The organism is Brachybacterium tyrofermentans, assembly GCF_039526165.1.
Lineage (GTDB): Bacteria > Actinomycetota > Actinomycetes > Actinomycetales > Dermabacteraceae > Brachybacterium > Brachybacterium tyrofermentans.
Genome location: NZ_BAAAIR010000032.1, coordinates 1 through 57,671, shown reverse-complemented (window position 1 = coordinate 57,671; position 57,671 = coordinate 1). Strand labels below are relative to the sequence as shown.

Sequence of the window (57,671 nt, the reverse complement as noted above, 5' to 3'; positions counted from 1 at the left end):
TGGGGAGCAGCGGGTTCTCATTGCCCTCGGGGCGCTTGCCGACGGTGCCGACGACCTGCAGGACGTATTCGTTGCGGAGGTGGAGGGCATCGTCCTCCCGGACCACCACCTGGGCGACGCCGCTCGCGTCGCGCAGATCGAGGAACGTCACGCCGCCGTGGTCACGGCGACGGCCGATCCAGCCGGTGAGGGTGACGGTCTGTCCGATGTGCTCCGAGCGGAGCGCGCCGGCGGAATGGGTGCGCAGCACGAGGTGTCCTTCACAGTGGGGCGATGGGGCGGGGTCGGGGCATCGCGATGGCGAGCGCCTGACCTCCGTGTCCAGGGTGGGCAGACTCCAGGGTACCGCGCAGGGTGAGCGATATCGCCCACCTGGCTCTGTCCCTGCGGACATCCCACCCGTAGAGTGGGACCTTGTCCGACCTGCGGAATTGCAGGTCATTCGAGCCCGTTGTCGCTCGTGCTGCGCTGTTCACTCCGTGTGCGTCTCACATCGCGACCTGCCAGGGCAACAGCCCTGCCATTCGTGAGGGCTGTCGATTTCACTCCACCCCTCAAAGGACGTTATGTCTGACGTTTCACCTGTCTCTGATCCTGCCCTGAGCACGGATCACGCCACCGCTCCTGCCGCTGAGGCCCCCACTTCAGCCGCTGCCGAGGCGCCCGCAGCCGAGGCCTCCGGCTCCACCACCGACGCATCCGGCGCCGAGGCACCCGCTGCCGGGGCTCCCGAGGTCCCGGCAGGCCCCACCTTCGACGACATCGATCTGCCCGCGCCCCTCCGCCGCGCGGTCGACGAGCTCGGCTTCACTGTCCCCTCCGCGATCCAGGCCCGCGCGATCCCGCCGCTGCTCGAGGGCAAGGACGTCATCGGCGTCGCCCAGACCGGTACCGGCAAGACCGCCGCCTTCGGCCTCCCGCTGCTCGCCGCGGTCGATCCGACCCTGCGCCAGGTGCAGGCCCTCGTGCTCGCCCCGACGCGTGAGCTGGCCATGCAGGTCGCCGACGCGATCTCCTCCTTCGCCACCTCCATCGGCGGCCTCGACGTGCTCGCCGTGTACGGCGGCTCCCCCTACGGCCCGCAGGAGCGTGCCCTCGCCCGTGGCGCCCAGGTCGTCGTCGGCACCCCCGGTCGCGTGATGGACCACATGCGCCGCACGAACCTGCGCCTGGACACCATCCGCTTCGCCGTGCTCGACGAGGCCGACGAGATGCTGCGCATGGGCTTCGCGGAGGACGTCGAGGAAATCCTGTCCCACTCCCCCGAGAGCCGACAGGTCGCCCTGTTCTCCGCCACCATGCCCTCGGCGATCCAGCGCGTCGCGCAGACCCATATGAAGGACCCGGTGCGCGTCAGCGTGTCGCCGCAGACCTCGACGGTCAAGAGCGTCCACCAGACCTACGCGGTGGTGCCCTTCAAGCACCGCACCGGCGCTCTTGCCCGCGTGCTCGCCACCTCCTCGGCCGAGGCCGCGATCGTCTTCGTGCGCACCCGGGCCGCCGCGGAGGAGGTCGGCACGGCTCTCGTCGGCCGCGGACTGGTCGCCGCGTCGATCAGCGGTGACGTTCCCCAGAAGGAGCGCGAGAAGATCGTGGAGCGCCTGCGCGAGGGATCGCTGCAGGTCCTCGTCGCGACCGACGTCGCCGCCCGCGGCCTGGACGTCGAGAAGATCGGTCTCGTCGTGAACTTCGACGTGCCCAAGGAGCCGGAGTCCTACGTGCACCGCGTCGGCCGCACAGGACGCGCCGGCCGCACGGGCGAGGCCCTGACCTTCATCGGCCCCCACGAGCGACGCACGCTGAAGAACATCGAGCGCGCCACCAAGCAGACCCTCGAGGAGGCGGTCATCCCGTCGCCCCGCGACGTCTCCAAGCACCGCCTGGCCGCGCTGCTCACGAAGGCCCCTGAGCGCATCGAGCGCGGTCGCCTGGAGCTGTACCGCGAGCTGGTGGGACAGTACGTGGCCGAGAACGACATCGATCCGCTCGAGCTCGCCGCGGCGCTGGGCGCCATGTCCGTCGGCGACGACGGCCCCGGTGCCCCGTCCGAGGAGGAGGAGTTCACGGCGTCGAAGTTCTCCGGCGACGACCGCGGGCGCGATGACCGCGGCCGCGGCGATCGCGGCCCGCGCGGCGAGGCCATGCAGCCGGAGAAGGGATACACCTCTTACAAGATCGGAGTGGGCCACACCCATGGCGCACGTCCGCCGAGCATCGTCGGCGCGATCACCGGTGAGGGCGGCCTGAACGGCAAGGACGTGGGCAAGATCCAGATCTTCCCCACCTTCGCGCTGGTGCAGATCCGCGGCTCGCTCGACTCGGCGCAGATCGAGCGGATCGGCAAGGCCCGTGTCGGTGGCCGTTCGCTCCGCATCGGTCCGGACAACGGTCCTCGCGGGGGCGGTGGCCGTGGCGGCCGTCCCGACGGCGGCCGGCATGACGGCGGCGGCCGGAGTGACGGCAGCCGCTACGAGGGCAAGCGCAAGCCGTTCCGTCGGTCCTCCGACAGCTGACCGTTCTGCCCGGGCCCTTCGGCCCGGGCACGACGGCCCGGGCGTGACGACCCGCGCGCGACGGGCCGCACCGGCCGGCTCGCACAGGACGAAGGCCCCTCCTCCGAGTTCTCGGAGGAGGGGCCTTCTCGTCGTGGTGGGAAGCGCCGGGGTGGAAGCCGCTAGGGGCGGCTCTGCACCGAGCGGGTCCTGATCAGGCCTTCTCGTTCTCCTGGGCCTCGGCGTAGGCCTTCTTGACCTCATCCATGTCCAGTCCCTTGACCTGCCCGATGAGGTCCTCGAGGGCGGACTGCGGAAGAGCACCGGCCTGGGAGAACACCGGGATGCCCTCACGGTAGGCGACCAGCGTGGGGATCGAGGTGACGCCGTAGCGCATGGCCAGCTGCTGCTGGTCCTCGGTATCCACCTTGGCGAAGGTGACGTCCTCGTGGGTCTCGGAGGACTCCTCGAAGATGGGGGCGAAGCGCTGGCACGGCACGCACCAGCCCGCCCAGAAGTCGATCAGGACGATGCCGTCCTCGACGGTCGTATCGTGGTTCTCTGCATTCAGCGTGACGGTAGCCATGACCGGTGGAACGCCGCAGCGCCGGGGAACATTCCCACGGCGCCGCGATGTGACTCAGCTCATCCGCTGATCGTCGAGCTCCTCGATCCGCCGGACGCCGCGCAGGCGGGCAGGCGGGCAGGCAGGCAGAAAAGAGTCAGCCCGACGGGCAGCGGTCAGCCCTGTGTCGGCGAGGCCGCGACGACCTGCACCGTGCGGTCCTCGACAGGGGGTTCCCAGCTCGTCGGATCAGCGACGGACTGCTCACCGCTGCGGATGTCCTTGACCTCCCCGTGCTCGCCGGCCTCTCCGGGGAACCAGACGAAGGGGATGCCCCGACGATCGGCGTACCGGATCTGCTTGCCGAACTTCGCCGCCGTCGGCGCGACCTCGCAGGAGATGCCGCGGGCGCGAAGGCCTCGGGCCGCGTCATCGCTGAGATGCCGGGCCTCCTCATCGGCGACGGACACCAGCACGCAGGTCGGCACCGCGCGGGTGGCGCGGGCGAGGTCGGCGGACAGCATCCGAGAGACCAGACGGGACAGCCCGATGGACAGCCCCACCCCGGGATAGGTGTGGCGGTTGTCCGCGGCCAGCGAGTCGTAGCGTCCACCGGAGCAGACGGAGCCGAGGCTCTCGTGGCCGCTGATGAAGGTCTCGAAGACCGTGCCGGTGTAGTAGTCCAGCCCGCGGGCGATGGACAGATCCGCGAGGATCACGCCGGGGACGACGGCTTCGACCCGCTCGAGGACCGCCGTGAGCTCGGCGATGCCCTCCTCGACCATCTCGCCTGATCCGCCGAGTTCGCGCACCGTGTCGGCGAAGGAGGCGTCCCGGGTGCGGATCCCGGCGAAGTCCAGGCAGGCCTGGGCCTGTTCCGGAGTCGCCCCGGTCTCGGCCAGCAGCAGATCACGCACCTTGTCGGCACCGATCTTGGGCAGCTTGTCGAGGCTGCGCAGCACGGCAGTGTGATCCTCGAGGCCGAGGGAGCGGAAGAACCCTTCGGAGAGCCGTCGGGTATTGGCGTGGATCGTGAACGGGGGAAGCGGCAGGCGGTCGAGGATCTCGGCCATCACCACCGCGACCTCGGCCTCGATGTGCCCGGGCAGCGTGTCCTGGCCGATGACGTCCAGATCGGCCTGGTAGAACTCGCGGAACCGCCCGTCCTGCGGGCGCTCACCACGCCAGACCTTCTGGATCTGGAAGCGTCGCAGGGGGAAGACCAGGTCGTTCTGGCGCTCCAGGACGTACCTGGCCAGCGGAACGGTGAGGTCGAAGTGCAGGCCGAGGGTGCGGGCCGGATCGGCACCGGCGTCGGCGGAGCCTTCCTCCGCGTGCAGGCGCCGCAGCACGTAGACCTCCTTGTCGACCTCTCCCTTGCGCAGCAGCTGGTCGAGGGGCTCGACCGCGCGCGTCTCGATGCCGGAGAACCCATGGAGCTCGGCAACCTCACGGAACACGTCGATGACGTGCTGCTCCACGAGTCGCTCGGCAGGGAGCCACTCGGGGAATCCGGAGAGTCCTGAGTTCTTCGAGGTCTTCGCCATGCGGTGCACATCCTTCGTCGGTCGTCGGCCTGGGCGGCAGGTTCCCATTATCCCCGACCGCGACCGCTGGGGGCCGACGCCGGACGGGGCGATCTCGACGCACCGGTCACGGTAGAGTTCCGGGACGTGGTGTGCTCCGTCATGAGGGTCACATCCACGTACCAGCCCGGCCGCCGATCTTGGTGGCAGTATCCCGCCCTGCAGCGGATCCCCTCCGAAGGAGCTCAATCGTGAGCGAGTCCGAGACTCCCCTCCCCGCATCGACCCCCGCCGATCAGGCGACTGATCCGGCCGTCGAGCAGCCCCCCGCCCCCGAGGCCGTCGCCTCGTCCGAGCCGGCGCCCGCGCCGGTCGCACCTGAGGAGCCCGACCAGTCCGCCACGACGGCGCCCGAGCCCGCGCTGAACCCGGAGCCCGAGTCGCCTGCCGCCTCGAACTCCGAGCAGGCCGCTGCTGACGAGCCGGAGCCTGCTGGTGCTGCTGCGACGTCGGAGCCTGATGCTGCGGAATCGGAGCGTGCTGCTGCAGGGTCGGATCCTGCCGCCGCCTCGCAGCCCGTACCGTCCCAGGGCACGGAGCCCACCGTGAGCGCCGCTGCCCCGGAGGACACGGAGTCCTCGGAATCCACAGATTCCACGGAGCCCACGGAGTCCACGGACAGCACCGAGAGCGCGCCGACACCCGCGCCCGTGCCGACGCCGGCTCCCACGCCGCGCCCGACGCCGCATCCGACACCGGGCCATAAGCCCGGGGTCCCCTCCCCTGCCGCCCTGGCCGGGAAGAAGCCCAGCGCCGCTCTGCTGCCCGTGATGCCCCCCGTCACCGAGTACGACCCCGAGCAGCTCAGTGCTGCGAAGACGTTCGGAGCGGTCACCGAGGACGGGTCCGTGACGGTGCAGGACGGCACGCAGGTGCGAACCGTCGGTTCTACCACCGAGTCGGACCACGACCAGGCGCTCGAGCCGTTCGCCCGCGGCTACCTCGATCTGGTGGCCTTCCTGGATCTCACGCAGACCACGCTGAACGCCCCGGAGCATACCCAGAACGAGCTCAACAGGCTGCTCGAGAACCTGCGTAAGAACATGAAGGAGCCCCAGGTCGTCGGGGATATCCCGGCACTGCGGGCGCGGGCTCATGAGCTGCGCGAGAAGGCGAAGGGGAAGATCCAGGGACTCGAGGCCAAGCGCTCCGAGGAGCGTGCCGGGTCGGCGCAGCGACGGACCGAGTTCGTCGAGTCGATCGAGGCGCTCGTCGCCACGGACCCGGAGCAGCTCTCCTGGAAGAACGCCGGCGAGACCATGCGTCAGATGGTCCCCACCTGGAAGTCGATGCAGGCCGAGGACGTGTCCCTGGATCGTCCGACCGAAGAAGCACTGTGGAAGAGGCTCTCGGCGGCGCGCGCGACCTTCGATCGCATGCGCAAGCAGTTCTTCTCCGAGCTCGACGAGAAGCACACGGCAGCGGCGGGCGCCAAGGAGGCGCTGATCGCTCGCGCCGAGGAGATGCAGGACTCCACGGACTGGGGTCCGACGGTCCGCGCCTACAAGGATCTGATGAGCCAGTGGCGCGAGGCGCCGCGCGGCAGCCGCAAGAAGGACGATGCGCAGTGGAAGCGGTTCAAGGCCGCTCAGGACCGCTTCTTCACGGCTCGCAACGCCGATCTCCACGAGACCGAGGCGGAGCAGCGCAAGAACCTGGAGACCAAGGAAGCGCTGCTCGCCGAGGCCGAGGCGATCGACGTCGCGAAGGATCTCGACGCCGCGAAGTCCGCTCTGCGCTCCGTCCAGGACCGCTGGGAGGAAGCCGGCAAGGTCCCGCGTGCGGACATGCGGCGCGTCGACGATCGTCTGCGGAGCATCGAGCGTGCGGTGAAGAACGCCGAGCAGGACGAATGGCGTCGCACTGATCCTCGGACCAAGGCGCGCGTGGAAGGTGCCTCCTCGCAGCTGCACTCGGCGATCGCCTCCTACGAGGACGCTCTGGACAAGGCTCGTGCCAGCGGCGATCCTCGCAAGATCGCCGAGGCGGAGACCGCCCTCGAAGCACGCAAGGAGTGGCTGGCCGTCATCGAGCGTTCCGCGCGCGATCTCGACTGATCGGGTCCCTGTCCGGAGCTGAGCTGAGCAGGGCTCCGGGCAGGACCGTTCCTCCCCCGCCCCGTCTGTCCACAGTGGCAGGCGGGGCGTTTGCCGTCCGTGCGCCGAGGCGCGAGAGTCGGACCATGACACCGAGCGGACGCGGGGAGCAGGAGCACAGGGGCGATGCGCCCGATCGCTCCGACGCCCGCGTCGCCCTCGATCGGCCGGGCGCTCCCGGTGGGATCAGCACCCCCGGCAGGACTGAGGCTCCCGTCGGGCCTGGCACTCCCGGTACGCCTGGTCGGCACGCCCTGCCGCTGACCGGCGCTTGCGCCGCGTGGTCGCATCATGCGGCGGAGCTCGCCGTCCCGCTCGCCGCGAGCCTCGAGCGCTGGGACGAGAGCCCGTCGACGGCCTCGATGGTCGAGCAGCAGCTGCTCGCCCGGATACTCCCCGGCGTCTTCCTGCCCCCGGACCTCCTGGGGACCTCGATCCGGCGCGCCCTCGCCCTGGGATGCGCGCTCGGGGCACGTCTGCAGTCCTACTACGTCATCGCCGGCCCCTCCGCGGCCTGGGTCCTGCTCGGCGGCGATCCGCCGGCACCGGCCGAGCTGCTCTCCCCCGCCCATCGGGGATCACTCGTCGGCGCCACCGTGCGCACCTCGCGCCTTCAACCCCGGGAGGTGGAGACGATCGGCGGTGCGCCCGTAACGGTTCCGCTGCGCACAGCCATCGATCTGCTGCGGTTCGCGCCCGACCACGTCGCCGCACCCTGGCTGCGCGAACTGATCCTCAGCGGCCACGTCACCGAGGCAGCGATCCGCCGGCGGCTCCAGAGGATGGAGCGCTACCCTGGCGCCGGCGCCGCCCGTCAGCGCGTCGGACTGCTGCTGGAGCCTCCATCGCTGGCTGCGTGAGCAGAACTGCTGGTCGCGTGGGCACATCCGCTGACCGCGTGAGCCCTGCCGCGGGCGCCGCGGTCAGGAGACGGAGAGGGGTTCGGTCGTGCCCACGGGCTTGCCGTCGGCCGTCACCCGGTAGACGTCGTAGACGCCCTCGACGCGGCGCACAGTCGCCAGCACCGACTGCAGATGCGAGGGATCCGCGAGCTCGAAGGAGAAGAACGTCGTGGCGAGACGGTCGGTGTTGGACTGCGCGGCTGCGGAGTGGAGATTGACCTGCTGCTCGGAGATCACCAGGGCGAGATCGGTGAGCAGGCGCGGCCGATCGAGCGCTTCGACCTTGATATGCACGAGATATGCGGCGCTGTGGCGACCGGACCACGCCACATCCACGATGCGATCGGGCTGCTGCTCCTGCAGCTGGATCGCATTGGAGCAGCTGGTGTGGTGCACGGAGATCCCCGAACCCCGGGTCACGAAACCGACGATCGGGTCCCCCGGCACCGGGGCGCAGCACTTGGCCAGCTTGACCCAGAGGTCCTTCTGGCCGTCGACGATGACCCCCTGATCGGACTCCGTCGTATGGCGATCCCCACGGCTGGGACGGGAGCGCGCCCGCGAGGGCAGCGTCATCTCCGCGACGTCCTCCTCCGCACCGTCCGATCCACCGAAGACCGCTCGTAGCTTCTCCACGACATGCTGCGCGCCGGTGTGGCCCTCGCCGATGGACGTGTACAGCGAATCCACCGACGGGAGGTTCAGGTCGGAGGCCACCGTGGCCAGGGTGTCGTGCGTGAGCAGCCGGCGCATCGGGAGATCCTGGCGCCGCAGCGCCTTGGCGAGATCCTCCTTGCCCCGCTCGAGGGCCTCCTCGCGACGCTCCTTGGAGAACCAATGTCGGATCTTGCTGCGCGCGCGAGGGGACTTCACGAAGCCCAGCCAGTCCCGGCTCGGGCCCGCCTCCGGCGACTTCGAGGTGAAGACCTCGACGACGTCCCCGGTGGACAGCACGGACTCCAGCGACACCAGCCTGCCGTTGACCCGGGCACCGATCGTCCGGTGCCCGACCTCCGTGTGCACGGTGTAGGCGAAGTCGACGGGGGTGGATCCCTGGGGAAGCGCCAGCACGTCCCCCTTCGGCGTGAAGACGTACACCTCCTGGGTGTTGATCTCGAAGCGCAGCGAATCCAGGAACTCCCCGGAGTCCGTGGTCTCCTTCTGCCAGTCCATCAGCTGCCGAAGCCAGGCGGCCTCGTTGCTCACGGGCTTCGAGTCGCCGCTGTCAGCACCGACCGCCATCGCCTTGTACTTCCAGTGCGCCGCAACACCGTACTCCGCGCGTCGATGCATCTCCCGGGTGCGGATCTGCACCTCGACCGGTTTGCCGGTGGGACCGATGACGGTGGTGTGCAGCGACTGGTAGAGGTTGAACTTGGGCAGAGCGATGTAGTCCTTGAAGCGGCCCTGGACCGGGGACCAGCGGGCATGCAGGGTGCCCAGCACGCCGTAGCAGTCGCGGACGGAGTCGACGAGCACCCGGATCCCGACCAGGTCGTAGATGTCGGCGAAGTCGCGGCCCCTCACGATCATCTTCTGGTAGATCGAGTAGTAGTGCTTGGGACGGCCTGTGACCTCGGCCTTGATCCGGGCCTTCTTCAGATCGTCCTGGATCTTGGAGGACACCAGCTTCAGGTACTGCTCCCGGGCGGGGGCGTGCTGGGCGACGAGCGCGACGATCTCCTCGTACACCTTCGGGTAGAGGACCTGGAAGGAACGGTCCTCCAGCTCCCACTTCATCGTGTTCAGGCCGAGCCGATGCGCGAGAGGCGCGTAGATCTCGAGGGTCTCCTTGGCCTTGCGCTCGGCCGAGGCGGCCGGCACGTACTTCCAGGTGCGGGCGTTGTGGAGGCGATCCGCGAGCTTGATCAGCAGCACCCGGACGTCGCGGCTCATCGCCACGATCATCTTGCGCACGGTCTCCGCCTGCGCGGCCTCGCCGTAGGTGACCTTGTCCAGCTTGGTCACGCCGTCGACCATGACGGCGATGACCTCGCCGAACTCAGCCCGGAGCCGCTCGAGGGAGTAGTCGGTGTCCTCGACCGTGTCATGCAGGAGCGCCGCGGCGACCACGTCGGCCGGCGATCCGAGCTCGGCGAGGATCGTCGCGACCGAGACCGGGTGGGTGATGTACGGGTCCCCGCTCTTGCGGGTCTGCCCACGATGAGCTCGTTCGGCCACCGTGTAGGCCCGCTGGATGAGCACGAGGCTCTCCTTGGGATTCACGGCCGACATGGTCTCCAGGAGCGGAGACAGCAGCGGATCGGTCGGGGTGCCAGAGCGCGAGGAGAAGAAGGCCAGACGGGAGCGCGACTTGCGCGGCCCCTGCGTCACAGGACGGGTGTTCGGCGAGGGCGCGCTCGACGCGGAGCGCGACGTCTCCACGCCGTCTCCCGTGGTCTCGGATGCGGGCCGCTCGTGCACTGCACACCTCCTGCTCTAGGAGCGCCAGTCTACGCGCAGGTCACCGTGGCCAGGACCGACGTCCGCTGTTCGCGGACAGCCCGCAGGACGGTCCTGAACCGCAGTCCTGAACCGCAGTCCGTATCCACAGTCCGGTACCGCGGGGTCGTGTGGCAAGGCGGATGGCGACATCCGCCGAGCACCTGGCACGAAGCACCCAGCACCCAGAACCCAGAACCCAGCACCCAGCACCCAAGGATCAGTTCGGGAGCGACCAGACCCTCGTCAGGGGCACGTCGGGCAGCCTCTCGCGGCCGTGCAGACCCTCGAGCTCGAGGAGGAACGAGACGCCGACGACCTCGACGTCGAAGCGCCGCGTCAGCTCGAGCGTGGCGGCTGCGGTGCCTCCGGTGGCCAGCAGGTCGTCGACGATCAGGGTGCGGGCCCCGGCCGGGAGCGAGCCCTCAGGGATCTGCACGACCGCACTGCCGTACTCGAGGTCATAGCTGAGGCTCGCGGGATCCCCCGGCAGCTTCCCGGCCTTGCGCACCGGCACGAATCCCGCGCCCAGCTCGTAGGCCAGGGGGGCGCCGACCACGAAGCCTCGAGCCTCGGTGCCGACCACGTACTCGATGTCGTCGGGAAGCAGCGACGTCCAGTATCGGATCACCGTGCGGAACGCCGCGGCGTCCCGCAGCAACGGGATGATGTCGCGGAACAGGACCCCGGGCAGCGGGAAGTCCGGGTACTCGGAGATGTGGGTCGCGCGGAGCGCCTCGATCTCGTCGGGCGTCGCCATCTGCTCACTCATCGGGAACCGTCTCCTGAGGTGGGGCGCCGGCTGCGGGAACTCCGCCGCGGCTGTCGGCTCGCGTCGCGCGCGGGTGCCGCGGCGTGCATCGACTGATCGGACTCCTCCGACGTCTCCGGGGCGACTGACTCGTCCGAGGCAGACGTGGAGACACCATCGATCTGATCATCGGAGACGACGTCGTCGGCTCCTTCGGGAAGGTCGTCGTCGTCGGCGGCGTCGGCGTCGGCGTCGGCGGCGGCGTCGTCGGACCGATCGACCTGTCGATCGCCGGCGGTGCCGGAGCCGCCGCTGTGACGGGCCTCGTGCACGGCCTTCGTGTGCGCGACGATCTCCGGTTCCCTGCGGCGCAGGTCCACGAGGAAGCCCGGTGCCAGGAAGATCGAGGAGTAGGTGCCCGCGATGATGCCGATGAACAGCGCCAGGGAGATGTCCTTCAGCGTGCCGGCGCCGAGCAGGAAGGCACCGATCCCGAGGATCGAGCCGACCGGGAGCAGGGCGACCACGGAGGTGTTGATGGACCGCACGAGGGTCTGGTTCGCGGCGAGCTCGACCTGGTCGGCGAAGCTCGCGCGCGTCTGCTCGGTCAGCCCTGAGACGTTCTCGCGGACCTTGTCGAAGACCACGATCGTGTCGTACAGCGAGTAGCCCATCACGGTGAGGAACCCGATCACGGTGCCCGGGGTGATCTCGAAACCGACCACGCCGTAGACCGCGGCGGTGATCAGCATGTCGTGGAACAGGGCGCCCATGGCTGCCAAGGAGGACTTCAGGTTGCGGAAGTACAGCGCCATGGTCACGGCGACGAGCACGAGGAAGACCACGACGGCACGCAGCATCTTCTGCGTGATGTCACCGCTCCAGACCGGGCCGACGTAGGACGTCGAGACCGAATCGGTGGGAACGTCGTACGCCGCCGCGAGCTCCTCCGCGAGCTCGGCCGTCTCCGCGGAGTCCAGCTGCTCGGTCTGGACACGCATCGTGTCCCGCCCCAGGACCGTGATCTTCGGTTCGTTGTCGGGCAGATGCTCGCGCACCGTGTCCCGGGCGGCGACCTGGTCGGTATCGGCCACGCCCGCGACCTGGAACTCGGAACCGCCGGTGAACTCGATGCCGAGGTTCGGACCACGCAGCCCGGCGATGCCCGCGAGGAGCACGATCGCGATGAGGCTGAAGAGGTACCAGGTGCGGCGTCGCCGCACGATCGGGACGGTGCGGCGACCTGCGTGGAGGTCGTTCCCGAACCGGGAGAATGTCGCGGTCATCGGCTCGTCTCCTCGGAGTCGTCATCCATCGGGTCGGTCCCGCCGTCGTCGGACGACGCCGCCGTGGGTGCCTCGTCCGGAGAGGCTGCTTCCCGTCGGAGCCGGGCCTTGCGCTCCGCGAGCGTCTCCCGCGATCCCTCCTCCTCGGTCTCGCCGCGCTCGTCGAGCGAGCGCACCCGTCCACGGCCGGCATAGGCAGGGACGTTCCGCCCCAGCATCGCCGGATCCAGGCCGCTCCAGGGGTGGCCCTTGCCGAAGAAGCGCGTGCGCACGAGCACCTGGAGGATGGGATGGGTGAACAGGAAGACGACCAGCAGGTCGAGCAACGTGGTCACCCCGAGCACGAAGGCGAAACCGCGCACGCCACCGGTCGAGAGCAGATAGAGGACCACCGCGGCGATCAGGTTCACGGAGTCCGAGGCGAGGATCGTGCGCTTGGCGCGGTCCCAGCCGTGGTCGACGGCGCCCACGATCCCGCGACCGTCGCGTATCTCGTCCCTCACCCGTTCGAAGTAGACGATGAAGGAGTCCGCGGTGAACGCGACCGCGACGATCATGCCGACCACCCCGGCGAGGGACAGGCGGTACCCGATATCGGGGATGTTGGAGAGCACGGTGAGCGTGGCGTAGGTGAGCATGCCCATGACCACCAGGCTCGTCGTCGTCACGATGGCGAGCGTGCGGTACTGGGCGAAGGCGTAGGCGACCACGAGGGCCAGACCGATGAGACCGGCGATGAGGCCCATCCGGAGCTGATCGGTGCCCAGGGTCGCGGAGATCTGCTGCTCGGAGGCGACGTCGAACTCGAGCGGGAGAGCGCCGAAGCGAAGCTGGTCCGAGAGCTGGCTCGCCTGGTCCTGCGAGAAGTCCCCGGAGATCGAGGCCTCGCCGCCCGGGGACGGCTCCTGCACCTGGGGCGCCGAGATGACCATGCCGTCCAGCACGATGCCGAACGCAGGGCTGGCGCCCTCGCCGTTGTACAGAGCCTTGGTCATGTCGGAGAACGCCTGGGCGGCGTCCTCCTTGAAGCTCATGTTCACGACGTAGAAGCCCGTGGACTGACCGGTCGGGTTCACATCGGCCGCGACGCTCGAGCTGGAGATCGAGGAACCGGCGACGACCTCGGGGCCGAGCAGGAACTTCTGCGTGCCCTCGGGGTCGCAGGCCACGACGGGCTCATCGGCGGGGGTCGCGGAGACCGTCTCCTGCTGGGAGCTGGGGTCCGTGCAGTCCGCGGCCATCAGCTCGGTCTGGATCTCGGGGGTCATCCATTCCATGGACCAGGCCGGGTACTGCAGCTCGCCCTCGGCGGGCGCCTCGGGCGGAGCCTGCTCGGTGTCGCCGCTGACCAGCCCGTCGAACTGCAGGGAGGACGGATCCGCGGGCGCCGACGAGGCCTCCTCGCCATCCACCCCTCCGGCGTCGGAGGCTGCCCCGCCGTCGGAGGCTCCGCCACCGTCGGAGGGCTGCGCCTCGGCGGTCCCCTCGGGGGCGACGACCCCCAGGACCGGCCGGAAGGACATCGACGCCGTCTGACGGATGGCCTCCGAGGTCTCCTGATCGAGGGTGCCGGGGACATCGATGACGATGTTCGTCCCGCCCTGCACGCTGATCTCGGTCTCGGAGACGCCCATGGCGTTCACGCGCTGGCTGATGATCTGGCGGGCCTGCTCCATGGCCGTGTCATCCACCTCGGCGCCGTCGCGCGACTGCGTCTGCAGGATGATCTGAGTGCCGCCCTCGAGATCGAGGGCGAGTTTGGGAGCCGGTTGCCAGCCCCCCTTCCAGACCCCGGCACCGATCCCGCCGCCCAGCAGCAGGATCAGCACCGCGAGGGCCATGAGGGCGATGCGACGTGCAGGCATGGGGCAGGATTCCTCAGGACGACGGAAGGGTCAGGCCGAGCAGGCGCTCGGAGTCGTGGGGGCCGACGCCCGCAGCATGCGCGAGCACCACCCACGGAGAGAGGTGCGCGCAGTCACGACATGTGATGCGCGCACCTCCGGAGGGATCAGCGGTCGCGCTGGTCCTCGGGACGCGCGAAGTCGTCGGCCACGGTGACGCCGGGGTTCGTGCCCCGGTCGAGCTCGGAGTCACGCTGCGCGAACTCGGAGTCGTCCTCGGCGCGCTCGGAGTCGACGGAGCCGTCCTCGGAGGCCGCATCGGCCTCGACGGGGTCCACGCCCATCGCGATCGCCTGGCGGGCCCACTTGGTCTGGGCACCGTTCTCGGATTCGAGGATGACGACGTCATCGAACGAGTCCACGATCAGACCGTAGAAACCCGAGTGCGTGCGCACCTCGTCCCCGACGCCGAGCTGCGAGACCAGCTCGCGCTGCTTCGCCTGCGCCTTCTTCTGGCGATTCGACATGAACAGCAGGGGCAGCATCATGACTGCGAAGATGAGCAGGAGCGGGAGGAGAGATTCCACGGATTTCCTTTCGGCGGACAGCGACGTACCTGAGAGCGCATGCTCCCGATCCGTCCTGCCGCGGACGACTGACCGCACCACTGTACCTGCCGACCCCGGGCACGCCTCCCAGCCGATGCGCTGCCCCACCTCGGCGGAGGGGCGCTCAGAACCGCCCGAGCATCGGGGCCGCGCCCTCGGCCCCGGCGGGAGCCTCCAACCCCAGATGGGTCCAGGCGGCCGGTGCGGCGGCGCGCCCTCGCGGGGTGCGCAGCAGGAACCCTTCCCGCACCAGATACGGCTCGACCATGGTCTCGACGGTCTCGATCTCCTCCCCCACGGCCACGGCCAGGGTCGACAGACCTACCGGGCCACCGGCGAAGCGCCCGCACAAGGCGCTGAGGACGGCACGGTCCAGACGGTCCAGGCCGCGATCATCGACCTCGTAGACGCGCAGCGCCTCCTGCGCCGCAGCCAGATCCAGCCGGCCGGTGCCGCGCACCTGTGCCCAGTCGCGCACCCTGCGCAGGAGCCGGTTCGCGATACGTGGGGTCCCTCGGGATCTCGAGGCGATCTCCTGCGACGCCTCGTCGACGAGATCCACCTCGAGCCGGGTCGCCGAGCGCCGCACCACCTCACGGAGCTCCTCGGGCGCATAGAAGTCCAGATGACCGATGAAGCCGAAGCGATCGCGCAGCGGAGCAGGGAGCAGACCGGCGCGGGTGGTCGCCCCGACGACGGTGAACGGCGGAAGATCCAGCGGGATCGAGGTGGCACCGACCCCCTTGCCCACGACGACATCGACCCGGAAGTCCTCCATCGCGATGTAGAGCATCTCCTCGGCCGGGCGCGCCAAGCGGTGGATCTCGTCGATGAAGAGCACCTCCCCCTCGTCGAGGGAGGACAGGATCGCCGCGAGGTCCCCCGCATGCTGGATCGCCGGCCCGGAGGTGATGCGCAGAGGCGCCTCGAGCTCTGCGGCGATGATCATCGCCAACGTGGTCTTGCCCAGTCCTGGCGGACCGGACAGGAGGACGTGCTCCGGGGTCTTGCCACGGCCGGAGGCGGCATCGAGCACGAGCGAGAGCTGCTCCCGCACCACCTGCTGGCCGACGAACTCGTCGAGCCGTCGGGGCCGCAGCGCGGATTCCGCCGTGCGCTCCGGCGGGGCCGATTCCGCGCTCATCACGGAATCCTCCCTCGCGTGCGGTCCTGCGCCAGCCGGATCGACGTCGGGGGCGTCCTCGGGGTTCATCGGCTGCCGCCCAGCTGGCGCAGCGCACGGCGCAGGAGCTCAGCGGCGTCCAGGGGACCATCGGTCTCGGCGCGGACACCCTCGACCGCCGAGAGGGCGCCCTTCTCCGCCCAGCCGAGCCCGACCAGGGCGACCACCACGTCCGCGTCGACGCCGGACGGCAGGGAGCTCGCCCCCGCGGTCCCCTCCGATGCGGCGGGACCTGCCGGAGCCGGAAGCTTCCCCCCGAGCTCGAGGAGCATGCGGCTGGCGACCTTCGGACCGATGCCGGGAGTACGGGTGATGGTCTTCGCATCCTGCTCGGCGACCGCCCGCCGCAGCTCCTCGGGGTCGAGCACCGCGAGCACCGCGAGCGCGGTGCGCGGGCCGATGCCGGAGACGGACTGCACGATGCGGAAGGTCTCGGCCTCCTCCGGGTGCGGGAAGCCGAAGAGGGTCATCGAGTCCTCACGGACGACCAGCTCGGTGTGCAGGGTCAGCTCCGCGCCGTGGCGGGTCGAGCTCAGGGCCTGGGGTGTGGTGCGGACGAGGTAGCCGACGCCACCCACCTCGAGCACGAGGGCGTCGAGGTCGATGCGGGCCACGCGGCCGGTCAGGGATGCGATCACAGGACCACTCTAGAACGAGTGTTCGATCAGTGCCGGGAGGTCGAGCGCTCCCGGGCGCGTCGGGCCTCGCGCTCCGCACGTGCCCAGACCGCCTGTGCGCCGGTGCGGGCGCCGCCCGAGGCGTCCAGCGCCACGGGACCCGGGCCCCGCCACAGCTGGGTCAGCGCGATCGCGACCGCATCGGCCGCGTCGGCGGGCTGCGGGGGCGCCTCGAGCCCCAGCAGCTTGACCAGCATCGTCTGGATCTGCTTCTTGTCGGCGCGCCCGCTGCCGGTGACGGCGGCCTTCACCTCGGAGGGCGTGTGCAATGCCGTCGGAATCCCCCGCTCAGCGGCTTCCAGGAGCGCGATCCCCGAGACCTGGGCGGTCCCCATGACCGTCGAGATGTTGTTCTGGCTGAACACCCTCTCCACGGCCACGACATCCGGGGAGTACTCCTCGAGCGCCGCGCGCAGACCCCTCGCGATCGCGAGCAGTCGCTGGTCCAACGGGTCCTCGGTGCCGGACCGGATGACCCCGGCGTGGACGAACGTCGCGCGGCGACCGCCCGCCGAGTCGATCACCCCGACGCCGCACCGGGTGAGGCCGGGATCGATCCCGAGGACCCTCAAGGTCATCCGGTCCTCCCCGATGCGTGCGGTGCGATCACTGCTGTCCGTGCGGCGCGTGGTCTCGTGCGCCGGGCGGTCACGAACCGTAAGGCGCCCCGTCGTGCGGCGATGGCCGGCACGACGGGGACGCGCATCACTCGGGCTCGGCGTCCGCGAGCTGCGCGGCGACGTCCTCCGGGATGTCGAGGTTCGAGAAGACGTTCTGCACGTCGTCGCTGTCCTCGAGGGCGTCGATCAGACGCAGCGCCTTCTGGGCTCCGTCCAGGTCGACGGGGGTGCGCATGGTGGGCACGAACTGCGCCTCGGCGCTGTCGTAATCGATGTCCGCCTCCTGCAGCGCGGTGCGCACGGCGACGACGTCGGTGGCCTCCGAGAGGACCTCGAAGGAGTCACCCTCGTCGGTGATCTCCTCGGCGCCGGCGTCGAGGACGACCTCGAGCAGGGTGTCCTCGGTGAGCTCGCCCTTGGGGACCGTCACCACGCCCTTGCGCTCGAACAGGTAGGAGACGGAGCCGGACTCCGCCATGTTCCCCCCGTTGCGGTTGAAGGCGAGGCGCACCTCGGAGACCGCGCGGTTCTTGTTGTCGGTGAGGCACTCGACCAGCACGGCGATGCCGCCCGGGGCGTAGCCCTCGTACATCAGGGTCTCGTAGTCGACCCCGCCGCCGTCGAGCCCGCCGCCGCGCTTGACGGCGCGGTCGATGTTGTCATTGGGGACCGAGGTCTTCTTGGCCTTCTGGATCGCGTCGAAGAGCGTCGGGTTGCCGGAGGGATCGGGCCCGCCCATACGCGCCGCGACCTCGATGTTCTTGACCAGCTTGGCGAATGCCTTGCTGCGCTTGGCATCGATGACGGCCTTCTTGTGCTTCGTGGTCGCCCACTTGGAATGCCCTGACATCTCTCTCCTCCCGACGTAGACGCCGGATACCGGCGCAGTGCGGACCCATTCTAGGGGTACACGAGCCATCGTCCCTGTCAGGACGGTTCAGCGACGCACGACCGGCTGTGTGAGCGACCCGATCAGCCGACGGTCCGCCGTGATGCGTTCGAGCAGCTCCCGCTCCTGCAGGCGGGTCTTCGCCGTGGCCCTGCCGTGCAGCACGCTGTGCCGCTGCATGCCCAGCTCGATCGAGGCGCGGATCAGGTCCCGCATGCCCATCCGGGCGACGGCGCCGTGGCGCCCGGCCCACTTCTCGGCCTTGCGGCGACGACCCATCGCGACCAGGAGATCGACCTCCGCCGGAGCGAACCATCCGGCACGCCCGTAGTCCGAGAGCTGTCTGCGCAGGATGCGGCGCTCCCGCAGCCGCAGGAAGAGCACGATCCCTGCCAGGAGGAGGAATATCGGCACCTGCACGGAGGCGTAGTAGCGCAGGAATCCTGCGAGGGGGCTCGCGGGATCGACCGGCAGGAAGAACGAGGAGCCGTTCCACAGGGCATGCAGGATCATGCCGAGCGAGAGCCCGCCGACGCCGAGCCCGAAGTACAGCATCAGCGAGCGCCGCTCCGCCGCGATGCCCAGACCCAGCCCGCACAGCGCCGTGAAGGAGACGTGGGCGAAGGGAGACAGGAGCCCGCGCAGGAAGAAGGTCTGCCAGAAGACGTCGACCTCGCCGGCGGCCTGCGCCTGGTGGAACGAGTTCCCGAAGTAGAGGATGTTCTCGGTGAATGCGAACCCTCCGGCGATCAGCGCCGCATAGACCACCCCGTCGATCGGTCCGGCGATGTAGCGCCGTCCCCAGATCAGCAGGCCGATCAGCCCGGCGGACTTCATACTCTCCTCGATGACCGGCGCCTGGATCACCGCGCCCAGGAACGAGGCCGTGACGTCGCTGGGCTCGCTCGGCGTGATCCAGCTCGTGAAGGGGCCTCCGATGACGAAGGTCAGCGCGACCGAGCCCACGGCGCCCCAGATGAAGGCGTAGACCAGGGAGATCCGGGGCTGCGGGGTGTACCGGTCGATCCACCACACGGCGGTGAACACGATGGCCACGGGTACCAGGGCCGCGGTGAACGCGACCAGGGAGGTGCCGAACCCGAGCGGGAGGATGATGAAGAGATAGAGGAGCACCGCGCCGCCCGCCAGGAGCAGGAAGGACAGCGCGAAGGCCGCCCACCTCACCCACGGCGGTCGGCGTCGCGAGCGCTGCGGGCCGCCGTCTCCGAGCCGAGCGGGTCCGCGGGGGTCCGTGCGCTGGACGTCGTAGTCATAGCCGGGGTCGAGGGCAGCGGTCCCGGACGCTGGAGGCGCTGGGAATCCGGTCGTGTTCATCGAGGTCGTTCCTCCCCTGCCCTGGATGCGCCGGCGGTCCCGATCACCGTGCGCCGAGTGCTGATCGCCGTTCCTCGGGACCCCTTGCCGTCGGCTCGTTCCCGGGCCCCCGCCGCAGCCGGCGGCCTCGGTCATGCTAGCTCAGGGCCAGGCGTCGGCGTACAGCTGACGGGTGTCCGCCAGCAGGATGGGGACGGCCTTCGTGCGCCCGATGATCGGCAGGAAGTTCGCATCGCCCATCCATCTCGGTACCACGTGCTGGTGGAGGTGGGCGGCGATCCCCGCTCCGGCGACCGGCCCCTGGTTCATCCCGAGGTTGAAGCCTGCAGGATCGGAGACCTGTCGGATCACGCGCATCGCGGTACGGGTCAGCTCGGCGATCTCGCGCACCTCGTCGTCGTCCAGCTCCGTGTAGTCCGCGACATGCCGGTACGGGCACACCAGGAGATGACCGGCGTTGTAGGGGTACAGGTTCAGGATCACGTAGGCCACCTGGCCGCGGTGGACGATCAGGGCGTCCTCGTCGGAGCGCTGCGGCCCCGCGCAGAAGGGACACTGCTCGTCGTCGTGCGGATCCTCGGGCTTGTTCTCGCCGCCGATGTACGCCATACGATGCGGGGTCCACAGCCGTTGGGTGTCGTCGGGCACGCCCGCGAAGCTCCGGGCGTCCTCGACGACCGGGTGCGAGGGGCCGGGCTGCGAGGTGTCGGTGGGTGACGAGGCAATCGGTGACGAGGCAGGGCGCGAGGAGCCCTCCGGGGCGGAGGGCTCCTCGCGGGAACGCTGTTCGTTCACACCTGCGCCTTGGTCGTCACGGCCTCCACGATGCGCTCGACGGCGGTGTCCACGTCGATGCCGTTGTCCTGGCTGCCGTCGCGGAGACGGAAGGAGACCGCGCCGTTGGCCTGGTCCTCGCCGCCGGCGATCAGCAGGTAGGGCACCTTCTCCTTGGTGTGGGTGCGGATCTTCTTCTGCATGCGGTCGTCCGAGGAGTCCACCTCGACACGGATGCCGTGGGCGCGGAGCTTCGCGGCGACCTCCTCGAGGTAGGGCACGTACTCGGCGGCGACCGGGATGCCGACCACCTGGACCGGGGCGAGCCACACCGGGAAGGCCCCGGCATAGTGCTCCAGCAGCACACCGAAGAAGCGCTCGATGGAGCCGAACAGGGCACGGTGGATCATCACCGGGCGCTGGCGGGAGCCGTCGGAGGCGGCGTACTCCAGCTCGAAGAGCTCCGGCTCGAAGAAGTCGAGCTGGATCGTGGACAGCTGCCAGGTGCGTCCGATCGCGTCCTTCGCCTGGACGGAGATCTTCGGACCGTAGAAGGCGGCGCCGCCCGGGTCCGGGACCAGATCGAGGCCCGATGCGGTGGCGACCTCCTCGAGGGTGGCCGTGGCCTCATCCCAGGTGCTGTCGTCGCCGACCGACTTCTCGGGGTCGCGGGTGGACAGCTCGAGGTAGAAGTCGTCGAGCCCGTAGTCCTTGAGCAGCCCCAGCACGAAGTCGAGCGTCGAGGCGATCTCCTCGCGCATCTGCTCACGCGTGGTGTAGATGTGCGCGTCGTCCTGGGTGAAGCCACGAGCACGGGTCAGCCCGTGCACCACGCCGGACTTCTCGTAGCGGTAGACGCTGCCGAACTCGAAGAGACGCAGCGGCAGCTCGCGGTAGGACCTGCCGCGGGAGCTGTAGATGAGGTTGTGCATCGGGCAGTTCATGGGCTTGAGGTAGTAGTCCTGCCCCTGCTTGGTGACGTTCCCGTCCGCGTCCACCTCCTCGTCCACGTGCATCGGCGGGTACATGCCCTCGGCGTACCACTCGAGGTGTTTGGAGGTCTCGAAGAGGTTCTTCTTCGTGATGTGAGGGGTGGAGACGAAGGAGTAGCCGGCCTCGACGTGGCGGCGACGGGAGTAGTCCTCCATCTCCATCTTGATCGTGGCGCCCTTGGGATGGAACACCGGCAGGCCGGAGCCGATCTCGTCGGGGAAGGAGAACAGATCGAGCTCGTTGCCCAGGCGGCGGTGGTCGCGGCGCTCGGCCTCGGCGACGCGCTCCTGGTACGCCCGCAGCTCATCCTTGGACGGCCAGGCGGTGCCGTAGACGCGCTGCAGCATCGAGTTCTTCTCACTGCCGCGCCAGTAGGCGGCGGCGGAGCGGGTCAGCGCGAAACCGTTGCCGATCAGCTTGGTGGTGGGCAGGTGCGGGCCACGACACAGGTCGGTCCAGACCGTCTGCCCCTTCTTGTCCACGTTGTCGTACATGGACAGGCCGCCCTCGCCGACCTCGACGCTCGCCCCGTCGGCGGCGTCGCCGGCGGTGGACTTCAGGCCGATGAGCTCGAGCTTGTAGGGCTCCCCGGCCTCCTCGACGCGCGCGGCGTCGTCGGTGATCTCGCGACGCACGAAGCGCTGACCGGACTTGATGATCCGGTTCATCTCCTTCTCCAACGCCTTGAGGGACTCGGGAGTGAAGGGCTCGGCGACATCGAAGTCGTAATAGAAGCCATCGGCGATGGGCGGCCCGATCCCGAGCTTGGCCTCAGGGTTCGTCACCTGCACGGCCTGCGCGAGGACGTGAGCGGCGCTGTGGCGGAGGATCGACAGGCCGTCCTCGCTGGAGATCTCGACGCCCTCGACGATCTGTCCGTTCACGAGCGGCGTGGCGAGGTCGCGCAGCTCCGCATCGATGCGCAGCGCGATGATCTCGGTGCGGCCCGCGAACAGCTCGGTGCCCGTGGTCCCCTCCTCGAGCTGCTGGGGGGATCCGTCGAGGGTGATGGCGATCTGGGCCACGGGAATTCTCCTTGTGTTCGGGTCGAGCCGGCCGACGATGCCGGCTCCACGGACGATGGTATCGGGCCGGGGCCCCTCGACGAGCCGACGGCCTGTGCGCCACCTGGGCTCTCATCGAGGCGATCGGGGCAGAGCAGAAGGGCCCCGGTCCGAAGACCGGGGCCCTTCTGTGCTGGTGGGCGATACTGGGATCGAACCAGTGACCTCTTCCGTGTCAGGGAAGCGCGCTACCGCTGCGCCAATCGCCCGGGGCGGCGCCCGAAGGCACCGACGGAGGTGGGTACGGGATTCGAACCCGTGTACACGGCTTTGCAGGCCGTTGCCTCGCCTCTCGGCCAACCCACCGGAGATGCTTCCGCATCTATATGAAACGGCGCTCCCGACAGGACGTCGAGCGCGCCGCTCCCCGGAGCGGACGACCGGATTCGAACCGGCGACCCTCACCTTGGCAAGGTGATGCTCTACCAACTGAGCTACGTCCGCGCAACGAGGATCCGAAGATCTCGTCGTGGGCGATACTGGGATCGAACCAGTGACCTCTTCCGTGTGAAGGAAGCGCGCTACCCCTGCGCCAATCGCCCGGTGGTGTCTCCACCCTCGTCATCCACCCTTCCGAGCGGACTCGAAGAAGCTTACATGAGGTCCGACGACCCCGAAGACCACTTCTGACGTGACGTACGTCGCGCCGGAGATCGTCCCGTCGGCAGGTGCACCGAGCATTCGGGAGTCGTCGCCGAGGAAGCCCCTGAGGTCACGAGTCGCGAACGCTCACGAGTCGAGAGCACTCACGAGCCGAGGAGCTTCAGGAGTCGCCATCGAGGAAGAAGATCCGGGACGACGACTCGGCGGGCGGCACCCCCGCGCCGCTCCACCCCTCCCCGCACCGTCGGCCCGTGACGTCCGACACTGCAGGCCATCTGCATTTGCGCGGATGCCAGGACCGTCCTAAAGTTGTCGATCGTCGGCCCAGCCGATGTGCGGACGTAGCTCAGTTGGTAGAGCATCACCTTGCCAAGGTGAGGGTCGCCGGTTCGAATCCGGTCGTCCGCTCCATCCCTCCCCCGCATCTCCGGATGCATTGGGCGATTGGCGCAGCGGTAGCGCGCTTCCCTGACACGGAAGAGGTCACTGGTTCGATCCCAGTATCGCCCACCACGAAAGGCCCCCTCGGAATCCCGAGGGGGCCTTCGTCGTTCCCCGTGCCGTTCCCCGCGATGCCTCGCGCCGGGGTCGCGTGCGGGGCGAGTGCCGGCACAGGGCTACGTGCCGAAAGGTGTGCAGCGGGCGACGTCGCTACCTGACGGTCAGCGGCGCCCTGCCCAGTAGCCCACGTCCCGGTCCCGGTTCGGTGGCCGTACGTCTACTCTGGCCTCATGCAGATCTGGACCGGACAGTCTTACCCCCTGGGGGCCACCTTCGACGGCTCCGGCACCAACTTCGCGTTGTTCTCGGAGGCGGCCGAACGCGTCGAGCTGTGCCTTCTCGACGAGGACGGCACCGAGCGCCGCATCGAGGTCACCGAGGTCGACGCCTTCGTGTGGCACGTCTACCTCCCGTCGGTACAGCCCGGGCAGCGCTACGGCTACAGGGTCCACGGGGCCTACGACCCGGCCGGAGGGCACCGCTGCGATCCCTCGAAGCTCCTGCTGGACCCGTATGCCAAGGCTATCGCCGGCATGGCGAGCAACCACCCCTCGCTGTACAGCTACAGCTTCGAGGACCATGAAGCGCGCAACACCGATGACTCGTCGCAGCACACCATGCACTCCGTCGTGGTCTCCCCGTTCTTCGACTGGGGCAACGATCATCCCCCGGCGCACGAGTACCACGACACGGTGATCTACGAGGCCCATGTCAAGGGCCTCACCATGCTCCATCCTGACATCGACGACGACATCCGTGGCACCTATGTCGCGATGGGCGAGCCCGCGATCATCGAGCACCTCACCGAGCTCGGGGTGACCGCGATCGAGCTGATGCCCGTCCACCAGTTCGTCCAGGACGGGCACCTGGTCGAGAAGGAGATGCGCAACTACTGGGGCTACAACACCATCGGCTTCTTCGCCCCGCACAACGAGTACGCCCACGCCGGCGATACCGGGCAGCAGGTCCAGGAGTTCAAGCAGATGGTGAAGAACCTCCATGAGGCGAACATCGAGGTGATCCTCGACGTGGTGTACAACCACACCGCCGAGGGCAACCAGATGGGGCCCACCCTGTGCTTCCGCGGCATCGACAACGCCGCCTACTACCGACTCGTCGAGGACGACAAGGCGCACTACTACGACACCACAGGCACCGGGAACTCCCTGCTCATGCGCACTCCCCACGTGCTGCAGCTGATCATGGACTCGCTGCGCTACTGGGTCACCGAGATGCATGTCGACGGCTTCCGCTTCGACCTCGCCTCGACGCTCGCCCGCGAGCTGCACGAGGTCGACCGGCTCTCCGCCTTCTTCGACATCATCCAGCAGGACCCGATCATCTCCCAGGTCAAGCTGATCGCGGAGCCCTGGGACCTCGGCGAGGGCGGCTATCAGGTGGGCGGGTTCCCGCCCCTGTGGTCGGAGTGGAACGGTCACTACCGCGATACCGTCCGCGACTTCCATCGGTCCGAGCCCGGCGTCATCGGGGACTTCACCTCGCGACTGGCCGGCAGCTCCGATCTCTACCAGCACACGGGCCGCACGCCGATCGCCTCGATCAACTTCGTCACCGCGCACGACGGCTTCACCATGCGGGATCTGGTCTCCTACAACGACCGGCACAACGAGGCCAACGGCGAAGGCGGCAACGACGGCGAGAGCCACAACCGTTCCTGGAACTCCGGGGTCGAAGGCCCCAGCGAGGACCCGGAGGTGCGGGCGCTGCGCCTGCGCCGCGCCAAGAACCTCATGGCGACGCTCCTGGTCAGCCAGGGTGTCCCGATGATCCTGCACGGTGACGAGATGGGCCGCACCCAGGGCGGAAACAACAACACCTACTGCCAGGACAACGAGCTGTCCTGGATGAGCTGGGAGCTCGACACGGACCAGATGGACATGCTCTGGTTCACCCAGCAGATGATCGCCCTGCGCCGGGACCACCCGATCTTCCGTCGGCGCCGCTTCCTGCAGGGCGTCGTCCGGGACGAGGCGGACTCCGCTCTGCCGGACGTGGAGTGGCTCGGCACCGACGGCGTCCCGATGACCGCCGAGGACTGGGAGTCCCCGCAGAACAAGTGCCTGACGATGTTCCTCAACGGCTCCGCGATCCCCGAGCCCACGCTCCGCGGGGAGCGCATCGTGGACGACTCCGCCCTGCTCCTGTTCAACGCCTCGGGCAACGATGTCGACTTCGTCCTCCCGCCGGCCGATCATGGCGCGAGCTGGACCGTCGCCATCGGGACCGGGGAGACGGTGGACATCGGGACCGCCCTGGACGCCGAGCAGTCGATCTCCCGGCCCGCCCACTCCCTGCTGGTCCTGACGCGCCCCCCGATGGAGGACATCGAGGAGCCCGCCGACGGGAACCACGAGCAGACCACCCGCGCCTGAGACGACGGGCCCGCTCGACGGCGGACCCGGCATGAAGGAGAGCACCCCATGGCCCTGCCCGACCTGAGCACTGCGTCCGCGGACCCCGAGCAGGCCGACGCCCACCGGCCCGTCCCGTCTGCGCGAGCCGTCCCGACGTCGACCTACCGCCTGCAGCTGCACGCCGGCTTCACGACCGACGACGCGGCCTCGCTGGTGCCGTATCTCGCGCAGCTCGGCGTGGGACACGTGTTCTGCTCCCCCGTCCTGCAGGCCGCCCCCGGCTCGACCCACGGGTACGACGTGGTGGACCACACGCGGATCAGCGCGGAGATCGGCGGAGAGGACGGCCTGCGCCGTCTCGCCGCGGCGGCGCACGACCACGGCATGGGGCTGATCGTGGACGTGGTGCCCAACCACATGGCGATCCCGACCCCGATCTGGCACAACCGCGCCCTGTGGTCGACCCTGCGCGACGGCCCCGACTCGCCCTACGCCGACTGGTTCGACATCGATCCGTCGTCCGAGCGCTCGATCCTGGTGCCGGTGCTGGGACGCCCCATCGGCTCGGTGCTGGCCGACGGGGAGATCGAGCTGGGGGTGGAGCAGATCCCGCAGCCCGACGGCACCACCGCGGAGGAAGCCGTGGTGCGGTACTTCGACCACGTGCTCCCGGTCGCCGCCGGCACCCAGCATCTGGGACTCACGGACCTGCTGGACCGCCAGTGGTACCGCCTGGCCTATTGGAAGGTCGCCGACGACGAGCTGAACTACCGACGGTTCTTCGACGTCGACACGCTCGCCGCGATCCGCGTCGAGCTGCCGCAGGTGTTCGAGGCGACCCACGAGACGCTGCTGCGGCTGCAGGGCGAGGGCGTGATCGACGGCTATCGCATCGATCATCCCGACGGTCTGACCGACCCGCGCGGCTACCTGCGCGACCTCGAGCGGGCGACCGGCGGGGCCTGGACCGTGGTGGAGAAGATCCTGGAGGCCGACGAGCAGCTGCCCGGGGACTTCCCCTGCGCCGGCACCACCGGCTACGACGCCCTGTGGCGGGTCGGCGGCCTCTTCCACGATCCTCACGGTGCGCTCGGACTGACCCATCTGTGGCAGCGCCGCACGGAGGATCTGCGTCCCTTCTCCGAGATCGCCGCCGAGTCCACCGAGCAGATCGTCTCGACCAGCCTGTGGGCGGAGCTCGAACGCCTGACCACGCTGATCCACCACATCTGCCAGGAGGACATCCGCCTGCGGGACACCACCCGGCGGAACATCCAGAAGGTCGTCCGCGCCCTGCTCGGCGCGATGGACCGCTACCGCGCCTACATCGTGCCCGGGGAGCCGGCGCCGGGCGCCGAGCGTGCCGTCATCGACCAGGCGGCGGCCCGGGCCCTGCAGGTGCTCGGCGACGACGAGGACGTCGTCATGACCCTGGAGACCGTGGTGGCCCTGGTGTGCGGGGACGAGGTGGGCAGCGCCGGCCGGACGGCGAGCGCCGCTCGGTCGGAGGTCGTCGTGCGCTTCGCCCAGACCTGCGGACCGGTGCACGCGAAGGGGCTCGAGGACACGGCCTTCTACCGCTACACCCGCTTCCTCGCGGTCACCGAGGTGGGGTCCGATCCCGAGCGGATCGGGGTGGAGCCCGACGATCTCCATGACCACGCTCTGGAGAAGCGGCACACCCATCCCGATGCCATGACCACGCTGTCCACCCATGACACCAAGCGCAGCGAGGACGTCCGGGCGCGGCTGGCAGTCCTGACCGAGCAGCCCCTGGAGTGGGCGGTGCTGGTGCAGGACCTGGACCGGGCGACGTCCGCATCGCGCGGTGACCGCGTCGACGGGGCCGTCGAGCTCCTGCTGTGGCAGGTCCTGGTCTCGTGCTGGGATCTGCCGGGGGCCGACGCACCGCGGATCACGGCCGATCGCCTGGAGGGGTACCTGCTCAAGGCGATGCGCGAGGCCAAGACGCTCACGACGTGGACGGATCAGGACTCGGAGTACGAGCAGCAGGTGCTCGACCTGGGGCGGGCCGCTCTCGCCTCGGAGGAGGTGGACCGCCTCCTGACCGAGTGGACCCGGCGCACGCACGCCGCCCAGCGCACCGCGATCCTCGGCCAGAAGCTGGTGCAGCTGACCATGCCCGGGGTGCCGGACGTCTACCAGGGCAACGAGACCATCGACCTCTCCCTCGTGGACCCCGACAACCGCCGGGCGGTCGATCACGCCGCGCATGCCGAACGGCTGACCCGGATGCTCGAGGGGGCCGGCCCCGACGGGATCGGTGACGAGAAGCTGTGGCTGACCCGGAGCGCCCTCGTGCTGCGCCGGCAGCGGCCCGAGCTCTTCCAGGGCCGTGACGCCGGCTACCGGCCGCTGCCCACCACCACGGGCCACGCGGTCGCCTTCGGCCGCGCCGTGGGCGAGGGCGAGATCGAGGTGGTGACCGTCGTCACCCGACTGGCCCACGGCCTCGCCCAGCGGGGTGGCTGGGGCGACGCACAGCTCGCCCTCCCCGAGGGCCGCTGGCGCGATCTCCTCAGCGGCGTCGAGGTCGACGGCGGGATGGTGCCCCTCCAGTCGCTGCTCACCACCTGGCCGGTCGCACTGCTGGTGCGGGCCGAGGACCCGGCAGCCGACGGCGCCGAGGACCATGACGGCGCGCGGGCCGGCAGCGGCGTCCAGGAGGAGCGCCGATGACTGCGTCGGACATCGACCAGCGAACCCGTCGTGCGTACGACCGCTACGAGGTCTGGGCCCCGAGGGCGAGGGCGGTGACGATCCGGGTCGATGGTGTCGAGCATCCGATGCGCTCCGCCCCGGACGGGTGGTTCACGCTGCCCGACGTCGAGGCTGTCCCCGGTGCCCGGTATGCCTTCCGGCTCGAGGACGCCGAGCTCTGGCTGCCCGACCCGCGCTCGCTGTCCCAGCCGGACGGCGTGCACGGGGCCAGCGAGGTGGTGGACCCCCGTGCACTGCGCGGGCCCTCCCCGTGGGCCGGCCGCAGCCTGCGCGGAGGCGTCCTGTACGAGATGCACGTGGGCACGTTCACCCCGGGGCCGAACGGCCGCGGGGGCACCTTCGACTCGGCGATCGAGCGGCTCGATGACCTCGTGGAGCTCGGGATCGAGGCGATCGAGCTGATGCCGATCGCGACCTTCCCCGGCGACCGCGGGTGGGGGTACGACGGGGTGGGCCTGTATGCCACCCACGCGGACTACGGCGGGCCCGCAGGTCTGGCCCGGTTCGTCGACGCCGCGCACTCTCGCGGTCTCGCCGTGGTGCTCGACGTGGTCCACAACCATCTCGGCCCCACCGGCAACTACCTGGGGATGTTCGGCCCGTACTTCACCGATCAGCACGAGACCCCGTGGGGTGAGGCGGTGAACCTCGATCAGCCCGGGTCCCGCCAGGTGAGGGACTTCCTCCTGGGCAGCGCCCGGCTCTGGCTGGTCGATGTCGGGATCGACGCCCTGCGCCTGGACGCGGTCCATGAGCTGCACGACGACTCGCTCCGGCATGTCCTGGCCGAGCTCGCCGACGCCGTCGGCTCCTGGCAGGTGGAGACCGGGCGCCCGCTCAGCCTGATCGCCGAATCCGACCGGAACGATCCGGTCACCGTCACTCCCACGTCCGCCGGCGGTCTGGGAATGGACGGGCAATGGGCCGACGACGTCCACCATGGGGTCCACGCGTGGATCACCGGCGAGCGCGCCGGCTACTACGCGGATTTCGGATCGGCCGACGCCCTGGCCACCGTCCTGACCGGGATGTTCCTCCATGCCGGAACCTATTCGACCTTCCGCGGGAAGGTCTGGGGCTCCCCCGTCGATCCCGGCAGCCGCCAGTACGACGCCCACTCCTTCGTGACCTTCCTCCAGGACCACGACCAGGTCGGCAATCGGGCCACCGGCGACCGGATCCATCACTCCCTGACCCCGGGGCAGCATGCCGCGGCGATCTCGCTCATCCTGCTGGGTCCGGGCACGCCCATGCTGTTCCAGGGCGAGGAGTGGGCGGCCTCGACACCGTTCACGTTCTTCACCGATCACGACGACGAGATCGGCCCCCTGGTCAGCGCGGGGCGCACCGAGGAGTTCGCCGCCATGGGGTGGGAGGGGACCGTGCCCGACCCCCAGGCCCGCTCCACCTTCGAGTCCTCGATCCTGCGCCATGAGGAGCGCACGGCGGGCGACCACGCCCGGATCCTGGACTGGTATCGCACGCTCATCTCGCTGCGTCGCACGGAGCCGGCCTTCTCGGACCCTGATCTGCGCCGCACCAGCGTCGAGATCCTCGCCGAGGAGACCGTGCTGCTGCGCCGCGGCACGCTGGGAGTCCTCTCCCACCGCGGCCCCGGTCCGCTCGCCGATGTACCCCGTGCCCTGGAGATCCTGAGCTCCTTCGGCGAGGCGTCCCTCTCCTCCGACGGGACCGTCCAGATGGCCGACGCCGGAGCGGTGATCCTGCGCCTGCACGCAGAATGAGCTGATCAGCGCCGTCGGCAGTGCACTGTCGTCTCGGAGAGACTCGAGGAGGAGCATCCATGAAGATCGTCATCACCGACCTGGACCAGGACCGCATCACGGAGGAGCAGGCCGTCGCCGACGCCGCCGGCGCCGAGCTGGTCCTCGCACAGTCCCGCACCGAGGACGAGGTGATCGAGGCCGCCCAGGGGGCGGACGCCCTCCTGGTGCAGTACGCCCCGATCACCCGTCGCGTGCTCGAGGCCCTGCCGAGCGTGCGAGCGATCGGACGCTACGGCGTCGGGGTGGACACCCTTGATCTCGATGCCGCCACAGAGGTCGGCGTCGCGGTCAGCAATGTGCCCGATTATGGGACCGAGGACGTCTCCGATCATGCCGTGGCGCTCGCCGTCTCCCTGTCCCGCGGGGTGGTCGAGCTGGATCGCAACCTGCGCGCCGGCACCACGTCCCTCGCCCCCGTGAAGCCGCTGCATCGGCTGTCCACCCGCACCGTCGGCGTGATCGGGCTGGGTCGCATCGGCGCCGCCACCGCGCGCAAGGCCCGAGCACTGGGCTTCTCCGTGCACGGCTACGACCCGATGCGCGAGGCCGGCAGCACCACGGAGGACGGGATCGCGGTACGCACGCAGGACGAGGTCCTGGCGGAGTCCGACGTGATCAGCGTCCACGTGCCGCTGACCGAGCAGACCCATCACCTGATCTCCACCGAGGCCCTGGCCCGGATGCGGCCGGGGTCGATGCTCGTCAACACCAGCCGCGGCGGCGTCGTGGACACGGCGGCCGTGGTCGAGGCCCTGCAGTCCGGTCACCTCCGCGGCGCGGGCCTGGACGTGTTCGAGACCGAGCCGCTCCCGCAGGACAGCGCTCTGCGGGACTGCCCGACGGCGATCCTCACCCCGCATGCGTCCTGGTACAGCGAGGAGTCCGAGACGGAGCTCAAGCGCCGGGTGATCGAGAACGTCGTGGAGGTCCTCGCCGGGCGCCGGCCGCGCAACATCCTCAATCCCGAGGTGCTGGAGTCCCCGGCGAGCTGACGGGGCACGGAGCGACCGTTCCCCGGCTGCAGCGCAGTGCCCGCAGTGCACTGCACTGCAGGCCGAGCAGGACAGGCGAGCCCGGGAGACGCGACTGCGACTACAGCGCAGTGCCCTCCCGCTGCTGCGCGCCCCGGGCAGCGCGCACGAGGTCGGCGCCGATCGTGCCCACCTCGTCGGCCGAGCGTCCCGGGGCATAGAGGAACGAGCCGATCCCGGCGCCGGCCGCCCCGGCCCGGATCCAGCTCGGGATCGTCTCCGTGGTGATGCCGCCGACGGGCAGGAACGCGGTGCCCTCGGGGACGACGGCGCTCCACGCCGTCAGAAGGCTCTCGCCGAGCGCGTCGGCCGGGAAGATCTTCAGGTGCCGGGCCCCGGCGCGGAGCGCGGCGAAGACGTCGGTCGCGGTGGCGACGCCCGGGTAGGGCGTCATCCCCAGCTCGAGGGAGCGGGCGATGATCTCTGGATCCGTGTTCGGGGCCACCACCAGCTCCCCACCGGCGTCGGCGACGCGCTGCACGTCCGCGAGGTCGACGACGGTTCCCGCGCCGATCCGTGCCTCGGGGCCGAGCCGCTCGGTGAGGATCCGGATCGATTCGAAGGGCTGCGGGGAGTTCAGCGGCACCTCGAGGGAGGTGATCCCCGCGGCGACCAGAGCATCCCCGACGGCAGGGGCCTCCTGGGGTGTCAGTCCACGCAGGATGGCGATCAGCAGCGGCGGGTGTGCAGTCATGAGGAGATCCTTCCACGACATTGAACGAGCGGATGGGTGCGCACAGCGTGCGGGCGGAGCGGCAGGCTCTCAGGCGAGGAGAACGGCCGCCGTGCGCTCAGCGGCCGAGGTAGCCGCCGTCGACGGGGAGCACGGCGCCATGCACGTAGGCGGCGCCTTCGCTGGCCAGGAACAGCGCGGTCCCGGCGATGTCGTCGGCCCTCCCCCATCGTCCGGCCGGGATCCGGCTGACGATCTCGTCGTTGCGCACGGTGTCCTCCCGCAGGACCACGTTGAGCTCGGTGGCGATGTATCCCGGCGCGATCGCGTTGACCGCGACGCCCCTCCCGGCCCACTCGTTGGCCACGGACTTCGTGAACTGGGCGACCGCGCCCTTGGATGCCGCATAGGCAGAGGCCTGCACACCCCCGAAGAACGAGAGCATCGAGGCGATGTTGACGATCCGCCCGCTGCCCCGAGCGAGCATCGGGCCGCCGAAGGCCTGGGTCAGCTGCACCACGGCGTCCAGGTTGACATTCATGACCTGGGAGAACTCCTCCAGCGGGAAGTCCTCGACGGTGTGGCGCAGGTTGATGCCGGCGTTGTTGACCAGGATGTCGACCTGGTGCTCGGCGAGCACCTCGGCGATGACCTCGGCGCGGGCCGCGGGATCAGAGAGATCCACGCCGCGGCAGGAATGGCCGGGTCCCAGGGAGTCGGTGCCGCGCTGCAGGCCGATCACGCTCGCCCCGGAGGCCAGCAGGCGCTGCGTGATGGCGCGGCCGATGCCACGGGTGGACCCGGTGACCACGGCGGTGGCGCCGGTGAGGTCGACGTCGAAGGTTCCGGGGAAGGGCATCATCGCTCCTGGGGTGAGAGTGCTGGTGTGCGGGATGTTGGGGCGTTCGAGGCGTTCGAGGCGTTCGAGGCGTTCGAGGCGTTCGAGGCGTTCAGGGTCAGTGGATGTGGGATCCGCCGTTGACGTCCAGTGTGACGCCTGTGAGGTAGCCGCCGTCGCGCCCGAGCAGGTAGTGGACGGCTCCGGCGACGTCGTCGACCGTGCCGACCCGGCCCACGGGGAGCTCCTGGAGCAGGACCTCCCTGCGCTCGTCGGTGAGCCGGCCGCCCATGATGTCCGTGTCGATCGAGCCGGGGGCCACGGAGTTCGCCGTGATGCCGTACTCGCCGAGCTCCCGCGCCCAGGTCTTCGCGAAGCCCAGCAGCGCTGCCTTGGAGCCGGAATAGGCGGCGCGCCCGTAGACCCCGCCGCCACGCTCCGCCGAGGCGCTGGAGATGTTCACGATGCGGCCCAGGCTGTGGCGGCGGAAGACCGCCACGGCTTCTCGGGTCACGAAGAACGTGCCGTGGACGTTGACGTCGAACACCCGCTTCCATTCCTCGGTGCTGACCTCGGTGAACGGCGTCGGCGAGGAGATGCCGGCGTTGTTGACCACGCCGACCAGCTGCGGGAGCTCAGCATCGATCCGGGCGACGGCCTCGACCACCTGCGTCTCGTCGGAGATGTCGACCCCGAGGCCGAGGGCGGGGACGCCGTAGCTCTGCGTGAGCTCGCTCGCGAGCGCCTCGGAGGCGGGAGAGTCGAGATCCATCACGGCGACGGCCCAGCCCTCGCGGGCGAGGCGGTGTGCGATCGCCCGGCCGATGCCGCGCTCGGAGGCGGCGCCGGTGATCAGGGCGGCCGGCTGCTCCGGGAAGTCGGAGGCGGGGTACGGGGTCACGGCCATGGGATGCTCCTGTGCACGAGCGAGAGGAGGACGATCGCCCCTCGCGGCGGAAAATAAAATATGATCCTGAGTCTACGGTCCGTTCCCCGTACTTGTGAAGGAGATCCCATGGTCCTCACCCAGACATCCGTGATCGGCCTGGGCCCGATGGGGCATCCCCTCGCCGCGACCCTCCTGGCCGCAGGAGCCCCGCCGATCGTGTGGAACCGCACCGCGCACCGGGCCGACGACCTCGTCGCGGCCGGCGCGATCCGTGCACACACGCCGGCGCAGGCCGCGGCCCCGGTGATCCTCTCCGTGCTCCCCGACGTGTTCCAGCTCCGCGAGCTCCTGGACGCCGAGACCCTCGCCGCCTGGGGCGCAGCCGGTGCGCGGGTGGTCATCATGTCGACCAGCGGGCCCGATCAGGTGCGCGCGCTCGCCGAGGAGCTCGCCCCGGAGGGCATCGCCGTGGTCGACGCCCCGATGTCCGGCGGCGTCGCCGGCGCAGAGGCCGGCACCCTGTCGATCATGGTGGGCGGCGCGGACGAGGACGTCGCCCTCGTGCGCCCTGTCCTCGAGCTGATCGGGGGGACCGTGCTGCACCTGGGCGAGCTGGGCACCGGCTCGATCACCAAGCTCTGCAACCAGATCGTCGTCGGCGGCACCCTCGCGGCGCTCGCCGAGGCCTTCGGGCTGGCTCGACGCTCCGGTCTCGACATCCAGCAGCTGGTGACGCTGCTGGAGGGAGGCCTCGCACGCAGCGAGGTGCTGACGCAGAAGAAGGACAAGCTCCTGGAGCGGGAGTACTCGCTCGGAGGCTCCGCCGACAACCAGGTCAAGGACCTCCGCTATGCGACCGCCGCCGGCGAGCGCGTCGGCCTTCCCGCACAGCTCCTGCCTGCGCTGCTGTCCCTCTACACCGAGACGGTCGACCAGGGGCACGGCCAGCAGGACCACACCGTCGTCCAGGAGCTGTACCTGGATCCCGAGGACTGATCCGCGGCCCGGGCCGCCAGCCGGGCCCGACCGCTGTGGCTCTTGCTCAGCGCAGCTGCAGCGCCCGCTCGGTCACGGCGCGCACGTGATCGGCCATGGCCGCCCGCGCCGCCGCCGCGTCGTGGCTGCAGATGGCCTCGAGCACAGCCCGGTGCTCCCGTACGGAGATCTCGGCGTCGTCCACGCCGTCGTCGCCGAAGCGACGGAAGCGCAGCGTGTGCACCGGGATCGCCTCCAGCGCGGCGGCGAGATACGGATTCCGGGCCGCTCGCGCGATCTCGGCATGGAAGCTGCTGGAATGCTCGAGGTAGCCCTCGTACTCGCGGAAACGGGCACCGACGCCTGCCGTGGCCGTGCTCTCGAGGGTCGCGGCGAGCGCCTCACCTTCTTGAGCCGTCGCACGGTCGGCGGCGAGAGCCGCCAGCTCGGGCTCGAGCAGCAGCCGCGCCTCCCCCATCGTCCGCACCTGGCCGTCGTCCGGGGGGCGGGTCACCACGAAGCCTCGCATCGGCAGGTACTCGACGAGCTTCTCGCCGGTGAGCAGGTTCAGCGCCTCCCGCACGGGCGTCGCGCTCATCGAGAGCTCGGTCGACAGCGCGCCGATCCGCAGGGGCGTGCCCGGAGCCATGGCACCGTCCATGATGCGCTCGGCCAGCATGCGCCGCGCCTGCTCCGACCGGGAGCTGCGCACGGGATCGGTCCCCTCCGGGTCGTGCGTCACGCGCCGGCGCGCCCGTCGGCACCCAGGCGCCCGGCTCCGTCGTGGGCGAGGGAGGCCAGGCGGGAGAGCGCTCGGAAGTACTTCTTGCGGTACCCGCTGCGCAGGAGGTCGGGGGCGAAGAGATCCGAGAACACCTCCGCGTCGTCGCCGCCCTCCCCCGCGGCCGCGGAGACCAGCACCGGGACCTCCCGGTCGTAGAGGCGGTCCACGAGAACGACGAACCGCAGCGCGTCGTGATGCTGGGACAGGCCGTGCAGGCCGGTCACATGGGCCGCGGGGACGTCGTCGATCATGCTCCCGTAGCGCGAGGGGTGGACCGTCTTCAGGTGCCCCAGCAGGTCATCGAAGTCGTCGAGGGTGGCGCCCTCCTGCGCCTGGGCGTGCTCGCGCACGGTGCCCTCCGGCAGGGAGACGATCTCGGTGACGCCGTCACGGCGCCGGTAGTCCTCGCCGTCGATGCGCAGCACCTGGAACCGCTCCGCCATGGCCTGGATCTCGCGGAGGAAGTCCTGCGCGGCGAACCGTCCCTCGCCCAGCGCATCGGGAAGGGTGTTGGAGGTGGCCACGACAGCGACGCCGCGGTCGGAGAGCTCACGGATCAGCCGTGTCATCAGGAGCGTGTCCCCCGGGTCGTCCAGCTCGAACTCGTCGATGCACACCAGCACCGATTGTCCGAGCAGGTCGACCGCCCGCTGGAAGCCGAGAGCCCCGACGAGGTCTGTGTACTCGACGAAGGTCCCGTAGACCCGCTCCCCCTCGACCGCATGGAACAGCGAGGTGAGCAGGTGGGTCTTGCCCACGCCGAAGCCACCGTCGAGGTAGATCCCCTGCGCCGCGGTCGGGCGCCGCCGGAACTTCGCGAGGAAGCCGCCGCCCTGGGGCCTTCCCAGCTGCGCGGCGAACTCGGTCACCCGCTGCTTGGCGTCCTCCTGCGAGGGGAAGGCGGGGTCGGGGACATAGTTGTCCAGCCGAGCCCGGGCGAACCGCGGCGGAGGCACGAGGTCCGCGAGCAGTCGCTCGAGAGTCGGTTCGGGCCGTCGGTCGCAGAGCGCTTCAGTCACGGCGGTCAGTGTATGTTCCGCGTGCGCTCGCCGGTCGGCCCGGACCCCGGCGGGGGTGAGATGATCGTCCCGTCCCTGTCCCTGCCCGCGCCTCTGTCCCGCCGCTTCCCGACCCGAGGAGATGACCGTGCACCTGCTGATGCGCGAGGGCACGCTGCTGCCGGCCCCGGAACCCGTTCCGGCGGACGCCGACGGGGCACGCACCCTCGCGGCGCTCTACGCGATGCCGCAGCTCCCGCCGGGTGGCGCGCAGGTGCGGGCGATGATGAACGCGACCGTCGATGGGGCGATCAGCGGGGCGGACGGCACCAGCGGCCCCCTGCGCAACCCCGACGACTCCTTCGTGTTCGACGTGCTGCGCGCCCTCGCCGATGTGGTGATGGTGGGCGCCGCGACGGTGCGCGTCGAGGACTACAGCTCGGTGCTGGGCCGGGACGACCTGCTCGAGCCCTCGTGGCGGCCCGGCGGCGGCGCACGTCCCGCTCTGGCCGTCTGGTCGAACAGCGGTGATCTCCCCGCGTCGCTCGACCGGGATCAGCCGCTCTATCTGCTCTCCTCCGCCCGGAGCGCCCTCGCGGCAGGGCGCAGGGCCGGGCTGCCCGAGGATCGTGTGATCGTCGCGGACAGCGCGACCGAGGCCCTGCGCGGCCTGGCGGACCGCGGACTGCACGCCGTCCAGGCCGAGGGCGGCTCCTCGACCCTGGGCCGGCTCGCCGCCGAAGGAGTCCTGGACGAGCTGTGCTTCTCGACGACGCACCGGAGCATCGGCGGCTCGTCGTCCCGGGTGATCAGCGGCGAGTCCCACGACTCGGCCTGGGAGCTGTCCTCTCTCCTCGTCGGCGACCACGCGACGATCTCGCGGTACCGCATCCGGCCCTGATCGCCCGCACGCTCCCGGGAGCTGCTCTCAGAGACGCAGGCCGATCGAGTCCTCGAGGGCGGGGGCCGCGAGATCGCGCACCGGGACCTCCAGCGCGGCGGCCTCGGCCTCCAGGCCCAGCAGACGTCCGAGGTAGTCGGCCAGCAGCCGCTCGTAGCGCACCGGGTCCCGGTTCCACTCGCGCGTGTGCGAGGCCCCCTCGAAGGGGGCGAACTCCACCAGATCCGGGCGCAGCGCGGCCAGGTGCCGGCTCGGGCCGGGCGGGACCGTCGCATCGTCGAGGGCATGGAACAGCAGGGTCGGGTGGATGAGGTGCTCCGCGTAGTACTGCGGCGTCATCTCGTGCAGTGCGAGCGGTTCGTGAAGCCGCACCAGCCGGCGCCCCACCGTCGAGGTCATCATCCATATCCCCAGGTTCCGCATCGGCTTCGGAGCCTTCAGGGCGGTGGCGTGGTAGATCAGGATGTCCTGCCAGTCCACGGCCGGGGAGTCCAGGACCAGGCCGACGACGCGATCCCGATGGGCCGTGCGCACCGAGGTGCGCAGCGCGATGCCGCCCCCCATCGACCAGCCGAACAGCACGATCCGGCGGGCGCCGTGGGCGATAGCGAAGTCGATGGCCGCCTCGGTGTCCTCCCACTCGTCCGCACCCAGGTGGTACATGCGGTCGGCGGAGGCCGGTGCCCCGGTGTCGTTGCGGTAGGTGATCGTGAGACTGGTCACCCCGAGGTGATGCAGGAGCGGGATCACGCGCAGCGCCTCGCCACGCATCGATCCATGACCGTGGATCAGGATCGCCCAGGTGTCCCCCTGGCCGCCAGGCGCTTCCTGGGCCGATCCGGCGCCTGGTTCCTGGTCCCGTCCCTGGTCCGGTCCATGGCCCGGTCCCTGGCCCGGCTCCTTCGTGTGGTCGGCGCGCACCAGCCAGGCAGGCATCGGGCCCACCGGCGAGCTGACCTCGACCTCCTCGGTCTCCAGCCCGTGGGCTGTGCGCGGGCTGCCTGCCCAGTAGAAGCCGTTGACCGCGGCCTTGGCGACCTGGAGCGGCTCGGAGGTATCCGCCCCGAGGAGCGGACGCGCGACGGTGGTGGGGGTGGGATGTGAGGTCACGGGCCCCAGACGGACGTGCACCGCGCCGCCGGACTGCCGCACCGCGAGGTAGCCCTCACGCTCGGTCTCCTTCGTCCGATCCACGTGCACCCGGTCCTCGTGGACGGCGCGCACGGGGAGATCCGGCCGGTGCCGCAGCCCCTGCTGCGGAACCAGGGGGAGCCGCGCCATCACGCGCGCCCCGACCGCGAGCGCTCCTGCGCTGAGCGTGAACATCGAGGCGGCCCCGATGGCGCCGATGACCGCGGCCTGCGCCCATCGTCCCTGTTCGGAGCGCGGCTGAGCCGCCCGTACCCATCGAAGGGAACCGGTCAGCGGGCTGGTCCGAGAGTGGTCACGCGTCATACCGCGCATCTTATCCACGCACTAGGATCGAGGGTGTGAACAGGAGTTCACCACATGGCGCCGGGCCCTGCGGCCCGCGCCTGCGGACGATCGCGGCGACCCGTCGCCGCACCAGCGGAAGGATCCTTCGATGTCCACTGATCCCATCGGCACCCGTCCCTACCCCCTCGCGATCAGCGATGAGCAATGGCGCGAGCGCCTCTCCCCTGCCGAGTACCAGGTGCTGCGCGAAGGCGCCACCGAACGTCCCGGCGTCGGAGAGTACGAAGAGGTGCGCGCGGCCGGCACGTACGCCTGCAAGGCCTGCGGCGAGGAGCTGTTCACGGCCGAGACCCAGTTCGATGCGCACTGCGGCTGGCCCGCTTTCTACGCTCCGACGGACTCCGACGCCGTCGAGCTGCTCGAGGACACGTCCATGGGCATGCGTCGGGTCGAGGTCCGCTGCGCGAAGTGCGGTTCCCACCTCGGTCACGTCTTCGAGGGCGAAGGGTTCGCGACCCCGACCGACGAGCGGTTCTGCATCAACTCGATCAGCCTCGTGCACAGCGACGACGCCTGAGACGGACACTCGCGCCGGGACCGTCGGCGGCCCGAGCCGGCACACGCGCCGAGAGATCAGCCTGAGCACGGTCGCAGCAGCACGGTCGCCACGGTCTCGGCGCGCCTGACCTCGGGCGCCTCGGCGCGCGGTTAGTCTCCCACCGTGTCAGTCCATCGATTCCGCCCTGGCGACGACACCTTCCGTGCCGCCATCGACGCCATGACCAGCGCCCCCCTCCGACAGGAGTTCGAGTGGCGCGATATTCCAGCGCCCTCGAAGATGGCGCCCTCGACCTGGGCGTGCACCGGGGAGATCCTGGTCCACGACGACGAGCTCGCCTCCGGTCGCCTGGTCATCCTCCACGACCCCGAGGGCCAGGAGTCCTGGGACGGCACCTATCGGATGGTCGCCCTGGTCCAGGCCCAGCTCGAACCGGAGTTCTCCGTCGAGGCGATGCTCGGCGACGTGGCGTGGTCCTGGGTCACCGAATCGCTCGAGATGCACGATGCGGAGGTCCGCGAGCTGGGTTGCACCGCGACCCGCGTCGTCTCCCAGTCCTATGGCGCGCTCGCCTCCCGCCCCTCGACCGTCGATGTCGAGATGCGGGTCTCCTGGACTCCGGACGGCCCGCACGGGGCTGACGCGGGTGACGGCGGAGCTCCCGATCTGGCACCGCACTTCGCCGCCTGGACCGCCATGCTCGCCGCCGCCGGGGGCCTGCCTCCCGCGCCCCCGCGGATCGCCCCCATCGCTCCCACCCACCATGCGAGGGCCCCGCGCCCCGAGGAAGCCGGTGACGCCCGGTGACCGAGACTCCCGTCTCCGACCTGACCGCTCCCCGTGACGGCGTCGTGCCCGTCGTCGATCGAATCCAGCCGCTGCTGGCCTGGTGCGAAGCGGCGGAATCCGCCCCCGCCGAGCCCGTCGCCGTAGATGCCGAGCGCGCATCCAGCTACCGCTACAGCTCCCGCGCCTATCTCGTGCAGCTGCGCACCGAGGCCGCCGGGACCGTGCTGATCGACCCTCTCGCCTTCACCATGCCGTCGACGCTGCTGACCCTGCTGGGCGAGCGCGAATGGGTGCTGCATGCCGCGGGTCAGGATCTGCCGAGCCTGGCCGAGCTCGGGATGCGCCCGGCGAGCCTGTTCGACACCGAGCTCGCCGCACGACTCCTCGGCATGGAGCGCGTGGGCCTCGGAGCCGTCGTGGAGGACACCCTGGCGCTGCACCTGGCGAAGGAGCACTCTGCCGCCGACTGGTCGAAGCGTCCCCTGCCCAGCGGGTGGCTCACCTACGCGGCACTGGACGTGGAGGTCCTGGTCGAGGTCCGCGATGTCCTCGAGAGCCGTCTCCGGGACGCGGGCAAGGACGAGTGGGCCCGCCAGGAGTTCGAGTACGAGCGGGTCCGCGATCATGGGCCGACGCGGTCCTCGAGCTGGCGCGGCCTGCACGGACTGGGTGGCCTGCGCACGCCGAAGCAGCTGGCCGCGGCGCGCGAGATGTGGCTGCGACGCGACGAGATCGCCGGCGGCGAGGATCTCTCCCCGCACCGGGTGATCAAGGATCGCGACATCGTGGCCGCTGCGAAAGAGGCACCGCGGGGTCGGGAGGCCTTCGACCGGGCACTGCCCGCCAAGCTCCGCAAGAAGGACATCTGGTGGCAGGCCGCCCGGTCCGGGCTCGACCTGCCCGCCGCGCATCTGCCGGACCGCAACGAGCGTTCCTATCCCCCGCCGCACAAGCTCTGGTCCAAGAAGTACCCGGCGGTGTGGGACCGCTACCAGGAGGTGCGCACCGCCGTGGGCGAGCGCGCCGAGGACCTCGAGATGCCGCCCGAGAACCTGCTGCAGCCGGCGCTGCTGCGCCAGTGGGTCTGGGAGAACGAGCAGGTGCCGGAGGAGGCAGCCGTGGAGACCGCCCTCCTCGAGCTCGGCGCTCGGCCATGGCAGGCGGAGCAGGCAGCGCCGGTCGTCCATCGAGCGCTGACCGAGCAGGCCTGACCGGACGGACCTGCCCGGATGGCTGATCGGTCAGACCGGATCAGCTGACCGGATCCGCAAAACCCGATCATCCAGTCGCGGTCCGTCAGGCCCGGGTGGTCAGGCTGGCACAGCCTGACCCGCTCGGTCAGGCAGGCTCGGTCAGGCAGGCTCGTGGCCCGGTCGCTCCAGGAACGGGGCGTCGGCCGAGCGCAGAGCCGGGCTCCCGCCGTCACTCGCCGCCGCGGTGCGGTGGGCCTGCAGCGCGAGCACACCGGCGATCGTCGTGGCATTGGTGAGGTCGCCGGCGAGGATCGCGGCCACGGCGTCGGCCAGCGGCACCCAGCGGAGCTCGATCTCGGCCTCCTCGTCGGTCCGGACGAAGTCGTCCTCGTCGCCGAGGGGCGTCGTCCCGGTCGCGAGGTAGATCCGGATCACCTCGTCGCTGCCGCCCGGGCTGGGGCGCAGATCCACCAGGGTGCTGAGCGAGGCCGCGCGGTGCCCGGTCTCCTCGGCGAGCTCCCGCAGGGCGCCGCGATGCGGCTCCTCCCCCTCCATGTCGAGCAGCCCGGCCGGGATCTCCCAGAGCTCATGGCCGACGGGGTGGCGGTACTGCCGGATCAGGAGCACGCGATCCTGCTCGTCCACGGCGAGCACGGCCACTGCGCCGGGATGGCGCATGTACTCGCGGTCGAACTGCACCCCGGGGGCGAACTCGATCGTGTCGCGCACGATGTCGAACACCATCCCGTGGTGGACCCGCCCGCGGGCGCTGACGGGCCGCGGTGCGGGGGCATCTGCGAGGGTCATCGGATCACTCCTGGTCGTCGTCGGGGTGCGAGCTGGTGGCGGGAGCGACGGGCTGCACCTCGAGGTCCGTAGGATCCGTGAGGTCCGCCTCCGGCAGGCTGGTGGATCGCTGACGAGCGAGCGCCGCACCGATCAGTCCCGCGAACAGCGGATGTGCGCGGGTGGGGCGCGACTTCAGCTCCGGATGGGCCTGGGTGCCGATGTAGTACGGGTGCACCTGCGGATCGAGCTCGACGAATTCCACCAGGGAGTGCTCCGGGCTGAGCGGGGAGGCGCCGGACACGCGCAGTCCCGCCGCCTCGAGCCGGTCGCGATAGGCGTTGTTGACCTCGTAGCGATGACGGTGACGCTCGGCGACCTCGGTGGCCCCGTAGATCCGGGCGGCGAGCGAGCCCTCGACCAGCGTGTGGTCGTACGAGCCGAGGCGCATCGTGCCGCCGAGGTCTCCCGCGCCGGCGACGATGTCCTCCTGCTCGGCCATGGTCGCGATCACCGGGTTCGCGGTGTCCGGCTCGAACTCGGTGGAGTGAGCATCCGTGAGACCGAGCTCGTGACGGGCGTACTCGATGACCATGGACTGCATGCCCAGGCACAGGCCCAGGGTGGGGATGCCATGGCTGCGGGTGTGGCGCAGCGCGCCCACCTTCCCGTCCACGCCACGGATCCCGAAACCGCCGGGCACCACGATCGCATCGACGTCGCCGAGCTGCTCGGCTGCTCCCTCCGGCGTCGTGCACAGGTCGGACTCGACCCAGCGCAGCGTGACCTGGGCGCTGTGGTGGAAGCCGCCGGCGCGCAGGGCCTCGGTGACGGAGAGATAGGCGTCCGGGAGATCGATGTACTTCCCGACCAGGGCGACCGTCACCTGCGAGGTGGGATGGTGCACACGCTGCAGGAGTGACTCCCACTGGCTCCAGTCCACGTCGTGGCTGAGCAGATCGAGCCGACGGATCGCATAGGCGTCCAGACCCTCTCCGTGCAGCACGAGCGGGATCTCGTAGATCGACGGGGCATCCGCGCAGGTGACGACGGCATCGAGGTCGACGTCGCACATGGAGGAGATCTTGGATTTGACCGAGGTGGGCAGCTCACGGTCGGCGCGCAGCACGATCGCATCGGGCTGGATGCCGATGGAGCGCAGGGCCGCCACGGAGTGCTGGGTCGGCTTGGTCTTGAGCTCCTGGGACGGGCCGATGAACGGCACCAGGGACACGTGCACGAAGAACACGCTGTCCCGGCCGATGTCCTGCCTCACCTGCCGCGCGGCCTCCAGGAACGGCTGGGACTCGATATCGCCGACGGTGCCGCCGATCTCGGTGATGATCACGTCGACGCCGTCGCCTGCCTGGGAGCGCATCGATTCCTTGATGGCATTCGTGATGTGCGGGATGACCTGCACGGTGTCGCCGAGGTATTCCCCACGGCGCTCCTTGGCGATCACGCCGGAGTACACCTGACCGGTGGTCACATTCGCGTGGGAGCCGAGATTCTCGTCGAGGAAGCGCTCGTAATGGCCGATGTCGAGGTCGGTCTCGGCGCCGTCCTCGGTGACGAAGACCTCACCATGCTGGAAGGGGTTCATCGTGCCCGGATCCACGTTGAGATAGGGATCGAGCTTCTGCATCGTGACGCTCAGGCCACGGGCCTTGAGGAGCATGCCGAGCGACGAGGCGGTCAGACCCTTGCCGAGGCTGGAGACCACTCCCCCCGTCACGAAGATGTGCTTGGTGATACCGGGGTTCCGGAACGGCTTGGCCGGACCGGCCTGACCGATCCTGGGAGGGGTTCCGGTGCTGGACTGGGATGCGTTGCTGCTGGAGTCTGCCACGGACCGTCAAGCTATCATCGCTCGCGGTCGAGCGACAGCACCTGGGAAACTTGTCTCACCATGTCGGACGCGGTGGGGAGCTGCGCGGCACGGTGCCGGGAGGCGGCTTCCGCAGCTCGCCGCACGCCTGAACTGCGATGGTGCTCGATCGCCGACGCGAGCGCGGGGGCGTCCCCGACGGGCACCAGCTGCGCCGCTTCTCCTGTCACCCAGCGGGTGCCCCCGGCGTCGGTCGCGATGATCGCCCGGCCGGCCCTGAGCGCCTCCTGCAGCCAGACGGGCTGGCCCTCCCAGAGAGCTGCGGAGACCATGAGATCGGCGGCGTCCAGCAGGGCAGGGACGTCGTCTCGACGGCCGAGCAGCTCGACGGGGAGCTGCTCATGGATGATCCGGGCGGCGAGTTCTCGGTGGAGAGGTCCATCCCCGGCGACACGGATCCGCAGCGGTGCGCCGTCGCGCAGGAGGGCCGCCGCATCGAGCAGGTCGTGGAGCCCCTTCTGCGGGGCCAGCCTCGCGACGACGAGCACCTCCAGCACCGTGTCAGTGCCGGTCCCCTCGTCAGCGCCATGATGAGTCGTGGAAGCGCCATCGGCTCGCGCCACAACGACAGCATCGGCCGCCGCAGCAGTTCCGACGGCCCGGTCGCCGCCGGGAGGAACGTCGCCGGAGGCGCCGGAGTCGCCGGAGCCACCGGAGCGCTCAGGAGCCGGCACGACGGCGTGCCGCACGTCGCGGGCACCGGCCCGCTCGGCATCCTGGGCAAGATCCGGGGAGACTGCCAGGATCGTGTTCGCACGGCTCACCACGACCTGCAGCAGTGCTCGTCCGACGGTGCGCACCAGGGACGACCCCACGGTGCGATTGTGCAGCGTCACCGCGAGGAGCACCGGGCCCCGCCGGGGCAGGGCCAGGGCCGACAGGGCCCCGGCGCGCAGTCCATGCGCGTGGACGGCGACCGGCTGCGGCGCGGCGCGCACGCACTGCCGCAATGCTCGGACCGTGCGCAGGTCGCCGAGCAGATGGGGCCGGTCCTGGATCTGCACGGGCGCCTCCCGCACGTCGACACCGGCAGCGGCCAGCTCGTGCTTCTCCTGATCCACGTGCGCGGCCAGCCCACCGCTGGCGCGAGGACGCACCAGGATCACGCTCATCGGGTGCTCTCCTCCCCCGTCGTGACGTCACCCTCTCGGTCTCGACCACGACTGCGACCGCGTCCGCGTCCGCGTCCGCGACCACGGAGCCTGCTCAGCTGACGAGCGGCGAGCTGCGGGTCGGCGGCCGCCATCACCGCGCCGGCGAGCAGAGCGGCGATCACCCCGCAGAGGATTCCGGACAGCACTGCTGCGACCTCACCGGTCGCGGTGGTGACCATCCACTTGCCGAGCAGCATCCCAGGGATCCCGCCGACCAGCAGAGCGATGGGGGTGAGGACCGCGGCACGCCGCACCGCCGGCAGCTCGCCGCCGGGCTCGAGGATGTCAGCGATCCGCGCCAGGCCCACCAGGGCTGAGATCGCCATGCCGATGGCGATGGCGATGCCGAAGGCCGTGGAGGCCTCGGCCGCCGACCGGGTGGGGCTGGGGATCACCAGCAGCAGGATCAGCACAGCGGCGATGATCCAGCCCACGGAGCCCACCAGGAGCGCATCACGGGCGCGGAGCGCGGCCGAGAGGATCCGGGTGCACTGGATGGCGACGGCGAATCCGGCCAGCCCCAGGGAGAAGGCTGCTGCGGTCGAGCCGACACCCGTGGCGCCCGCGCGGTCGATGAGCCGGAAGAACTGCTCGAGGGCCGGGGCACCGGCGAAGAGCGTGGCGCCTCCGATCACCGCGACCACCATGACCGTGCGCACGGAGGCGCCGGCCACGTTCGCGAATCCCTTGGTGTCCCCCACCAGACGCAGCTCCGACAGGTGCGGGAAGACCGCAGTGGCCAGCGGAACCACGAGGATCGCATAGGGAAGCAGGTACAGCGCCTGCGCGTACTGGAACACCGGGAGCGTCCCGGTGCCGCCCGCCTTCATGGAGAGCACGAGCACGAGCCCGAGCACGAGCTGCTGTGCCCCGACGGCGCCCAGTCCGGCACCACCGAGCGAGAGGGCACGGCGCCCGTAGCGGGGCGGCATCGTCAGGGTCGGGCGCAGATGGAGGCCGGCACGCGCTGCGGCGATCACCACGGGGATGACCATGGCGGCGACTCCTGCGGTGGTGCCCCAGCCGAGCCAGGCGATGGCGCCATCGCCGATGGTGGTGGTCGTCGCGACCGGAGGGACCATCCAGGCGTAGGCGCGATAGGCGATCATCACGACCAGCGAGGAGATGAGCGGCATCATCGCTGGCCACAGGAATCGTTTGCGAGCCTGCAGGTACGCCGCGAGAACGACCGAGATGCCGTACAGCGGAAGCTGGAGGGCGAAGATGCGCAGCAGGACCGTCCCCACGTGCACGCCGCCGACGACGGCCGAGTTCGTGGCCAGCAGCAGCTGGGCGAGTGGCTCCGCGAGGAGGATCATCGCGATGGCGAGGACACCCGTTCCCAGCACGGTCCAGGTCAGGAGCGCGGAGATGATCTGATCGGTCCGGGCGGCGCCGTCGCGTCGATCCAGCCTCGGCGGCAGTGCCTCGCGCGATCCGCCTCGTCGGCGCGGCGTGCGCGACCCCGGTCCCGGAGCCGCTGACTCCGCGACCTTGATCCCGGGAGCTCCCGTCTCCGGCGCTCCTGGTCCTGGCTCCGACGCCTCTGTGTCCGAGGTCCCGGACTCCGACGCCTCCGCCTCGGCCCCCTCAGCGTCGGCGGCCGCGCCCTCCGCGGGGGCATCACGCTCGGGGACCAGCCCCGCGATCAGAGGGACGATCACCGCCGCGAGCGCACCGCCGGCGACGATCTCGAAGAGCACGTTGGGCAGGAGGTTCGCGGTCGTGTACGCCGTTCCCACATCGCCCGCGCCCACGCTCGCTCCGAAGACGAGGTAGCGCACGAACCCGGCGATCCGAGCGATCACCGTGATCACCAGGATCAGTCCGGCGCCGCGGAGCACAGAACGCCCGATCCCGGACCCGGCGGCCTGCTGATCAGTGGTCATCGAGTTCATCGAGTTCATGGAGTTCATGGCGTCCTCCCGTCGTCACCGGTGGTGACCGGCGAGCTGCGCCGTCCCAGCAGGTCCATGGCGCGCAGTGCAGGAGTGGAGTCGATGACGGCGCTGAACGAGACCTTTTCGCTGGCGAGCGTGAGGGCGACCACCACGCCCAGCAGGGTGAGCCGAGCAGGCACCGGGAGCGCACGTGCCGCCGCCGTGCCCACGGCTGCCCCGAGCACGTTCGCCCCCGAATCGCCGAGCATCCCGTGCTCGCGCAGATCCGCCGGCAGCGCGAGAGCTGCCGGGACCAGGGCCGCCACCGCGAGCACGCGTCCGCTGCGGGCCCGAGTGTCCTCACCGGGGGTGAGCGCGCTCAGCGCGACGGCGGCAGGCAGCACGACCTTGAGCGCACGGCCCGGTCGCAGGTCCAGGAGATTGGCGAGGTTCGCGCACCCGGCGGCCAGTGCGCCGTCGGCGAGCACCATCGCCCCGGCCCGCGGCCCGGGAGCGGCGGCGGCGCCGGCCAACGTGAGCAGCGGGATTCCGAGGGCTTTGGCCGCTCCGGTGGTCAGACGCCCTGTCCGGAGTGCGCCGAGGTGACCGCGGAGTCCCTTGGAGATCGCACGGCCCGCGCGTCGCTGGCGCGGTTCGAGGAGGTCATCGGCGAGGCCGAGCACCCCCACCCCGGCGAGCAGTCCCGCGTCGAGGCGTCCGGAGCTGCGCAGGCCCAGAGAGCTCACCGTCGCGACCACCAGGGCCCCTTCGGCAAGACTCACGGAGCGCCCGGAGAAGTTCGTCCGCCGCAGTTCGAGGCGCAGTCCCTGCAGGATGCGAGCTGCCCTCGAGGGCTGCGCCGCACCGGGAGCCGACGAGGTCACTCTGCTCCCCCGCCGTCGGAGGCAGCGCCCTGTACCTGGGTCCCGTCACCGTTCTGCCCGGCCTCGGCCGCCGCGTCCTCGACCCCCGCGGTCTCGGGAATCGCCGGCAGGCGATCCGTCGCATCGGCCGTCGTGCCGTAGGCACCCGATCCCCCACGGGCCTGCTCGATCAGGGCGAGCACGGCCAGCAGCGGGCCGTCCGCCTCCTGCAGCCTGTCCGTCGTGGACAGCTCGTCGAAGCCGGCGTCGCCGCGCACGGTCCGCAGGATGCCGGTGGAGGCATCGTTGAGGGGGGTCGCCGCCGAGACGACGGCGGGGACCCCGGCCTCGGACAGGGAGGTGAGCAGGGCCGTCTGCGTCGCCAGCAGGCTCTGGGCGCGCTCTGCCGCGACCTCCTCGTCCTCGGAGCTGTCCACGAGCTCCTCGGGTGCGGCGCTCGCGAAGAGCACGCCGTCGACCTCGGAAGGAAGCTCGCCCTCGATCGTGACCAGCTGCTGCTCGGCGAGGGCCTGCCACACCTGGGTGCGGAGCTCGGAGGTGAGCTCGCCGCTCTCGGACGGGGCCAGGAGCGCGACGATCACCTGGGACAGCTGCTCGGAATCGGTCAGCCCGCCGTCCAGCAGGTTCGGGGCGATGGAGCGGATCGTGTCCAGCGCGTCCTTGCGCTGCTGGCTCTGCGCGGGCACCCACAGGGCGGACTTCAGCTCCACCCTCACGGTGGACTCCACACCGGCGTCCTCGAGCAGCGCCATGATGCGGTCGGTGACCGGTCCCGTGGAGGAGTCGTCGGTGAGCACGGCGACCTTCTGACCCGCCAAGGTGTCGGCGACCAGCTCCGGGCCGATCTCCGCGGCGAAGGAGCCCAGCTGCTCGTTGCGGGAGGCGAGCTCATCGGCCTCGGTGCGCAGCTCGTCCTGCTGGGTGCGCAGCTGCTCGACCTGTCCGGCGAGCTGGTCGCCGAGGTTCTCGCGCAGCGGTCCGGCCCCGAGCACGATGCCCACGGCGAGAGCCAGGAACACGGAGATCAGGGAGACGAGGTGGTAACGGAAATCGATCACGGGGTCGAGACCCTCCTACGACCCGGTGGCCCGGGGTGAGAACAGCAAGGTGAACCAGGACAGCAGACCGTCCAGGCGGGCGCCGAAGATCTGCACGAGCGCTTGTCCTCCGGGCGTTGCCCAGAGAGCGACCGCGAGGGCGGCGAGTCCTGCCAGTGCCAGGAGCACCAGCTGGAAGGTGGAGATCCTCTGACGGTACAGGCGCGAGACGCCCTTGGCGTCCACGAGCTTGGAGCCGATGCGCAATCGCGTGAGGAATGTCGAGCTCATACCGGCCCGGCCCTTGTCGAGGAACTCCTCGAGGGTGCCGTGGGTGCCGACGGCGACGATGACGGACGCGTCCTTCTCGTCGGCCAGGAGCATGGCGATGTCCTCGCTCGTGCCCGAGGCGGGGAAGAGGATGACCTCGTCGCCGAGGCCGAGCTCCTCGAGCCGCTCCAGGCCCGGGGCTCGCCCGTCCCGGTAGGCGTGCACGACGAGCTCGGCGCCGCTGCGCAGGGCGCGGTCGGAGACGGAGTCCATGTCCCCGATGATCATGTCGGGACGGAATCCCGCCTCGATCACCGCATCGGCTCCCCCGTCCACGCCGATGAGCACGGGGCGGTTCTCCCTCATGAAGGGCCGCAGCGTGGCGAGGTCCTCCTTGTAGTGGTAGCCGCGCACGACGATCAGAACCGGGCGGCCGTCGAGGTTCGTGCGCACGTCGGGCGCGCCGATCCCGTCGAGCAGCAGGTCCCGCTCGCGCAGCATGTACTCCATCGTGTTCTCGGCGAACATCTCGAGCTGCTGCGACAGGCCTTCGCGGGCGATCTCCAGGGAGGTGGCGATCGTGTCGTCGTCCTGTGCGGTGCCCTCGGCGATCACCGTGTCGTCCAGGCGCACCGTGCCGCCGGTGATCGTGACGGTCTGACCGTCCCTGACCTCCTCGAAGACATCGCTCCCCAGCTCATCGACCAGGACGATGCCGGCGTCGACGAGGATCCGGGGACCGGCGTTGGGATATCGACCGGATGTCGAGGCTGCGACGTTGAGGACGGCGGCAGGGCTCCGCTCGACCAGTGCCTCCGCGGCGACCCGATCGATGTCCTGGTGATCGATGATCGCGATGTCGCCCGGCTGGAGGCGCTTGGTGAGGTCCTTGGTGCGTCGGCCCAGACGGGCGGTGCCGATCACCACGGATTGGGTCGCGCTCATCCGCGTCCCTCCGTCGTGGTCGAGCTCCCGGCGGCGACGGTGCTCGCCTCGTCCAGCAGCTCCTCCGCATGGGCGCGGGCGACATCGGAGGCGTCGTCGCCGGCGAGCATCCGCGCCAGCTCACGGATCCGGCCCTGACGATCGAGGGTCTCGACCGTCGAGCTGGTCGATCCGTCGCTCGAGGACTTCACGATCTTCAGATGGGTCCCCGCATGCGCCGCGACCTGCGGGAGATGGGTGACGACGATGACCTGCGCATGGCGCGCCAGGCGTGCCAGCCGGTGGCCGACGGCGAGTGCGGCGCGCCCGCCGATCCCGGCGTCGATCTCGTCGAAGACGAAGACGGGCGCCGCGCTGCGGTCGTTCCGCGACGCGGAGAGGGCGACCTCGAGGGCGAGCATCACCCGGGAGAGCTCACCGCCGGAGGCCGCCTGGGCGACCGGCAGGTGATCGGCCCCGGGATGGGGTGCGAGCAGGATCGCGACGGCGTCGCAGCCGTGGGAGCGGTGGGCCTGCGCTGAGACCTCGACGCGGATGTCGGCGTCGGGCATCTCGAGGTGGCGCAGCTCCTCCTGGACGGCCCCGGAGAGCTCCTCCGCGGCGGCCGTGCGGGCGGAGGTCAGCGCCGCGGCCACGTCGTCCAGCTCGCCCTGCAGGGAGTCCAGACGGGCCGCCGCAGCAGTGCGCTCCTGCTCCGCGCCGTCGAAGCGATCGAGATCGATGGCGGCGCCTCGGGAGGTCTCCAGCAGGGCCGTGACGTCCTGCGCAGGGCCCTCGGTCCCCGGAAGCAGGGTGCCCAGATCCCGGACCAGGACGGTCAGCTCGTGCAGGCGCTCGTTCGCCTCCCCGAGGCGTCCCGGAGAGGCGTCGATGTCATCGGCGTACCGGGAGAGCTCGGCCGCCACATCGGACAGCTCGATCCGGGTCGCGTCCAGCCGCTCGACGAGCGGCTCCAGCGTGGTGTCGGTGCGCGCAGCCCGCCCGAGCGCCTCACCGGCGACATCGAGCAGCGGCCCGGCGGCCGGTCCGTCGTCATCGCCGACGAGAGCCAGCGCGGCCTGGTTGGCGGCGCCGCGCAGCTCCTCGGCGTTGCCGAGCCGCTCGAGCTCGACGCGCAGGGCGTCGTCCTCCCCCGGCTGCGGGTCGATGCTCTCGATCCGTTCGAGGGCCTCGCGCAGCGCTGTGCCCCGACGGTCCCGCTCGGTGAGCAGGGCGTCGAGCTCCGCGAGCCGCTCCGTCAGGGCGGAGCGTTCGCGCCACAGCTCACGATGCCGTTCCAGCAGCGGTCGGATCTCGGTGCCGGCGAAGCGATCCAGCGCCTCCCGCTGGGCATCGGGGTCGCGCAGCCGCTGCTGATCGGACTGACCGTGCACGGTCACCGCGGTGCCGACCAGGCGCGCGAGGGTCCCGATGGGGACCGGCACGCCGCCGATCTGCGCCCGGGACCGGCCGTCCCGGGTCACCCTGCGCACCACGAGCACCTCGCCGTCGTCCTCGTCGGCTCCCAGCTCGTCGAGCGAGGCGGCCAGCTCGTCGTGACCGCTCAGAGCCAGGGTGCCGTCCACCGTGCTCGACCCGCGGGTGCGGCCCCGATCCAGACGGCCCCCGAGCAGCATGGTGAGGCCGGTGACGATCATCGTCTTGCCCGCGCCGGTCTCCCCCGTCAGAGCGGTGAAACCGGGCCCGAACTCGAGCATCGCGTCGTCGATCACGCCGATCTGGCGGATGCGCAGGGTGGACAGCATCGGGGACCTCTCAGCTCCTCAGCGGGTGCGGGGGCTGCGACCCCGCCAGCCGACGACGGGGAGCTGGAACTTCTCGACCAGCCGATCGGCGAAGGGCGTCGCGCTCAGCCGTGCCAGACGGACGAACTGCTCGGACAGGCGGGCCTCGACGCGCATCCCGGCGGTGATCTCCGCGGTGCGGCGCCCGTCGAGCGTGAGGATGCCGTCCTCCCGATTGTCGAGGGTCATCTCGATGGCGGCCTCGGAGGATCGGCCCAGCACCAGCGGGCGGGCGAACAGGGCGTGCGCGGCCAGCGGGATCAGGAGCATCGCGTCGACCTCGGGCCAGATCACGGGGCCACCGGCGCTGAAGGCGTAGGCGGTTGACCCTGTGGACGTGGACAGCACCACGCCATCGCAGCCGAAGGAGGAGACGGGACGGCCATCGATCTCGATGGCGACGTTGATCATCTTGAGCCGGTCGGCCTTCTCGAGGGACGCCTCGTTGAGCGCCCAATGCTCCTCGACCACGTGGTCCTCGGAGTCCAGGACGTGCACGTCGAGGGTGGAGCGCTTCTCGATCTCGTAGTCGCCGTCCAGGAGACGGGAGACGGTGATCGAGAGGTCCTCGACCTCGCTCTCGGCGAGGAAGCCGACGTGCCCGAGGTTGACGCCGTGCACGGGGACATCGGCCTCGCGCACCGCCTCCAGCGCGCGCAGGATGGTGCCGTCGCCGCCCAGGACGATGCCGAGCTCGACCAGGTCCGCAGCGGAGACCGCGTCCAGCACGTCGACCCCGCCGTTGGTGAGGAAGGTCAGCAGCTTCGGCGGGGCGACGTCCTCGGGAAGGGCCAGGATCTCGTCGACCTGCTCGTCGACCACGACGCCGCGCACCCCTCGCCGGGCGAGTTCCTCGAGCACCGTGAGCATGGCGCTGAGCGCAGCGCGGCGGCCGGTATGGACATAGAGGAGGAACCGTCGCATGGGGTCAATCCTCCTGGAAGAAGTCGTCGGCGCCGCGGACGCGCGGCTGGTTCTCGCGCACGGCGTCCCCGATCATGTCACAGGCCTCCGCGTCGAGCGTGCAGGTCACGCCCGCGGCACGCAGATGCAGGAAGTACTCGCGGTTGCCGTCCTGGCCCGGCAGGGCGCTGGGGCCGACGGCGAGCAGCGTGAGCCCGGCCTGAGACGCGCCCTCGGCCACGCCGCGGACGGCCCCGGCCCGGGCCCGGGCGTCGGTGACCACTCCCGTGCGCGGCAGCGCCTCGCGACCGACCTCGAACTGGGGTTTGACCATGAGGAGGAGGTCGCCTCCAGGCTGCACCACACTCCCGAGGGGCTCGACGACGGTGCGCAGGGAGATGAAGGAGAGGTCGGCGACGAGGAGCTCGACCTGGGCCCCGATCAGCTCCGAGGTGAGGTCGCGCACGCTGGTTCCGTCGAGCACGTGCACACGCTCGTCGTCGCGGACGTGGTCGGCGAGCTGATCGTGGCCGATGTCGACCGCGACCACCCGTCGGGCACCACGTCGCAGCAGGACGTCGGTGAAGCCTCCTGTCGACGCACCGGCGTCGAGGCAGTGCAGCCCGTGGGGATCCAGGCCGAGCGCGTCGAGGGCGCCGGCGAGCTTGTGAGAGGCCCGGGAGGCGTACTCGATCCCGTCGGGCACGTCCGCGACGCTCAGCAGGGCACCCTCCGGGACCGGCGCGGAGGCCTTCACGACGGGCCGGCCGTCGAGACGGGCGCGGCCCTCCTCGATGATCCGACGCGCGTGGGTCCGGGAGCGGGCCAGACCGGCCCCGAGCAGGGCGAGGTCCAGGCGCTGCCCGGTCACCGGTCGGTGGGGTGCTGCTCGGTGCCGTCGCGTCCCAGCAGTCGACCCGTCCACGGGGCCTCCGCAGACCGGGTCCTCAGCAGGGCGAGCACTGCTCGCAGCACGCGCGGGTCCTCGAGATCGCCGTCCAGGACGATGTCGCCGCGGTCCCAGAGGACGCTCACGGATCCGCAGCGTGCGTGGTCGCCGTCCACCACGGGCAGCACGAAGGGGGTCGCGATGTGCTCGAGGTCGGGAAGGATGTAGGTGGGCCGACGCACAGGATCAGCGCGCAGGGCGGACTCGATGCCGTCCACGCCGGTCAGCACGAGAAGGGTCTCGATGCCGGCGCGGACCCCGCCTTCGATATCGGTGTCGAGCCGGTCGCCGATGACCAGCGGGCGCTGGGCGCCGCTGTCCCGTGCGGCGACGGTGAACATACCCGGCTCGGGCTTGCCCGCCACCATCGGCTCCGCGCCCGTGGCGTGGCGCAGGGCCGCGACCATCGAGCCGTTGCCCGGGGCCATGCCGCGCTCGGTCGGCAGGGTGGCGTCGATGTTCGTCGCCATCCACAGCGCGCCGTGCCGGATCGCGTAGGCGCCCTCGGCGAGGATCGGCCAGCTCAGGTCCGGGGACCAGCCCTGCACCACGGCGACGACATCCTCGCTGTCCGTGGAGACCGGCTCGAGGCCGACCTCGCGGATCTGTGCCCCGAGGCTCGGTCCGCCGACGACGAGGACCTTCGAGCCGGGGTCGAGTCGTTCTGCGAGCAGCCGGGAGGCGACCTGCGGAGAGGTCACGAACTCCTCGGGCTGCGCACTCACACCGACCTCGGCCAGATGGTCGGCCGCCTGCTGCGGGGTGCGGGAGGCGTTGTTCGTCGCGAAGACGACGGTGCGTCCTGCCGCGCGTGCCTTCTCGACGGCCTCTGAGGCATGCGGGATCGGCGTCGCACCGTGCATGAGGGTGCCGTCGAGATCCAGCAGCAGGGCATCATGCAGATCGAGCAGAGAAGGATCGGGCTGACGGGTCACGCCTGCTCCTCCTGATCCTCGCCGGTGGGGTGCTCGTCGTCGGAGAATTCGCTGTCAGAGAATTCGCTGTCGGAGTGCTCCTCGGTGGAGTGTTCCTCGGCAGAGCGATCATCGGTGGGTTCCTCCTGCGAGTACCCCAAGTCGCCGTGCACGTCGTCGTCCACCCCGTCGGCGGGCTCCTCCTCCGGTTCCTCGTCGTCCGAGTGCCGCTCGACGCCCTCGTCCCCCGCAAGGAACAGCTCCGTCGACCCTTCGGCGTCGTCCTCGGAACCGTCGACATCTGCATCGTCTGCGATCTCGGCGTGGTCCGCGGTATCGCCATAGGGCGAGGAGGTACCGACGCGGTCGGCCTCGTCGGACTCGACAGCCGCAACGATGTCGTCAGCGACGTCAGCATCGTCAGCGTCGTCAGCGTCGTCAGCGTCGTCAGCGTCATCAGCGTCATCAGCGTCATCAGCGTCATCAGCGTCATCAGCGTCATCAGCGTCATCAGCGGACGGATCGTAGGCGTCCAGCACGGAGACGGATTCGTCGTCTTCCCATGCCGGCTCCTCAGCGGGCGCGGGTGCGGGGCGGCCCAGGCGCTCGGCGGCGTCTGTGAGGCCTTCGCTGTCGGCGTCGGCGGCGAGGGTCAGCCAGCGCTTTGCCTCCTCCGGACGCTCAGCACGCTCCAGAAGGTCGGCATAGGCGGCCCAGAGGCGGACCTGCCAATGTCCGTCGACCTTGTGGCGAAGTGCTGGGATCTCGAGGGTCCTCAGCGCGGTCTGGATGTCGCCGGTGTCGGCATAAGCGCCTGCCACGACGATCATCAGCTCGATGGACGCAGCCACCCCGAGGGACGAGGCCTCGTCCGACGCCGCGATGTCGAGAGCACGCTCGGGCTTGCCCAAACCGCGCTCCGAATCCGCGATCATCGGGAGGACATCATTGCGGCCAGTGATGCGCAGCGATGTGCGCAGCTCCCGGGCAGCGGTTCGGAAGTCCCCGGCGCGGTAGGCCAGGATCCCGTAGGCCTCGCGAACGGCACCGACACGACCGCCGATACGCGCGGCGAACCGCGCGTGCGCCTGCGAGGTCTCGAGATCCGTGTCCTCGAGCAGGTAGGCCGCGACGATGTGCTGGCCGACGCGCTCTGCGGTCTCCTTGCTCAAGCCACGCAGCTCCTCGCGGATCGGCTTGTCCAGCTCCCGACCGGTGATGCCGTCGGGGATACGAGGCTCGAACGGTCGATCTGCGCGTGCTTCCTGACCGGGACGCGAGTTGCGACGCTCCTCACGAGGGGCGCCACCTGTCCGCGGGTCGTGGTCCTCGCGCGGCGGGCGCGAGCCGGCAGCGCCGGCGCCCTGGTCGCCATCACGACGGCGGTCACTCCCCGGGCGGCTGGAACGGTCGTCCCGGCGTCGACGCTCATCGGCCTTGCTGTCATACCTCGGCTTCTCATCGCGACGCGAGTCGTACCTGGACTTGTCATCCCGGCGGGAGTCATAGCGCGGCTTCTCATCACGGCGTGAGTCATAGCGCGGCTTATCTTCCCGACGCGAGTCGTACCTGGGCTTGTCGTCACGCTGCGAGCCATAGGCCGGCTTGTCATCACGGCGAGCGTCGTAGCGGGGCTTGTCGTCACGGCGAGCGTCGTAGCGGGGCTTGTCGTCACGGCGTGAGTCGTACCTGGGCTTGTCGTCACGCTGCGAGCCATAGCGGGGCTTGTCGTCACGGCGAGCGTCGTAGCGGGGCTTGTCGTACCGGCGTGAGTCGTAGCGGGGCTTGTCGTCCCGGCGCGAATCGTAGCGGGGCTTGTCATCACGCTGCGAGCCATAGCGCGGCTTATCGTCCCGACGTGAGTCGTAGCGGGGCTTGTCATCACGACGTGAGTCGGAGCGAGGACTTTCATCGCGACGCCCACCGTAGCTGGGCCGGTCATCACGACGCGAGTCGTATCGCGGCTTGTCATCGCGCTGCGAGCCATAGCGCGGCTTCTCGTCGCGACGGCTACCGTAGCTCGACCTGTCATCACGCTGAGAGCCATAGCTCGGGTCGGACTGGCGAGCAGAGCGATCACGATCACGGTCACTACGCTGGCCGCCCTGGAAAGAACCCGACGGACGGTATGCACGCTCCCCGCCAGCGCGCCGCTGGCCGCCTGCTGAACTGGTCCGGTCATCGCGGCTGCTGCGCGACTCCGAGTACCTGGAGGAATCAGACGACGAGGATCGCGACGACGAGTCCCTGTCCCGGTACGGTGCCCGGGACCCGGACGCGGAGGGCCGGTCGTCGTTCCTCGCGTAGCCGCGGCTCTTGTCGCCGTGCCCGCGGTCGCTCTCGCTCTTGCTGTGCTCAGCCACGTGAATCGTCCGTCTCAATCTGCTCGCCCTATGCCGTTATCAGTGGCCAAGCCTAAGCCGTCCCCGGAAAGAGACCGCGCAGTAGCCCCTTCACCGTGACTGCTTTCACCGGGCGCGACACGAACCGGTGACAGCCAGGTGCAGCGCACCACAGTCGAGGAGACCGAGCTCCGCAGCAGGTTCACCACCTGCACGAGAGCCTGACACCACTGCGGCCACATTTGGCAGCGAAGCAACGACCTGTACGCGGAGCATGGATGAACGCTGCTGGAGACCACTACGAGCTCAACGTCAACCAACTACGTCTCCACGTAGCACTGAATGACCAGTTGGATCGACGTCGTGCGCAATGGCCGCATCGGCGCTGCCGTCCTGCAACCATCACCCCTCGAGCGCCACCTCGCCGGCTCGAGAACATACACGGCAGTCTTCGCCGCCCGGACAGAGAAACGCTTCAGGGACAGCCCACCTCGCTGTCGCCGACCCGCCTCCAACCTGCAAAACAACCTACCGACCGAAGCCAAAGCAATGGGCAATGAGCGATTCAGACAACCGGAATGACTCTGAGTACCCCCATTTTCGGGCATAAAAAAAGGGAGTGGGAGGAACGAAACCCACACGGGTCTCAAGCTCACTCCCACTCCCACACAGATGTCCGGCGGCGACCTACTCTCCCACACCCTCCCGAGTGCAGTACCATCGGCGCAATCGAGCTTAGCTTCCGGGTTCGAA

General features: G+C 70.2%; 45 protein-coding genes, 6 tRNA genes and 1 rRNA gene (1 of these 52 running past the window's edge). 14 read left to right on the top strand and 38 right to left on the bottom strand.

What is annotated here, in order from left to right:
* Positions 1-250 carry the 5' portion of an aspartate--tRNA ligase gene (gene aspS / locus ABD093_RS06170; RefSeq protein ID WP_343923154.1) on the bottom strand. It extends 1,574 nt beyond the left edge of the window, so the window shows 250 of its 1,824 coding nt (coding positions 1-250); the start codon lies at positions 248-250; its stop codon lies off the left edge, out of view.
* Between the two features lie 316 nt (positions 251-566).
* Here aspS and ABD093_RS06165 point away from each other — a divergent pair, with 316 nt between their 5' ends.
* The gene (locus ABD093_RS06165; RefSeq protein WP_343923152.1) at positions 567-2,513 is read left to right on the top strand and encodes a DEAD/DEAH box helicase; all 1,947 of its coding nucleotides are present in this window, start codon (positions 567-569) and stop codon (positions 2,511-2,513) included.
* Positions 2,514-2,706: 193 nt separating this feature from the next.
* On the opposite strand, the gene trxA is transcribed toward ABD093_RS06165, so the two are convergent.
* Positions 2,707-3,078: a thioredoxin gene (trxA, locus tag ABD093_RS06160; RefSeq protein WP_193119290.1), complete on the bottom strand. Its 372-nt coding sequence runs from the start codon at positions 3,076-3,078 to the stop codon at positions 2,707-2,709.
* A gap of 155 nt (positions 3,079-3,233) precedes the next feature.
* On the bottom strand, positions 3,234-4,604 hold the full coding sequence (gene hisS, locus ABD093_RS06155) for a histidine--tRNA ligase (RefSeq protein WP_193119291.1): 1,371 nt from the start codon (positions 4,602-4,604) through the stop codon (positions 3,234-3,236).
* Between the two features lie 230 nt (positions 4,605-4,834).
* Between hisS and ABD093_RS06150 the strand changes: the two genes are divergently transcribed.
* Together ABD093_RS06150 and ABD093_RS06145 are read left to right on the top strand one after the other, a co-directional pair.
* Positions 4,835-6,700 carry a DUF349 domain-containing protein gene (locus ABD093_RS06150; RefSeq protein WP_193119292.1) on the top strand — a complete coding sequence of 622 codons (1,866 nt, stop codon included), beginning with the start codon at positions 4,835-4,837 and terminating at the stop codon, positions 6,698-6,700.
* 125 nt (positions 6,701-6,825) lie between these two features.
* Positions 6,826-7,599 (top strand): hypothetical protein, encoded by a 774-nt coding sequence (locus ABD093_RS06145; RefSeq protein ID WP_193119293.1) that lies wholly within the window; start codon positions 6,826-6,828, stop codon positions 7,597-7,599.
* A 63-nt stretch (positions 7,600-7,662) separates the two neighbouring features.
* On the opposite strand, the gene ABD093_RS06140 is transcribed toward ABD093_RS06145, so the two are convergent.
* From ABD093_RS06140 to ABD093_RS06065, 16 genes are all read right to left on the bottom strand, one after another.
* Complete coding sequence (locus ABD093_RS06140) at positions 7,663-10,026, bottom strand: RelA/SpoT family protein (protein WP_377802302.1); 2,364 nt, start codon at positions 10,024-10,026, stop codon at positions 7,663-7,665.
* Between the two features lie 277 nt (positions 10,027-10,303).
* On the bottom strand, positions 10,304-10,855 hold the full coding sequence (locus tag ABD093_RS06135) for an adenine phosphoribosyltransferase (RefSeq protein WP_226850989.1): 552 nt from the start codon (positions 10,853-10,855) through the stop codon (positions 10,304-10,306).
* Positions 10,852-12,120 carry a protein translocase subunit SecF gene (gene secF, locus ABD093_RS06130; protein WP_193119295.1) on the bottom strand — a complete coding sequence of 423 codons (1,269 nt, stop codon included), beginning with the start codon at positions 12,118-12,120 and terminating at the stop codon, positions 10,852-10,854. The genes ABD093_RS06135 and secF overlap by 4 nt, the downstream gene beginning before the upstream one ends.
* On the bottom strand, positions 12,117-13,985 hold the full coding sequence (gene secD, locus ABD093_RS06125; protein ID WP_343923147.1) for a protein translocase subunit SecD: 1,869 nt from the start codon (positions 13,983-13,985) through the stop codon (positions 12,117-12,119). The genes secF and secD overlap by 4 nt, the downstream gene beginning before the upstream one ends.
* A 146-nt stretch (positions 13,986-14,131) precedes the next feature.
* Positions 14,132-14,551 (bottom strand): preprotein translocase subunit YajC, encoded by a 420-nt coding sequence (gene yajC, locus ABD093_RS06120; RefSeq protein WP_343923145.1) that lies wholly within the window; start codon positions 14,549-14,551, stop codon positions 14,132-14,134.
* Between the two features lie 145 nt (positions 14,552-14,696).
* The gene (ruvB, locus tag ABD093_RS06115; RefSeq protein ID WP_343923143.1) at positions 14,697-15,716 is read right to left on the bottom strand and encodes a Holliday junction branch migration DNA helicase RuvB; all 1,020 of its coding nucleotides are present in this window, start codon (positions 15,714-15,716) and stop codon (positions 14,697-14,699) included.
* Positions 15,717-15,781: 65 nt separating this feature from the next.
* Positions 15,782-16,393 carry a Holliday junction branch migration protein RuvA gene (gene ruvA, locus ABD093_RS06110; RefSeq protein WP_343923141.1) on the bottom strand — a complete coding sequence of 204 codons (612 nt, stop codon included), beginning with the start codon at positions 16,391-16,393 and terminating at the stop codon, positions 15,782-15,784.
* Positions 16,394-16,419: 26 nt separating this feature from the next.
* On the bottom strand, positions 16,420-17,010 hold the full coding sequence (ruvC, locus tag ABD093_RS06105; protein ID WP_343923139.1) for a crossover junction endodeoxyribonuclease RuvC: 591 nt from the start codon (positions 17,008-17,010) through the stop codon (positions 16,420-16,422).
* 127 nt (positions 17,011-17,137) lie between these two features.
* Complete coding sequence (locus tag ABD093_RS06100) at positions 17,138-17,902, bottom strand: YebC/PmpR family DNA-binding transcriptional regulator (protein WP_193119300.1); 765 nt, start codon at positions 17,900-17,902, stop codon at positions 17,138-17,140.
* An 87-nt stretch (positions 17,903-17,989) separates the two neighbouring features.
* The gene (locus ABD093_RS06095) at positions 17,990-19,276 is read right to left on the bottom strand and encodes a PrsW family intramembrane metalloprotease (protein WP_193119301.1); all 1,287 of its coding nucleotides are present in this window, start codon (positions 19,274-19,276) and stop codon (positions 17,990-17,992) included.
* A 141-nt stretch (positions 19,277-19,417) separates the two neighbouring features.
* Entirely contained in the window at positions 19,418-20,002 is a 585-nt protein-coding gene (locus ABD093_RS06090) for an HIT family protein (protein WP_193119305.1), read from the bottom strand.
* A gap of 65 nt (positions 20,003-20,067) precedes the next feature.
* Complete coding sequence (gene thrS / locus ABD093_RS06085; protein ID WP_193119302.1) at positions 20,068-22,068, bottom strand: threonine--tRNA ligase; 2,001 nt, start codon at positions 22,066-22,068, stop codon at positions 20,068-20,070.
* A 173-nt stretch (positions 22,069-22,241) separates the two neighbouring features.
* Positions 22,242-22,316 (bottom strand) — tRNA-Val (locus ABD093_RS06080).
* A gap of 26 nt (positions 22,317-22,342) precedes the next feature.
* Positions 22,343-22,413, bottom strand: a tRNA-Cys gene (locus ABD093_RS06075).
* Positions 22,414-22,478: 65 nt separating this feature from the next.
* Positions 22,479-22,551: transfer RNA gene (locus ABD093_RS06070), tRNA-Gly, on the bottom strand.
* Positions 22,552-22,577: 26 nt separating this feature from the next.
* Positions 22,578-22,649, bottom strand: a tRNA-Val gene (locus ABD093_RS06065).
* A gap of 396 nt (positions 22,650-23,045) precedes the next feature.
* Here ABD093_RS06065 and ABD093_RS06060 point away from each other — a divergent pair.
* The 6 genes from ABD093_RS06060 to ABD093_RS06035 all read left to right on the top strand — a co-directional run bounded on the left by ABD093_RS06060 (position 23,046) and on the right by ABD093_RS06035 (position 31,107).
* Positions 23,046-23,121: transfer RNA gene (locus ABD093_RS06060), tRNA-Gly, on the top strand.
* A 27-nt stretch (positions 23,122-23,148) separates the two neighbouring features.
* Positions 23,149-23,223, top strand: a tRNA-Val gene (locus tag ABD093_RS06055).
* Positions 23,224-23,441: 218 nt separating this feature from the next.
* The gene (gene glgX, locus ABD093_RS06050; RefSeq protein WP_193119212.1) at positions 23,442-25,604 is read left to right on the top strand and encodes a glycogen debranching protein GlgX; all 2,163 of its coding nucleotides are present in this window, start codon (positions 23,442-23,444) and stop codon (positions 25,602-25,604) included.
* A 48-nt stretch (positions 25,605-25,652) separates the two neighbouring features.
* Positions 25,653-28,286, top strand: a complete 2,634-nt coding sequence (treY, locus tag ABD093_RS06045; protein WP_193119213.1) for a malto-oligosyltrehalose synthase — start codon at positions 25,653-25,655, stop codon at positions 28,284-28,286.
* Positions 28,283-30,073: a malto-oligosyltrehalose trehalohydrolase gene (treZ, locus tag ABD093_RS06040; protein ID WP_193119214.1), complete on the top strand. Its 1,791-nt coding sequence runs from the start codon at positions 28,283-28,285 to the stop codon at positions 30,071-30,073. The genes treY and treZ overlap by 4 nt, the downstream gene beginning before the upstream one ends.
* Before the next feature lie 59 nt (positions 30,074-30,132).
* Positions 30,133-31,107: a C-terminal binding protein gene (locus ABD093_RS06035; protein WP_193119215.1), complete on the top strand. Its 975-nt coding sequence runs from the start codon at positions 30,133-30,135 to the stop codon at positions 31,105-31,107.
* Between the two features lie 100 nt (positions 31,108-31,207).
* Here the strand turns inward: ABD093_RS06035 and ABD093_RS06030 are convergent, their stop codons facing one another.
* The 3 genes from ABD093_RS06030 to ABD093_RS06020 form a co-directional block, all read right to left on the bottom strand.
* Positions 31,208-31,840: a 2-dehydro-3-deoxy-6-phosphogalactonate aldolase gene (locus ABD093_RS06030; protein WP_193119216.1), complete on the bottom strand. Its 633-nt coding sequence runs from the start codon at positions 31,838-31,840 to the stop codon at positions 31,208-31,210.
* A gap of 97 nt (positions 31,841-31,937) precedes the next feature.
* Positions 31,938-32,678, bottom strand: coding sequence for an SDR family oxidoreductase (locus tag ABD093_RS06025; protein ID WP_193119234.1), 741 nt, complete (start codon positions 32,676-32,678; stop codon positions 31,938-31,940).
* Between the two features lie 97 nt (positions 32,679-32,775).
* Positions 32,776-33,564, bottom strand: a complete 789-nt coding sequence (locus ABD093_RS06020) for an SDR family NAD(P)-dependent oxidoreductase (protein WP_193119217.1) — start codon at positions 33,562-33,564, stop codon at positions 32,776-32,778.
* A gap of 108 nt (positions 33,565-33,672) precedes the next feature.
* Here ABD093_RS06020 and ABD093_RS06015 point away from each other — a divergent pair, with 108 nt between their 5' ends.
* Positions 33,673-34,542: an NAD(P)-dependent oxidoreductase gene (locus ABD093_RS06015; protein ID WP_193119218.1), complete on the top strand. Its 870-nt coding sequence runs from the start codon at positions 33,673-33,675 to the stop codon at positions 34,540-34,542.
* 46 nt (positions 34,543-34,588) lie between these two features.
* Here the strand turns inward: ABD093_RS06015 and ABD093_RS06010 are convergent, their stop codons facing one another.
* Together ABD093_RS06010 and zapE are read right to left on the bottom strand one after the other, a co-directional pair.
* A complete protein-coding gene (locus tag ABD093_RS06010) occupies positions 34,589-35,263 on the bottom strand; it encodes a GntR family transcriptional regulator (RefSeq protein WP_193119219.1) in 675 nt (224 codons plus the stop codon).
* Positions 35,260-36,324 (bottom strand): cell division protein ZapE, encoded by a 1,065-nt coding sequence (zapE, locus tag ABD093_RS06005; RefSeq protein ID WP_193119220.1) that lies wholly within the window; start codon positions 36,322-36,324, stop codon positions 35,260-35,262. The genes ABD093_RS06010 and zapE overlap by 4 nt, the downstream gene beginning before the upstream one ends.
* A gap of 121 nt (positions 36,325-36,445) precedes the next feature.
* Between zapE and ABD093_RS06000 the strand changes: the two genes are divergently transcribed.
* Positions 36,446-37,204 (top strand): dihydrofolate reductase family protein, encoded by a 759-nt coding sequence (locus ABD093_RS06000; RefSeq protein ID WP_343923132.1) that lies wholly within the window; start codon positions 36,446-36,448, stop codon positions 37,202-37,204.
* 27 nt (positions 37,205-37,231) lie between these two features.
* Here ABD093_RS06000 and ABD093_RS05995 read toward each other — a convergent pair whose 3' ends face one another.
* A complete protein-coding gene (locus tag ABD093_RS05995; RefSeq protein WP_343923130.1) occupies positions 37,232-38,659 on the bottom strand; it encodes an alpha/beta hydrolase family protein in 1,428 nt (475 codons plus the stop codon).
* Positions 38,660-38,789: 130 nt separating this feature from the next.
* On the opposite strand from ABD093_RS05995, the gene msrB reads away from it, so the two are divergent.
* From msrB to ABD093_RS05980, 3 genes are all read left to right on the top strand, one after another.
* On the top strand, positions 38,790-39,218 hold the full coding sequence (gene msrB, locus ABD093_RS05990) for a peptide-methionine (R)-S-oxide reductase MsrB (RefSeq protein WP_193119222.1): 429 nt from the start codon (positions 38,790-38,792) through the stop codon (positions 39,216-39,218).
* A gap of 144 nt (positions 39,219-39,362) precedes the next feature.
* Positions 39,363-40,007 carry a DUF3000 domain-containing protein gene (locus tag ABD093_RS05985; RefSeq protein ID WP_193119223.1) on the top strand — a complete coding sequence of 215 codons (645 nt, stop codon included), beginning with the start codon at positions 39,363-39,365 and terminating at the stop codon, positions 40,005-40,007.
* On the top strand, positions 40,004-41,200 hold the full coding sequence (locus ABD093_RS05980; protein ID WP_343923126.1) for a ribonuclease D: 1,197 nt from the start codon (positions 40,004-40,006) through the stop codon (positions 41,198-41,200). The genes ABD093_RS05985 and ABD093_RS05980 overlap by 4 nt, the downstream gene beginning before the upstream one ends.
* Positions 41,201-41,341: 141 nt before the next feature.
* On the opposite strand, the gene ABD093_RS05975 is transcribed toward ABD093_RS05980, so the two are convergent.
* The 13 genes from ABD093_RS05975 to rrf all read right to left on the bottom strand — a co-directional run.
* A complete protein-coding gene (locus ABD093_RS05975; RefSeq protein ID WP_193119225.1) occupies positions 41,342-41,989 on the bottom strand; it encodes an NUDIX domain-containing protein in 648 nt (215 codons plus the stop codon).
* Positions 41,990-41,993: 4 nt separating this feature from the next.
* Positions 41,994-43,763: a CTP synthase gene (gene pyrG / locus ABD093_RS05970; RefSeq protein WP_319021701.1), complete on the bottom strand. Its 1,770-nt coding sequence runs from the start codon at positions 43,761-43,763 to the stop codon at positions 41,994-41,996.
* A gap of 68 nt (positions 43,764-43,831) precedes the next feature.
* The gene (locus ABD093_RS05965) at positions 43,832-44,968 is read right to left on the bottom strand and encodes a glycosyltransferase (RefSeq protein WP_343923124.1); all 1,137 of its coding nucleotides are present in this window, start codon (positions 44,966-44,968) and stop codon (positions 43,832-43,834) included.
* Positions 44,965-46,926 (bottom strand): murein biosynthesis integral membrane protein MurJ, encoded by a 1,962-nt coding sequence (gene murJ / locus ABD093_RS05960; protein WP_377802300.1) that lies wholly within the window; start codon positions 46,924-46,926, stop codon positions 44,965-44,967. The genes ABD093_RS05965 and murJ overlap by 4 nt, the downstream gene beginning before the upstream one ends.
* A complete protein-coding gene (locus ABD093_RS05955; RefSeq protein WP_343923122.1) occupies positions 46,923-47,774 on the bottom strand; it encodes a hypothetical protein in 852 nt (283 codons plus the stop codon). Before ABD093_RS05955 ends, murJ begins: the two co-directional genes overlap by 4 nt.
* The gene (locus tag ABD093_RS05950; protein ID WP_343923120.1) at positions 47,771-48,832 is read right to left on the bottom strand and encodes a copper transporter; all 1,062 of its coding nucleotides are present in this window, start codon (positions 48,830-48,832) and stop codon (positions 47,771-47,773) included. Before ABD093_RS05950 ends, ABD093_RS05955 begins: the two co-directional genes overlap by 4 nt.
* A 15-nt stretch (positions 48,833-48,847) precedes the next feature.
* Complete coding sequence (gene steA / locus ABD093_RS05945; protein WP_193119228.1) at positions 48,848-50,026, bottom strand: putative cytokinetic ring protein SteA; 1,179 nt, start codon at positions 50,024-50,026, stop codon at positions 48,848-48,850.
* A complete protein-coding gene (gene recN, locus ABD093_RS05940; RefSeq protein ID WP_343923117.1) occupies positions 50,023-51,771 on the bottom strand; it encodes a DNA repair protein RecN in 1,749 nt (582 codons plus the stop codon). Before recN ends, steA begins: the two co-directional genes overlap by 4 nt.
* A gap of 18 nt (positions 51,772-51,789) precedes the next feature.
* Positions 51,790-52,734: an NAD kinase gene (locus ABD093_RS05935; protein WP_193119230.1), complete on the bottom strand. Its 945-nt coding sequence runs from the start codon at positions 52,732-52,734 to the stop codon at positions 51,790-51,792.
* A gap of 4 nt (positions 52,735-52,738) precedes the next feature.
* Entirely contained in the window at positions 52,739-53,584 is an 846-nt protein-coding gene (locus tag ABD093_RS05930; RefSeq protein ID WP_193119231.1) for a TlyA family RNA methyltransferase, read from the bottom strand.
* Complete coding sequence (locus ABD093_RS05925) at positions 53,581-54,597, bottom strand: HAD-IIA family hydrolase (protein WP_193119232.1); 1,017 nt, start codon at positions 54,595-54,597, stop codon at positions 53,581-53,583. The genes ABD093_RS05930 and ABD093_RS05925 overlap by 4 nt, the downstream gene beginning before the upstream one ends.
* Positions 54,594-56,939: a hypothetical protein gene (locus ABD093_RS05920; protein WP_343923113.1), complete on the bottom strand. Its 2,346-nt coding sequence runs from the start codon at positions 56,937-56,939 to the stop codon at positions 54,594-54,596. The genes ABD093_RS05925 and ABD093_RS05920 overlap by 4 nt, the downstream gene beginning before the upstream one ends.
* A gap of 653 nt (positions 56,940-57,592) precedes the next feature.
* Positions 57,593-57,671: ribosomal RNA gene (rrf, locus tag ABD093_RS05915) — 5S ribosomal RNA — on the bottom strand; the annotation flags it as partial.

Excerpts from the sequence above, each read along its gene's own strand:
- murJ (WP_377802300.1), bottom strand. The coding sequence starts at position 46,926 with ATGAACTCCATGAACTCGATGAACTCGATGACCACTGATCAGCAGGCC.
- hisS (WP_193119291.1), bottom strand. The coding sequence starts at position 4,604 with ATGGCGAAGACCTCGAAGAACTCAGGACTCTCCGGATTCCCCGAGTGG.
- recN (WP_343923117.1), bottom strand. The coding sequence starts at position 51,771 with ATGCTGTCCACCCTGCGCATCCGCCAGATCGGCGTGATCGACGACGCG.
- trxA (WP_193119290.1), bottom strand. The coding sequence starts at position 3,078 with ATGGCTACCGTCACGCTGAATGCAGAGAACCACGATACGACCGTCGAG.
- steA (WP_193119228.1), bottom strand. The coding sequence starts at position 50,026 with ATGAGCGCGACCCAATCCGTGGTGATCGGCACCGCCCGTCTGGGCCGA.
- treY (WP_193119213.1), top strand. The coding sequence starts at position 25,653 with ATGGCCCTGCCCGACCTGAGCACTGCGTCCGCGGACCCCGAGCAGGCC.
- ABD093_RS06095 (WP_193119301.1), bottom strand. The coding sequence starts at position 19,276 with ATGAACACGACCGGATTCCCAGCGCCTCCAGCGTCCGGGACCGCTGCC.
- ABD093_RS06100 (WP_193119300.1), bottom strand. The coding sequence starts at position 17,902 with ATGTCAGGGCATTCCAAGTGGGCGACCACGAAGCACAAGAAGGCCGTC.
- ABD093_RS06000 (WP_343923132.1), top strand. The coding sequence starts at position 36,446 with ATGACCGTGCACCTGCTGATGCGCGAGGGCACGCTGCTGCCGGCCCCG.
- treZ (WP_193119214.1), top strand. The coding sequence starts at position 28,283 with ATGACTGCGTCGGACATCGACCAGCGAACCCGTCGTGCGTACGACCGC.
- ABD093_RS06165 (WP_343923152.1), top strand. The coding sequence starts at position 567 with ATGTCTGACGTTTCACCTGTCTCTGATCCTGCCCTGAGCACGGATCAC.
- ruvB (WP_343923143.1), bottom strand. The coding sequence starts at position 15,716 with ATGAGCGCGGAATCGGCCCCGCCGGAGCGCACGGCGGAATCCGCGCTG.
- secF (WP_193119295.1), bottom strand. The coding sequence starts at position 12,120 with ATGACCGCGACATTCTCCCGGTTCGGGAACGACCTCCACGCAGGTCGC.
- ABD093_RS06020 (WP_193119217.1), bottom strand. The coding sequence starts at position 33,564 with ATGGCCGTGACCCCGTACCCCGCCTCCGACTTCCCGGAGCAGCCGGCC.
- ABD093_RS05995 (WP_343923130.1), bottom strand. The coding sequence starts at position 38,659 with ATGACGCGTGACCACTCTCGGACCAGCCCGCTGACCGGTTCCCTTCGA.
- ABD093_RS06135 (WP_226850989.1), bottom strand. The coding sequence starts at position 10,855 with ATGAGTGAGCAGATGGCGACGCCCGACGAGATCGAGGCGCTCCGCGCG.
- msrB (WP_193119222.1), top strand. The coding sequence starts at position 38,790 with ATGTCCACTGATCCCATCGGCACCCGTCCCTACCCCCTCGCGATCAGC.
- secD (WP_343923147.1), bottom strand. The coding sequence starts at position 13,985 with ATGCCTGCACGTCGCATCGCCCTCATGGCCCTCGCGGTGCTGATCCTG.
- ABD093_RS06145 (WP_193119293.1), top strand. The coding sequence starts at position 6,826 with ATGACACCGAGCGGACGCGGGGAGCAGGAGCACAGGGGCGATGCGCCC.
- glgX (WP_193119212.1), top strand. The coding sequence starts at position 23,442 with ATGCAGATCTGGACCGGACAGTCTTACCCCCTGGGGGCCACCTTCGAC.
- ABD093_RS06035 (WP_193119215.1), top strand. The coding sequence starts at position 30,133 with ATGAAGATCGTCATCACCGACCTGGACCAGGACCGCATCACGGAGGAG.
- ruvC (WP_343923139.1), bottom strand. The coding sequence starts at position 17,010 with ATGACCTTGAGGGTCCTCGGGATCGATCCCGGCCTCACCCGGTGCGGC.
- ABD093_RS06030 (WP_193119216.1), bottom strand. The coding sequence starts at position 31,840 with ATGACTGCACACCCGCCGCTGCTGATCGCCATCCTGCGTGGACTGACA.
- ABD093_RS05965 (WP_343923124.1), bottom strand. The coding sequence starts at position 44,968 with ATGAGCGTGATCCTGGTGCGTCCTCGCGCCAGCGGTGGGCTGGCCGCG.
- ABD093_RS06025 (WP_193119234.1), bottom strand. The coding sequence starts at position 32,678 with ATGCCCTTCCCCGGAACCTTCGACGTCGACCTCACCGGCGCCACCGCC.
- ABD093_RS05935 (WP_193119230.1), bottom strand. The coding sequence starts at position 52,734 with ATGCGACGGTTCCTCCTCTATGTCCATACCGGCCGCCGCGCTGCGCTC.
- ABD093_RS06015 (WP_193119218.1), top strand. The coding sequence starts at position 33,673 with ATGGTCCTCACCCAGACATCCGTGATCGGCCTGGGCCCGATGGGGCAT.
- ABD093_RS05975 (WP_193119225.1), bottom strand. The coding sequence starts at position 41,989 with ATGACCCTCGCAGATGCCCCCGCACCGCGGCCCGTCAGCGCCCGCGGG.